The 53709-nt window shown below is 61.7% G+C and carries 46 protein-coding genes and 1 pseudogene; 19 read left to right on the top strand and 28 right to left on the bottom strand.

Features of this window, described 5'->3' with window-relative positions; genetic code table 11:
• Nucleotides 1-36: 36 nt before the first annotated feature.
• The 5 genes from HU729_RS07465 to HU729_RS07445 form a co-directional block, all read right to left on the bottom strand.
• Entirely contained in the window at nt 37-2469 is a 2433-nt protein-coding gene (locus HU729_RS07465) for a TonB-dependent siderophore receptor (RefSeq protein ID WP_186709404.1), read from the bottom strand.
• 106 nt (nt 2470-2575) lie between these two features.
• Nucleotides 2576-3532: a FecR domain-containing protein gene (locus HU729_RS07460; protein WP_186709402.1), complete on the bottom strand. Its 957-nt coding sequence runs from the start codon at nt 3530-3532 to the stop codon at nt 2576-2578.
• Nucleotides 3529-4047: an RNA polymerase sigma factor gene (locus HU729_RS07455; protein ID WP_186667501.1), complete on the bottom strand. Its 519-nt coding sequence runs from the start codon at nt 4045-4047 to the stop codon at nt 3529-3531. The genes HU729_RS07460 and HU729_RS07455 overlap by 4 nt, the downstream gene beginning before the upstream one ends.
• A 136-nt stretch (nt 4048-4183) precedes the next feature.
• Nucleotides 4184-4894, bottom strand: coding sequence for a 3'-5' exonuclease (locus HU729_RS07450; protein WP_186709401.1), 711 nt, complete (start codon nt 4892-4894; stop codon nt 4184-4186).
• A complete protein-coding gene (locus tag HU729_RS07445; protein WP_186709400.1) occupies nt 4891-6828 on the bottom strand; it encodes a putative nucleotidyltransferase substrate binding domain-containing protein in 1938 nt (645 codons plus the stop codon). Before HU729_RS07445 ends, HU729_RS07450 begins: the two co-directional genes overlap by 4 nt.
• A 216-nt stretch (nt 6829-7044) precedes the next feature.
• Between HU729_RS07445 and HU729_RS07440 the strand changes: the two genes are divergently transcribed.
• Entirely contained in the window at nt 7045-7488 is a 444-nt protein-coding gene (locus tag HU729_RS07440; RefSeq protein WP_186709396.1) for a response regulator, read from the top strand.
• 145 nt (nt 7489-7633) lie between these two features.
• On the opposite strand, the gene HU729_RS07435 is transcribed toward HU729_RS07440, so the two are convergent.
• A complete protein-coding gene (locus tag HU729_RS07435; RefSeq protein WP_186709395.1) occupies nt 7634-9811 on the bottom strand; it encodes a malate synthase G in 2178 nt (725 codons plus the stop codon).
• Between the two features lie 435 nt (nt 9812-10246).
• Between HU729_RS07435 and HU729_RS07430 the strand changes: the two genes are divergently transcribed.
• Nucleotides 10247-10765: an ACT domain-containing protein gene (locus HU729_RS07430; protein WP_186667506.1), complete on the top strand. Its 519-nt coding sequence runs from the start codon at nt 10247-10249 to the stop codon at nt 10763-10765.
• 216 nt (nt 10766-10981) lie between these two features.
• Here HU729_RS07430 and rarD read toward each other — a convergent pair whose 3' ends face one another.
• The 4 genes from rarD to HU729_RS07410 form a co-directional block, all read right to left on the bottom strand.
• Nucleotides 10982-11869, bottom strand: coding sequence for an EamA family transporter RarD (gene rarD / locus HU729_RS07425; protein ID WP_186667507.1), 888 nt, complete (start codon nt 11867-11869; stop codon nt 10982-10984).
• 63 nt (nt 11870-11932) lie between these two features.
• Nucleotides 11933-12907 carry a serine/threonine protein kinase gene (locus tag HU729_RS07420; protein WP_186709394.1) on the bottom strand — a complete coding sequence of 325 codons (975 nt, stop codon included), beginning with the start codon at nt 12905-12907 and terminating at the stop codon, nt 11933-11935.
• Between the two features lie 273 nt (nt 12908-13180).
• The gene (locus HU729_RS07415; protein WP_186709392.1) at nt 13181-13945 is read right to left on the bottom strand and encodes a TOBE domain-containing protein; all 765 of its coding nucleotides are present in this window, start codon (nt 13943-13945) and stop codon (nt 13181-13183) included.
• Between the two features lie 51 nt (nt 13946-13996).
• Nucleotides 13997-14737, bottom strand: coding sequence for a ComF family protein (locus HU729_RS07410; RefSeq protein WP_186709390.1), 741 nt, complete (start codon nt 14735-14737; stop codon nt 13997-13999).
• Between the two features lie 89 nt (nt 14738-14826).
• On the opposite strand from HU729_RS07410, the gene bioB reads away from it, so the two are divergent.
• From bioB to HU729_RS07365, 9 genes are all read left to right on the top strand, one after another.
• A complete protein-coding gene (bioB, locus tag HU729_RS07405; RefSeq protein ID WP_186667511.1) occupies nt 14827-15885 on the top strand; it encodes a biotin synthase BioB in 1059 nt (352 codons plus the stop codon).
• A 2-nt stretch (nt 15886-15887) separates the two neighbouring features.
• Nucleotides 15888-17060, top strand: coding sequence for an 8-amino-7-oxononanoate synthase (gene bioF / locus HU729_RS07400; protein ID WP_186709389.1), 1173 nt, complete (start codon nt 15888-15890; stop codon nt 17058-17060).
• On the top strand, nt 17053-17784 hold the full coding sequence (locus tag HU729_RS07395) for an alpha/beta fold hydrolase (RefSeq protein ID WP_186667513.1): 732 nt from the start codon (nt 17053-17055) through the stop codon (nt 17782-17784). The genes bioF and HU729_RS07395 overlap by 8 nt, the downstream gene beginning before the upstream one ends.
• Nucleotides 17777-18595 (top strand): malonyl-ACP O-methyltransferase BioC, encoded by an 819-nt coding sequence (gene bioC / locus HU729_RS07390; protein WP_186709388.1) that lies wholly within the window; start codon nt 17777-17779, stop codon nt 18593-18595. The genes HU729_RS07395 and bioC overlap by 8 nt, the downstream gene beginning before the upstream one ends.
• 1 nt (nt 18596) lies before the next feature.
• Nucleotides 18597-19277 carry a dethiobiotin synthase gene (bioD, locus tag HU729_RS07385; protein WP_186709387.1) on the top strand — a complete coding sequence of 227 codons (681 nt, stop codon included), beginning with the start codon at nt 18597-18599 and terminating at the stop codon, nt 19275-19277.
• 142 nt (nt 19278-19419) lie between these two features.
• Nucleotides 19420-19716: a pyrroloquinoline quinone biosynthesis protein PqqE gene (locus HU729_RS07380; protein WP_186667516.1), complete on the top strand. Its 297-nt coding sequence runs from the start codon at nt 19420-19422 to the stop codon at nt 19714-19716.
• A gap of 292 nt (nt 19717-20008) precedes the next feature.
• Entirely contained in the window at nt 20009-21814 is a 1806-nt protein-coding gene (locus HU729_RS07375) for a phenylacyl-CoA dehydrogenase (protein ID WP_186667517.1), read from the top strand.
• Between the two features lie 204 nt (nt 21815-22018).
• Nucleotides 22019-23302 (top strand): GGDEF domain-containing protein, encoded by a 1284-nt coding sequence (locus HU729_RS07370; protein ID WP_186667518.1) that lies wholly within the window; start codon nt 22019-22021, stop codon nt 23300-23302.
• Nucleotides 23303-23424: 122 nt separating this feature from the next.
• On the top strand, nt 23425-25194 hold the full coding sequence (locus HU729_RS07365; RefSeq protein WP_186667519.1) for an acyl-CoA dehydrogenase C-terminal domain-containing protein: 1770 nt from the start codon (nt 23425-23427) through the stop codon (nt 25192-25194).
• Nucleotides 25195-25458: 264 nt separating this feature from the next.
• Here the strand turns inward: HU729_RS07365 and HU729_RS07360 are convergent, their stop codons facing one another.
• Nucleotides 25459-26385, bottom strand: a complete 927-nt coding sequence (locus tag HU729_RS07360; protein WP_186709385.1) for a LysR family transcriptional regulator — start codon at nt 26383-26385, stop codon at nt 25459-25461.
• 209 nt (nt 26386-26594) lie between these two features.
• On the opposite strand from HU729_RS07360, the gene HU729_RS07355 reads away from it, so the two are divergent.
• Nucleotides 26595-27872: an aminotransferase class III-fold pyridoxal phosphate-dependent enzyme gene (locus HU729_RS07355; protein WP_186709383.1), complete on the top strand. Its 1278-nt coding sequence runs from the start codon at nt 26595-26597 to the stop codon at nt 27870-27872.
• A 151-nt stretch (nt 27873-28023) separates the two neighbouring features.
• Nucleotides 28024-28182: a YqaE/Pmp3 family membrane protein gene (locus HU729_RS07350; RefSeq protein WP_003177654.1), complete on the top strand. Its 159-nt coding sequence runs from the start codon at nt 28024-28026 to the stop codon at nt 28180-28182.
• Nucleotides 28183-28209: 27 nt separating this feature from the next.
• Here the strand turns inward: HU729_RS07350 and HU729_RS07345 are convergent, their stop codons facing one another.
• The 10 genes from HU729_RS07345 to HU729_RS07300 all read right to left on the bottom strand — a co-directional run bounded on the left by HU729_RS07345 (nt 28210) and on the right by HU729_RS07300 (nt 38930).
• Nucleotides 28210-30018: a prolyl oligopeptidase family serine peptidase gene (locus HU729_RS07345; RefSeq protein WP_186709381.1), complete on the bottom strand. Its 1809-nt coding sequence runs from the start codon at nt 30016-30018 to the stop codon at nt 28210-28212.
• Nucleotides 29999-31147, bottom strand: coding sequence for a pyrroloquinoline quinone biosynthesis protein PqqE (pqqE, locus tag HU729_RS07340; RefSeq protein ID WP_186709379.1), 1149 nt, complete (start codon nt 31145-31147; stop codon nt 29999-30001). Before pqqE ends, HU729_RS07345 begins: the two co-directional genes overlap by 20 nt.
• A complete protein-coding gene (gene pqqD, locus HU729_RS07335; protein WP_054892198.1) occupies nt 31119-31394 on the bottom strand; it encodes a pyrroloquinoline quinone biosynthesis peptide chaperone PqqD in 276 nt (91 codons plus the stop codon). Before pqqD ends, pqqE begins: the two co-directional genes overlap by 29 nt.
• On the bottom strand, nt 31391-32146 hold the full coding sequence (gene pqqC / locus HU729_RS07330) for a pyrroloquinoline-quinone synthase PqqC (protein ID WP_186667524.1): 756 nt from the start codon (nt 32144-32146) through the stop codon (nt 31391-31393). The genes pqqD and pqqC overlap by 4 nt, the downstream gene beginning before the upstream one ends.
• A gap of 9 nt (nt 32147-32155) precedes the next feature.
• Entirely contained in the window at nt 32156-33067 is a 912-nt protein-coding gene (gene pqqB, locus HU729_RS07325) for a pyrroloquinoline quinone biosynthesis protein PqqB (protein WP_186667525.1), read from the bottom strand.
• Nucleotides 33068-33139: 72 nt separating this feature from the next.
• Nucleotides 33140-33217 carry a pyrroloquinoline quinone precursor peptide PqqA gene (pqqA, locus tag HU729_RS07320; RefSeq protein ID WP_081255326.1) on the bottom strand — a complete coding sequence of 26 codons (78 nt, stop codon included), beginning with the start codon at nt 33215-33217 and terminating at the stop codon, nt 33140-33142.
• 182 nt (nt 33218-33399) lie between these two features.
• Nucleotides 33400-35718 carry a pyrroloquinoline quinone biosynthesis protein PqqF gene (gene pqqF, locus HU729_RS07315; protein WP_186709377.1) on the bottom strand — a complete coding sequence of 773 codons (2319 nt, stop codon included), beginning with the start codon at nt 35716-35718 and terminating at the stop codon, nt 33400-33402.
• A gap of 91 nt (nt 35719-35809) precedes the next feature.
• A complete protein-coding gene (locus HU729_RS07310; RefSeq protein WP_186709370.1) occupies nt 35810-36604 on the bottom strand; it encodes a carbon-nitrogen hydrolase family protein in 795 nt (264 codons plus the stop codon).
• Between the two features lie 15 nt (nt 36605-36619).
• Entirely contained in the window at nt 36620-38302 is a 1683-nt protein-coding gene (locus HU729_RS07305) for an NAD(P)/FAD-dependent oxidoreductase (protein WP_186709367.1), read from the bottom strand.
• 166 nt (nt 38303-38468) lie between these two features.
• Nucleotides 38469-38930, bottom strand: coding sequence for an Lrp/AsnC family transcriptional regulator (locus tag HU729_RS07300; protein ID WP_186667529.1), 462 nt, complete (start codon nt 38928-38930; stop codon nt 38469-38471).
• A gap of 210 nt (nt 38931-39140) precedes the next feature.
• On the opposite strand from HU729_RS07300, the gene HU729_RS07295 reads away from it, so the two are divergent.
• Nucleotides 39141-39791, top strand: coding sequence for a hypothetical protein (locus HU729_RS07295; RefSeq protein ID WP_346655290.1), 651 nt, complete (start codon nt 39141-39143; stop codon nt 39789-39791).
• Nucleotides 39792-39812: 21 nt separating this feature from the next.
• Nucleotides 39813-40361, top strand: a complete 549-nt coding sequence (locus tag HU729_RS07290; protein WP_186709361.1) for a serine acetyltransferase — start codon at nt 39813-39815, stop codon at nt 40359-40361.
• A gap of 15 nt (nt 40362-40376) precedes the next feature.
• Here the strand turns inward: HU729_RS07290 and HU729_RS07285 are convergent, their stop codons facing one another.
• Nucleotides 40377-41597: an MFS transporter gene (locus HU729_RS07285; protein WP_186709360.1), complete on the bottom strand. Its 1221-nt coding sequence runs from the start codon at nt 41595-41597 to the stop codon at nt 40377-40379.
• A gap of 87 nt (nt 41598-41684) precedes the next feature.
• Between HU729_RS07285 and HU729_RS07280 the strand changes: the two genes are divergently transcribed.
• Nucleotides 41685-42245, top strand: coding sequence for a TetR/AcrR family transcriptional regulator (locus tag HU729_RS07280; RefSeq protein WP_186709359.1), 561 nt, complete (start codon nt 41685-41687; stop codon nt 42243-42245).
• Nucleotides 42246-42329: 84 nt separating this feature from the next.
• On the opposite strand, the pseudogene HU729_RS07275 reads toward HU729_RS07280, so the two are convergent.
• From HU729_RS07275 to HU729_RS07260, 4 genes and pseudogenes are all read right to left on the bottom strand, one after another.
• Nucleotides 42330-42407: pseudogene (locus HU729_RS07275) on the bottom strand (nuclease-related domain-containing protein); the annotation flags it as partial.
• Between the two features lie 176 nt (nt 42408-42583).
• Nucleotides 42584-43705 (bottom strand): Fic family protein, encoded by a 1122-nt coding sequence (locus tag HU729_RS07270; protein ID WP_186709358.1) that lies wholly within the window; start codon nt 43703-43705, stop codon nt 42584-42586.
• Between the two features lie 728 nt (nt 43706-44433).
• On the bottom strand, nt 44434-46965 hold the full coding sequence (locus HU729_RS07265; protein WP_186709357.1) for a S8 family peptidase: 2532 nt from the start codon (nt 46963-46965) through the stop codon (nt 44434-44436).
• Nucleotides 46966-46986: 21 nt separating this feature from the next.
• A complete protein-coding gene (locus tag HU729_RS07260) occupies nt 46987-47976 on the bottom strand; it encodes an AAA family ATPase (RefSeq protein ID WP_081263167.1) in 990 nt (329 codons plus the stop codon).
• A 1516-nt stretch (nt 47977-49492) separates the two neighbouring features.
• Here HU729_RS07260 and HU729_RS07255 point away from each other — a divergent pair.
• Entirely contained in the window at nt 49493-49828 is a 336-nt protein-coding gene (locus tag HU729_RS07255) for a hypothetical protein (RefSeq protein ID WP_186709356.1), read from the top strand.
• Here the strand turns inward: HU729_RS07255 and HU729_RS07250 are convergent, their stop codons facing one another.
• Both HU729_RS07250 and HU729_RS07245 read right to left on the bottom strand, forming a co-directional pair.
• Entirely contained in the window at nt 49829-52084 is a 2256-nt protein-coding gene (locus HU729_RS07250; RefSeq protein WP_186709354.1) for a DotA/TraY family protein, read from the bottom strand.
• Between the two features lie 292 nt (nt 52085-52376).
• Complete coding sequence (locus tag HU729_RS07245; protein ID WP_079743374.1) at nt 52377-52604, bottom strand: hypothetical protein; 228 nt, start codon at nt 52602-52604, stop codon at nt 52377-52379.
• A 573-nt stretch (nt 52605-53177) separates the two neighbouring features.
• Between HU729_RS07245 and HU729_RS07240 the strand changes: the two genes are divergently transcribed.
• Nucleotides 53178-53423 (top strand): hypothetical protein, encoded by a 246-nt coding sequence (locus tag HU729_RS07240; protein ID WP_186709345.1) that lies wholly within the window; start codon nt 53178-53180, stop codon nt 53421-53423.
• A gap of 5 nt (nt 53424-53428) precedes the next feature.
• A partial coding sequence (locus HU729_RS25795; RefSeq protein WP_238348326.1) for a hypothetical protein occupies nt 53429-53709 on the top strand: 281 nt, incomplete at its 3' end.

Below are 53709 nucleotides of genomic sequence, written 5' to 3'. Positions count from 1 at the left end.
ATCCTGTGGGAGCGGGCTTGCCCCGCGATGCGCCACTCAGAACTTGTAGTTGGCGCTGACGACTACGCTACGCTGGTCGCCGTAGTAGCAGTAGAACGAATCGCAGGTCGAAATGTAGTCCTTGTCCAGCAGGTTGGTGGCATTGACTGCCACCGAAGCGCCTTTGAGGCTGTTGTCCAGGCGGCCCAGGTCGTAATGCACCGAGGCATCGAACACGGTGTAGGCCTTGGCCTTGCCGAGGTAGGTGTTGCCCTGGTCGCCGTAGGTGTTACCGGTGTAGCGCGCACCGCCGCCGATACCGAAGCCGTCGAGCACGCCGCTGTGCCAGGTGTAGTCGGCCCACAGCGAGGCTTGCTGGTTGGGCATCAACTGCAGGCGGTTGCCTTTGAACTGGCCGTCCTGCACTTCCGATTTCGCCAGGGTGTAGGCCGCGATCACCTTCAGGTTCTCGGTGACATCGGAGATGGCCTCGAGCTCGAGGCCACGTACCTTCACCTCGCCGGTCTGGCTGGTGACGGTCACGTTGCCGATGTTGTTGGTGACCGCGACGTTTTTCTGTGTCAGGTCATACACCGCGGCTGTCAGCAAGGTGTTGGAGCCCGGTGGCTGGTACTTGACCCCCAGCTCCCACTGCTTGCCCTCGGTCGGCTTGAGGCTGTTGGTCGGGTCGATGTCGGCCTTGCTGCTGGGCTGGAACGACTCGGCATAGGACAGATATGGCACGAAGCCCGAATCGAAGACATAGCTGATCGCGGCGTTACCGCTGAACTTCTTGTCGCGCTGGGTGTTGGTTGCATCGCCCTTGTTGAAGAACTTGGTGCCGGTATGCACCCAGTCTTCACGTCCGCCCAGGGTCAGGCGCCAGTTGTCGAGGGCCATCTGGTCCTGTACGTAGAGGCCGGTCTGACGGGTTTTCTGGTCGTAGTCGTAGAACGCCGTGGAGCGATCCGGACGGGTGATGGGCAGGCCATACACCGGATTGTTCACGTTGATCGCCGGCGCACTACCAAAGATAGCCAGGTAGTTGTTGTTCATGCGCTGGTGATCCAGACCGATCAGCAGGGTATGGCTGATGGCTCCAGTGTTGAAGTTGCCCTGGAAGTTGTTATCGACGGCGAACTGGCTGATATCCTCGTCGACATTGGTGGTACCGCGCCCTGTGTTGCCCTGATCGTCCACCACCATCCCGAAGGTCGGGTTGTAGCTGTTGACGGTCACGGTCTGGAACGACAGGTCCGACTTGGTGTAGCGCAGGTTCTGGCGGAACTGCCAGACATCGTTGAAGCGGTGCTCGAAGGCGTAGCCGACGGCGTAGTAGGTGCGGTCGTAGAAGTCGTAGTCCGGATCGCCCAGGTTCTTGTGGTGCGAGATCTTGCCGAACGGCATGTCGATCTTGGTGCCCTGAATCGGGTAGAACTGACTGGTAACGCCAGTATCGTCGCGGGTGAACTGGCTGAGGAAGGTCAGCGAGGTGTCCTCGTCGATGTTCCAGGTCAGGCTTGGGGCGATGTTGTAGCGTTTGTCTTCGATGTGGTCGATCTGCGTGCCGCTGTCGCGGATCACACCGCTGACGCCATAGAGGAATCGGCCTTCATCGTCGATCTTGCCAGTGCTGGCGAAGTTGATCTGGCGATGGTTGTCGCTGCCGTATTGGACTTCGATCTCATGCGCGGCTTCGGCTTGTGGGCGGCGGCTGACGATGTCCAGCAGGCCGCCGGGCGGGGTCTGGCCGTAGACCGATGACGCCGGGCCGCGCAGCAGGGCCAGGCGGTCGAGGTTCCAGGTTTCCGGCTTTGGGTTGGCGTAGACGCCGCGTGGCAGTGGCAGGCCGTCGAGGAACTGGGTCGGCTCGAAGCCACGTACACGCATCCAGTCGTAGCGGGTATCGCTGCCGAAGCTGGCGGAAACGATGCCCGGCATGTACTTCACCGCGTCATCGAGGCTGTGCACGCCGCGGTCGCTCATCTGCTGGCGGGTGGCAACCGAGATCGAGCGCGGGGCCTCGACCAGTGCGGTGTCGGTCTTGGTGCCAGCAGCGGTGCGCTTGGCCAGGTAGCCATCTACCGGGCCCCAGGCGCTTTCGCTGTCGCTGGACGCGTTCACGCTGGTTTCCGGTAGCGCCAGGCTGCCTTCCGGGACGACGACCAGGCTGTAGCTGCCTGCGCTGCCCTGCTGCAGTTGCAGGCCGGTGCCACGCAGGGCGGCCTGCAGGGCGCCGATGCCATTGAAGGTGCCACGGACCGGTGCCGAGGTCCGCCCGCTGGCCAGGCTCGGGTCCAGGGCCAGGGCGATGCCGGCCTCGCTGGCGATCCGGTTCAGGGTGCCGGCCAGCGGTGCACTGGGCAGGTCGTATGCCCGCACGCTGGACTGCTCGGCAGCCAGCAGCATGGGGCTGACCAGAGGGGTGGCAAGGCCTATGGCCAGGGCCATCAGGCTGGGACGCAGGTAAGACTCGACAGCACGGGACATGCAGTGGCTCCTAGACGGATAAGTGCTAACTGCTTCCTTGCCGAGCGAGATTTGGAAAGTGACAGGGGCTATTTGAAAAAAGTTTGCCTGCACGGCTTCGCTGGATTCAGCGAGGCCTTACCGTCACCCACCAGGGCGTCCGCTGTTCGATCTTCACCGGCAGTGCCGGCACCAGCGAGGCCAGTGCCAGATCGATATCGGTCAGCGGGAAGCTGCCGGTCACGCGCAGGTTGGCCACCTCATCTGACACCCCCAGGTGCCCGCTGCGATAACGACCGAGCTCGGCGACCAGGTCTGCCAGGCGCACGTTGTCTACCACCAGCATGCCGCGGGTCCAGGCGTCGGCTCCGGCGCTGACTGGACCTACCAGGCCGAGGCCGTTGCTGTGCATCAAGACTTGCTGGCCCTCGTTCAGCACCTCTTCGTTACCCGTGTTGCGCGGTTGCGCAGCAACCTGGGCCTGCAGCACCTCAAGGCGTGTGCCGGCGGTTTCGCGTCTGACCAGAAAGCGCGTACCCAGTGGGCGCAGTCGGCCATCGTCGGTGCGTACCCACAAGGGGCGCGGATCGTCGTGGCCGGTTTCCACGGAGATTTCCCCCTGGTGCAGCACGATCACCCGCTGTTCGCCCGCGTAGTCGATGTCCACTGCGGTATGGGTGTCCAGGCTCAGCAGCGTGCCGTCCTCCAGGCGCAGGGTGCGCAGCTCGCCGGTTCCGGTACGTTGATCGGCCAGCCAGTAGCTGGGCGCCAGCGATGGGGCGCCGACCCAGGCCAGCAGGCCACCGAGCAGGAACATCCCGGCCAGCCCGCCGCCGAGTTTGCCAACCCGCTGACGCAGGCCGGCGCGTGATTGCAGCAGGGCGTGGCGGGCGGGGCCTGCAGCCGCGCCCACGCGTTGATCGAGCATGCCGAGCTGGAACCAGGCGCGGGCATGCTCCTCGCTGGCGGCGTGCCAGCGCGTGAATTCGTGGCGCTCATCGGCCGTGCCGTCGCCGCCCTCCAGGCACAGTTTCCAGGCGATGGCGGCTTCCAGGACCTTGGCCGAGACCGGCGTATTGCTCACGTCGGCTCCCCGTACAACGCCACGTAGCACTGACGCATGCCTTGGGCGATGTACTGGCGCACCCGCGACACCGACACCCCCAGGCGCTCGGCGATCTCGGCATGGCCCATGCCGTCCAGGCGGTTGTACAGGAACGCCGTGCGTGCCTTGCTCGACAGTTTGCACAGCAGGCGGTCGATGGCCTTGAGGTCTTCGAGGATCAGGTGCTGGGTCTCTGGCGAAGGCTGCTCGGCTTCAGGCAGCAGCGACAGCTCGGCAAGGTAGGCCTGCTCCAGGGCGGCACGCCGGAAATGGTCGAACAGCAGGCCCTTGGCCACGGCGACGAGAAACGCCCGGGGTTCGCGAGGCGTGATCAGTTGCTCGCGGCCGAGCAGGCGCACGAAGGTGTCCTGGCTGAGGTCTTCGGCGCGCTGGCGGCAGGCTGTGCTGCGCTGCAGCCAGGCAAGCAGCCAGCTGCGGTGGTCGCGGTACAGGCTGCCGACCAGCTCGGCATGTGGGCTGTGCGCAGACGACAAAGGCGTTCCCCGGGGAAGAATGCGTTATATAACGATAATGATTCGCGATTGTGGCAGAGGAGGGAGGGGGGATGCAATTGACGCTGGTCAGAATGCCAGCAGGAGCGGATTTACCCGTGAAACGATCACCATCTGCCTACAGGCCATGGCTGTGCACAGCCCGCCGCCGCCACTGCCTCAGCCGCTGTTCCAGTTGCAACGGGCTGTCCAGTTGCTGGCGTCGTGCCTGGCTGAACAGGATCAAGGCCAGTTCGGCGGTGACCTGGGCGTCGGCGCTGGCATGATGGCGCGCCTGTACCTCGAGGCCGAAGCGCGCCACCCAATCGTCCAGGCTTGCTTCACGCAGCACCGTGTCGGGGTTGAGCATAGGCGCCAGTTCCGCCACGTCGATGAACACCTGCTGCAGACGATGGCCCAGGGTGTCCTTCAGGGCGCGGGCCAGCATGCCCTGGTCGAATGGGGCGTGGAAGGCCAGCACCGGGCTGTCGCCAATGAACTCCAGCAACTCGACGAAGGCTTCGGCCGGGTCGGTACCCGCCGCCAGGGCGCTGGGCCCCAGGCCATGGATCAGCACACTGGCGTTGGTTTTCTGCTCGGGACGCCGCAGGGTGCGTTCGAACTGGCGGCCCAGTTCGATGCCGCCGTCCTCGATGGCCACGGCCCCGATCGACAACACTTGGTCGCGATTCAGGTTGAGGCCGCTGGTCTCCAGGTCCAGTACCACCCAGCGCTGCTCGCGCAGCGTCTGCATGCTGGACGGCATCGGGCGCGGCAGCAGCGCCAGGCGCTGGCGCAGGTCGGCGTCGAGAGTGGGCGGGTTGGGGCGCAGCCAGGCGAACAGCTTCATAACTGGTACCGCTGCGCCAGGCTGCTCTGCAGGCGCTGGGCCTGGCGCAGCGATTCACGCAGGATGCGCCGGTCCAGATGGTTGAGGCTGTCCGGGTCGACGCGGTTGGAGTAGGCCAGGTTGTCGCGACTCTGGCGCTGGTGCTGCTGCATGCGGGTCTGCTGGATGAAGTGATAGGCCTCTTCGAAGGCGGCGCCGTCGAGGGCATCGATGACGCCCTTGGCCACCAGTTGGCGCAAGCGTTCCAGCGTGTTGTTGGCAGCGATGCCGTTGGCCAGGGCGAGCAGGCGGGCGCCATCGACGAAGGGGGTCAGGCCCTGGACCTTGAGGTCGAGGGTGGCAGCCTTGTCGTTGCCCTGGCGGGTCAGCACGAACTCGCGCAGGCGCCCGACCGGCGGGCGCTGGCGCAGGGCGTTGTCAGCCATCATGCGCTGGAAGATGCGGTTGTCGGCAACCTGGGCGAGGATGCCCTGGCGAAGCGCTTCGCAGCCTTGCTCGTCGCCCCAGACCACGCGCAGGTCGAAATAGATGCTTGAGCCCAGCAGGTTTTCCGGGCTGGCTTCGCGGATGAAACCGGCAAAGCGCCGTGCCCATTCGGCACGCGACAGGCACAGCTCGGGGTTGCCGGCCATGACATTGCCTTTGCACAGGGTGAAGCCGCACTGGGCGAGGTTGTGGTTGATGTATTGCGCCAGTGGCAGCAGGCGCGCGCGGATGGCATCGGCTTCGGCGCTGTCGCGGGCCTCGAAGAGAATGCCATTGTCCTGGTCGGTGTGCAGGGTCTGCTCGCGGCGTCCTTCGCTGCCGAAGCACAGCCAACTGAACGCCACGCCGGGGTCGCCGCGTTCGGCCAGCGCCAGTTCGATGACCCGGCACACGGTGTGGTCGTTGAGCAGGGTGATGATCTGGGTGATCTGCGTCGAGGAAGCGCCATGGGCGAGCATGCGCTCGACCAGTTGGCCGATCTCGCCGCGCAATGCCACCAGTACCTCCAGGCGCGGCGCGTGGCGGATGGTGCGCGCCAGGTGCACCAGGTCGACCCGCTGCAGGGAGAACAGGTCGCGCTCGGACACCACCCCACACAGGCGACCGTTGTCGACCAGGCAGACATGCGCGATATGCCGCTCGGTCATCGCCATGGCGGCATCGAAGGCGCTGGCCTGGGGGCTGAGGTAGAACGGTGCGGCGGTCATGTGCCGGTCGATCGGTGCGCTGAGTTCGGCGCTGGCGTCGGCGACCACCTGGCGCAGGTCGCGCAGGGTGAAGATGCCGATGGGGAAGCGCTGCTCATCGACGATGGCAATGCTCCCCACCTGTTGTTCGTGCATCGACCTTACCGCGTCGCGCAGCGGCGTGTCGGGCGTGCACACCACCGGGTGACGCATGGCCAGCTCGCCCAGCGGCGTATTGAGCGAATACTGCGTGCCCAGGGTCTCCACGGCGCGCTGGCGCACCTGCTGGTTGACCTGGTCGAGCAGGCTGCTGACGCCACGCAGGGCGAAGTCGCGAAACACACCGGACAACGAGAACACGCGGATGAACGCCGCCTTGTTCAATTGCAGGCAAAAGGTGTCTTCGCCGGCCAGGTGTTCGGTGCGCGTGGCCCGTTCGCCGAGCAGTGCGGCCAGGGGGAAGCATTCGCCGCTGGCGATCTCGAAAGTGGTTTCCACGCCGGGGCCGGTGACATGCTGGCGCTCGCCCATCACCCGGCCCTGCTTGACGATGTAGAAGTGTTCCACGGGTCCGTCGGCAGGCTTGATGATGCTTTCGCCGCTGGCATAGAAACGCAGTTGGCACTGTTCCACCAGGTAGGCGAGGTGGCCCTGTTCCATCTGGTTGAACGGCGGGAAGCGCTGCAGAAACTGCAGCGTCCCCTGGATATTCTGCAGCACCGCTGTCCTGCCGGCCTGGGTGTAGGCGTCCTTTTTGCTCATGAAGCTGACCGTATCGCTACGCCGAACTATATATATCTATCTATAGGTATCGGCTTTGTTGTTTTCGGCCTCCATGGTCGGCTGGCTGCCCGTGGATGCCCATTGGACGTAAGTCTATCGGTGAGAGTCGCTGTCAAGGATCCGACGAAAGGTGGGTAGGCTACGCCGGTTTTCGCGGTCCTAAACCTAGCACGAGATTTTTTTGACGAGATGGCCATGGCTGAGCATGACGAAATACTGAGTGACGCCGAGCGCGAGGCGTTGGCCGTGGTGAGCGCGCCAGTGGCGCCCAGGCCGGTGGTGCTGGTGGTGGACGACAACCCGGTGAACAGCGAGGCCCTGAGCCTGTACCTGAAAAGCCGTGGCATCGACTGCATGGTGGCCGATGGTGCGCAGGAGGCGATGTTCAAGTTGCACTACGAACCGCGCATCGCGCTGATGATCACCGATCTGCGCATGGAGCCCGAGGATGGCCTGGAGCTGATTCGGCAGATTCGCGACTCGGACCGGGCGGCGTTGTCGATCATCGTGGTCTCGGGCGACACCGATGTAAAAGAGGCGGTGGACGTGATGCACCTGGGGGTGGTGGATTTTCTGCTTAAACCGGTGGATCTGGGAAAATTGCTGGAGTTGGTGAAAAAAGAATTGAAGATCGAGTAATGCAGGACTAGGGCTGCTTCGCAGCCCAATCGCGGCACAAGGCCGCTCCTACAGGTACGGCGCAAGCTTCGAACCTTGCACTGTGCCTGTGGGAGCGGCCTTGTGCCGCGATTGGGCCGCAAAGCGACCCCGTCGTAGATGTAACTTACAGCCCGTTACGCGCCTTGAACTCGCGACGGCGGCGATGCAGGACCGGCTCGGTGTAACCGTTCGGCTGCTTCGCACCTTCGACGACCAGCTCGACCGCGGCCTGGAACGCGATGTTGTCATCGAAGTTCGGTGCCATCGGGCGGTACTGGGCGTCGCCCGCGTTCTGCTTGTCGACCACCGCCGCCATGCGCTTGAGGCTTTCCAGCACCTGCGCCTGGGTGACGATGCCATGGCGCAGCCAGTTGGCCAGCAACTGGGCGGAAATGCGCAGGGTGGCGCGGTCTTCCATCAGCCCGACGTTGTTGATGTCCGGCACCTTCGAGCAGCCCACGCCGTGGTCGATCCAGCGGACGACATAGCCGAGGATGCCCTGGGCGTTGTTGTCCAGCTCGTTGCGGATTTCGTCGGCCGACCAGTTGGTGTTGGCCGCCAGCGGAATGGTCAGGATGTCGTCCACCGAGGCCGGGGTACGCGAGGCCAGCTCGCGCTGACGTGCCTGGACGTCGACCTTGTGGTAGTGCAGCGCGTGCAGGGTCGCGGCGGTTGGCGAAGGGACCCAGGCAGTGTTGGCGCCGGACAGCGGGTGGGCGATCTTCTGCTCGAGCATCGCCGCCATCAGGTCAGGCATGGCCCACATGCCCTTGCCGATCTGGGCACGGCCTTGCAGGCCGGTGGCCAGGCCGATGTCGACGTTGTTGTTCTCGTACGCGCCGATCCACTTCTCGCTCTTCATGGCGCCTTTGCGCACCATGGCGCCGGCTTCCATCGAGGTGTGGATCTCATCGCCAGTGCGGTCGAGGAAGCCGGTGTTGATGAACACCACGCGCTCGGCTGCCGACTTGATGCAGGCCTTGAGGTTGACCGTGGTACGGCGTTCCTCGTCCATGATGCCGACCTTGACGGTGTTGCGCGGCATGCCCAGCAGGTCTTCGACGCGGCTGAAGATCTCGGCGGCGAACGCCACTTCTTCAGGGCCGTGCATCTTCGGCTTGACGATGTACACGCTGCCGGTACGGGTGTTCTTGCGGCTGGTGTTGCCGTTGAGGTTGTGCAGGGCGATCAGGTTGGTGAACAGGCCGTCCTGGATACCTTCGGGAACCTCGTTGCCCTGGGCATCGAGGATCGCCGGGTTGGTCATCAGGTGACCGACGTTACGCACGAACAGCAGCGAACGGCCGTGCAGGGTGACGCTGCCGCCGTTGGGCGCTGCGTACTCGCGGTCGGGGTTCATGGTCCGGGTGAAGGTCTTGCCGCCCTTGCTCACGCTTTCGGCCAGGTCGCCTTTCATCAGGCCCAGCCAGTTGCGGTAGACGACGACCTTGTCGTTGGCATCGACGGCGGCGACAGAGTCTTCGCAGTCCATGATGGTGGTCAGTGCCGACTCCATCAGGATGTCTTTCACGCCGGCGGCGTCAGTGCTGCCGACCGGGGTGCTGGCGTCGACCTGGATCTCGAAGTGCAGGCCGTTGTGCTTGAGCAGCACGGCCGTCGGTGCTGCGGCGTCGCCCTGGAAGCCGATCAGCTGGGCGTCGTCGCGCAGGCCGCTGTTGCTGCCGCCCTTGAGGGCGACGACCAGCTTGCCGGCGTCGATGCGATAGCCGGTGGAGTCGACGTGGGAGCCGGCAGCCAGGGGCGCGGCTTCATCGAGGAAGGCGCGGGCGGAGGCGATGACCTTGTCGCCGCGTACCTTGTTGTAGCCCTGGCCTTTTTCGGCGCCGCCTTCTTCGCTGATGGCGTCGGTGCCATACAGTGCGTCATACAGCGAGCCCCAGCGGGCGTTGGCGGCGTTCAGGGCGAAACGTGCGTTCATCACCGGCACCACCAGCTGCGGGCCGGCCATGTGGGCGATTTCTTCATCGACGTTTTGCGTGGTGGCCTGGAAATCGTCGGCTTGTGGCAGCAGATAGCCGATTTCCTGGAGGAATGCTTTGTAGGTCGCGGCGTCGTGGGCCTGACCCTGGCGTGCCTGGTGCCAGGCATCGATCTTGGCTTGCAGCTCGTCACGCTTGGCGAGCAGGGCTTTGTTCTTTGGAGCGAGGTCGTTGATGATCTTCTCTGCACCGGCCCAGAACTGCTCGGCGACGATGCCGGTCCCTGCAATGGCTTCGTCGTTGACGAAGTCGTACAGGACCTTGGCGACCTGAAGGCCACCGACTTGAACGTATCCAGTCATTGCTTGCCTCACTCTGCTCAGCTATTTCGCTCTTCTGTATTAAGCCTGTAGCGCTTCTCTAAACACGCGGCCAGTACATGCCCTCGTCATGCAGCCCGAGCGCGGCTGGGTGCGGCCTGCCAGACAGGCTGGCGGGCGATTCGCGTATTTTCACAGGCGCCTTGGCAGACATCCAAACGACGTTTTGTAGTCCGCGCTGGCGCATACTACATGATGCAGTAGGCGGGTGAACATCAGACTAAAAGCGTCGTTGTGCGACCTATTGGTCGCATCGGGTCACACTGGAAGGCAGTATGTTCGCAAAAAACCTGTGGATTGTTCCAGATAAATCTCTAAACGGTACACGATTTGTTGCGTGGTCCGCCCTGCGGCAGGTTGCCGCGCCTTGCCTATACTGATTCGATGCCCTTGTACGCGCAGGTAGAGGAGTGGCCCGTGGATCATCTTGTACTCACCGTGATCGCCCCTGACAAGGCCGGACAGGTCGAACGCATCGCCCAGTGCATCGCCGATCACAACGGCAACTGGCTGGAAAGCCGCATGTCGCGCATGGCCGGGCAGTTCGCCGGGATCCTGCGGGTTGCGGTGCCGGCGGAAAACTACGACGAGTTGGTCGAGTCGCTGCAGAAGCTGGGCGATCATGGCATTCGCGTGCTGATTGCCGAGAGCGGCATCGAGCCGTCCTGCACCTGGAAGCCGATCGCGATGGAGCTGGTGGGCAATGATCGCCCGGGGATCGTTCGCGATATTACCCGGCTGCTGGCGGATCAGGGGGTCAACCTGGAGCGCTTTACCACCGAGGTGCGTCCGGCACCGATGAGCAGCGAGCCGCTGTTCCACGCCGATGCCTTGCTGGCCTTGCCGCTGACCTTGTCGCTGGATGACCTGCAGCAGAAGCTGGAAAGCCTCGCCGATGACCTGATGGTGGAGTTGAAGCTCAGGCCGGAGGAATAGCAGGTTATCCCCGGTTTAACGGGGAAGCCCCTGTGGATAACCTGAGGGTACTCCCCGCCAGCCCCGACCAATCGCGGGCTGCACCGGATTGAGCAAAAAATGTCCATATTTCAGGGGGTTGTGCACAAAGCACGGGGATCAGGGTGTGGATAACCTCTGGAGACCTTGCTGCAGGCCACGCTTTCCGTGGCCTGCAGAGGCTTGATCGTTTTTTGATCAGGCGCGTTTGCGCAGGCTCAGCCAGGCATCGACGCTGTAGATCGCCAGGCCCGCCCAGATGAACATGAACGCGATCAGCGTGCTCGAGGACAGGTGCTCGCCGAACAGCAGCACCGCCTGCAGCAGCACCAGGGTCGGCGCCAGGTATTGCAGGAAGCCCAGGGTGGTGTAGGGCAGGTGGCGCGCGGCGGCGTTGAAGCACACCAGCGGCACCAGCGTGACCGGGCCCGCAGCCATCAACCACAGCGCTTCGCTGCTGCTGAAGAACGCGAGGTTGGCGCTGTTGGCCTGCGGGTGCAGCAGCAGCCAGCCCAGTGCCAATGGCACCAGCATCCAGGTCTCCACCACCAGCCCCGGCAGTGCCGCCACCGGCGCCTGCTTGCGAATCAGGCCGTAGAAACCGAACGACAGCGCCAGCCCCAGCGACACCCAGGGCAGGCCACCGACCTGCCACACCTGTTGCGCCACCCCCGCCGCCGCCAGCCCGACCGCCAGCCATTGCAGGCGGCGCAGGCGTTCGCCCAACAGGAGCATGCCCAGCAGCACGTTGACCAGCGGGTTGATGTAGTAACCCAGGCTGGCCTCGAGCATGCGACCGTTGTTCACGGCCCACACGTAGGTCAGCCAGTTGCCTGCGATCAGCGCGCCGCTCAGGGCCAGGATCGCCAGGCGCCGCGGGTTGTCGCGCAGCTCCCGCCACCAGCCCGGGTGTTTCCACACCAGCAGCAGGAGCGAACCGAACAGCGCCGACCACAGTACCCGGTGGACGATGATTTCTACCGCCGGGACGCTCTGGATAGCTTTGAAGTAGAGGGGGAACAGGCCCCAGATGATGTAGGCGCTGAGGCCCAGGATGTATCCGCGCTGCGGGTTTGCGGCGTGCATGCAGATTCCTTGCTTTGGCAGCTGATATCGCGGCGCCTATTGTAGACAGGTGACGCCTTGCAACTAGAACAATTTCAGTGGCGCTTCATCCAGTGCGGCCATCTGCTCGCGCAGGGCCAGGATCTGGTCGCCCCAGTAGCGCGGCTGGCCGAACCAGGGGAAGCTGCGCGGGAACGCCGGGTCGTCCCAGCGTCGTGCCAGCCAGGCGCTGTGATGCAACTGGCGCAAGGCGCGCAGCGGCTCGATCAGCGCCAGTTGGCGCGGGTCGAAATCGTGGAACTCGTCGTACCCGTCGACCAGTTCGGCCAACTGGGCCAACCGTTCTTCGCGGCTGCCGGCCAGCATCATCCACAGGTCTTGCACCGCTGGCCCCATGCGGCAGTCATCGAGGTCTACGACGTGATAGATGTCGTCGCGGTGCATCAGGTTGCCGGCGTGACAGTCGCCATGCAGGCGGATCGCCTCGAAGGGCGTGCGTTGGTAGATATCCTCGACCCGCTTGAGCAGGTCGCGGGCCACCGACTCGAACGCCGGCAGCAGCTCGCGCGGGACGAAATCGCCGTCGAGCAGAGTCTTGAGCGAGGCATGGCCGAAGTTGTCTACAGCCAGCGTCTCGCGATGCTCGAATGGGCGCGTGGCGCCGACGGCATGCAGACGTCCGAGCAATTGCCCGAGGCGATACAACTGGTCGAGGTTGCCGGGTTCGGGCGCATGGCCGCCGCGGCGGGGGAACAGGGTGAAGCGAAAGCCCTGGTGCTCGAACAGGCTGCGACCGTCATGCTGAAGCGGGGCGACAACCGGGACCTCGTGCTCGGCCAGTTCGAAGCTGAAGCGGTGTTCCTCGAGGATGGCCGCATCGCTCCAGCGCCCGGGGCGGTAGAACTTGGCGATCAGCGGTTGTTCACCTTCGATGCCCACCTGATAGACGCGGTTCTCATAGCTGTTGAGCGCCAGCACCCGGGCATCGCTGAGAAAGCCCAGGCTTTCGACGGCGTCCAGGACCAGGTCGGGGGTGAGGGTATCGAAGGGGTGGGACATGGGAGCTCCGGCAGGGGAATGCATGCGTGGCATGGTAACGCATTCCATGGTTGCTTCAGGTGCCAAGGCTCCCAGCATTCCTGGACTGCCCCCAAGGGTTGGATGTGTGTCCAACTTCTTGGGGGCAGTCCATCCTGTGGGAGCGGGCTCGTCCCGCGATCGGGCGCGAAGCGGCCGTAAACCAGCCACTACAATGCTTCAGGCCCATCACGTCGCATGCCAGGTAGCCGCTTCGGGTGACCGCGGTGCGAGCCCGCTCCAACGCATTGCGCGTTACACCGGCACCCCCAGCAGCACGAACGACGGATGAAACTGCGCCCGCACCCTGCTGCCGACCACGATTGCCTGCTGCTGCAGCCATTGCGGTTCGGCAAAGGCGCACAGCGTCTGCCCGTTCTCCAGCGCCAGCCGCATTTCACTGCCGCCGCCTTCATCGGCCAGCACTTCGTCGACCTGGGCGTGCAGGCAATTGCTCTCGGCGTCTGGCTGATCAGCGTCAGCCAGCACGTTCACCCAGCCGGCCTTGAGCAGGGCCACCACCGTGCTTCCCAGTGTCAGCTCCAGCCGTTCGGTACTGTCCCGGGTGATCAGCGCATCGATTTCCAGGCCGCCGCCCAGTGCCAGGCTGACCCGGTCGTAACGCCCCTCGCGGCGCAGCCCGCTGATCTGCCCGCGCAATTGATTGCGAGCGCTGGTGCGCAGCATCAGGCGGCCGAGCAGGTCGAGGTCGCTGTGTTCTTCGGTGGATTCGAGGATTTCGCTCTGCAACGCCTGGAGACGCTGATACAGGCGCAAGACCCGCTCGCCCTCCGTCGACAGCTTGGCGCCGCCACCGCCACGCCCGCCGGCACTGCGCTCGACCAACGGCTGGGCGGCGAGGTTGTTGAGCTCGTCGATGGCATCCCAGGCGCTCTTGTAACTGATCCCGGCCGCCTTGGCGGCGCGGGTGATCGAGCCTTGTTCAGCGATGTGCTGCAACAAGGCGATGCGCTGCGGGCGACGGAAGATGTGCTGGGCAAGCAGGGCGGGCAGGGACATGGGGCAGGTTACCGGCGGTGTGATGCGGCGAAAGTGCCTTCGAGACCGAGTCTAGTCAACCCCGCCGGGCCTGGGCGTGCGTGCCAGGCAATACACATCGACCCGGCGCGCCCCGGCCTTGCGCAGCAGGCTCGCCAGCGCTCGGGCAGTGGCACCGGTGGTCAGCACGTCGTCGACCAGGGCCACATGGCATCCGTCGAGCGCGGCGTGCGGTGCGATGGCAAAGGCCTGGCGCAGGTTACGCCAGCGCGCCTTGGCGTCGAGGGTCTGCTGCGCCGGAGTGTCGCGTGGGCGCAGTAGCACGCGCTCGTCGCAGGGGATGTGCAACTGGCTCGACAGCCAGCGGGCGAGCATGGCGGCCTGGTTGAAGCCGCGTTGGCGCAGTCGACGTGCAGCCAGTGGCACGGGCAACAGCTGGTCGGGTTTTGTCAGGCCCTCGTCATAGCGATGCTGCAGGGCCTGCGCCAGCAGATCCGCCAGCAACCGCCCCAGCGGCCACTGGCTGCGGTGCTTGAAGCGGCTGATTGCAGTATCCAACGGATACCCGTAGTGCCACGGCGCGATCACCTGCTCGAAAGGCGGTGGCCTGCGGCTGCACTGGCCACAGGTCATCGCCCGCATCGCCAGTGGCAGCGCGCAGCGCGTGCAATGCTCGTCGAGCCAGGGCAGCTCATGCTCGCAGGCCGGGCACAGGGGATATGCCTGTTGCGCAGGTTCGTCGCAGAGCAAGCAGAATTGTTCAATATTTATCCACTTGTAAACCAGTGATTTTATGTTTGGTTGACAGTGCATGGGCCTTCCCTGACTATGCGAGCTATCCGTGAAGCGCTGGCGGGCTTTCCTGTCCCGGCGCCTGTCAGAGCCTAGATAAGGAAACGCCGATGAGCGCCAGCACAAATGCAACAACACGTCACGACTGGTCCCTGGCCGAGGTCAGGGCGCTGTTCCAGCAGCCGTTCAACGACCTGTTGTTCCAGGCGCAGACCGTGCACCGCGCGCACTTCGACCCAAACCGCGTGCAAGTCTCGACCCTGCTGTCGATCAAGACCGGCGCCTGCCCGGAAGATTGCAAATATTGTCCGCAGTCCGGCCACTACAACACCGGGCTGGAAAAACAGAAGCTGATGGAAGTGCAGAAAGTGCTGGAAGAGGCTGCCCGGGCCAAGGCCATCGGCTCGACCCGCTTCTGCATGGGCGCCGCCTGGAAGCACCCCTCCGCCAAGGATATGCCCTACGTGCTGGAGATGGTCAAAGGGGTCAAGGCCCTGGGCCTGGAAACCTGCATGACCCTCGGCAAGCTCGATCAGGACCAGACCCTGGCACTCGCCCAGGCGGGTCTGGACTACTACAACCACAACCTCGACACCTCGCCGGACTTCTACACCAGCATCATCACCACCCGCACCTACAGCGAGCGCCTGCAGACCCTCGCCTATGTGCGCGATGCCGGGATGAAGATCTGCTCCGGCGGCATTCTCGGCATGGGCGAGTCGCTGGACGACCGCGCAGGCCTGCTGATCCAGCTCGCCAACCTGCCCGAGCACCCGGAGTCGGTGCCGATCAACATGCTGGTGAAGGTGGCCGGTACGCCGCTGGCCAACGCCGAAGATGTCGACCCGTTCGACTTCATCCGCATGCTGGCGGTAGCCCGCATCCTTATGCCCAAGTCGCATGTACGCCTGTCCGCGGGCCGTGAGCAGATGAACGAGCAGATGCAGGCCCTGGCCTTCATGGCCGGTGCCAACTCGATCTTCTACGGCGAGAAACTGCTGACCACCGCCAACCCGCAGGCCGACAAGGACATGCAACTGTTCGCCCGCCTCGGGATCAAGCCTGAAGAGCGCGAAGAGCATGCCGACGAAGTGCACCAGGCGGCCATCGAGCAGGCGCTGGTCGAGCAGCGCAGCAGCGAGATGTTCTACAACGCCGCATCGGTCTGAGCATGGCCTTCGATCTGGCGGCACGCCTGGCCGAACGGCGCGCCGCGGACCTGTATCGGCAGCGTCCCCTGCTGCAGAGCCCGCAAGGCCCGGAAGTGGTGGTCGATGGGCAACGCCTGTTGGCGTTCTGCAGCAACGACTACCTCGGGCTGGCCAGCCACCCCGAGGTGATCGCTGCCTGGCGTGACGGTGCCGAGCGCTGGGGCGTCGGTGGCGGTGCCTCGCACCTGGTGGTCGGCCACAGTACGCCGCACCACGAGGTCGAAGAGGCCATCGCCGAGTTGACCGGGCGTCCGCGTGCGTTGTTGTTCACCACCGGCTACATGGCCAATCTGGGTGCTATCACGGCGTTGGTGGGGCAGGGCGATACGGTGCTGCAGGACCGCCTCAACCATGCCTCCCTGCTCGACGGCGGACTGCTCAGCGGCGCCCGTTTCAGTCGCTACCTGCACAACGATCCGGCCAGCCTGGCGAGCCGCCTGGATAAAGCGACCGGTGACACGTTGGTGGTCACCGACGGCGTGTTCAGCATGGACGGCGATCTTGCCGACCTGCCCGCCCTGGCTGCAGTGGCGCGTCCGCACGGCGCCTGGCTGATGGTTGACGACGCCCATGGTTTCGGCACGTTGGGCGCCAATGGTGGCGGTATCGTCGAGCACTTCGGGTTGGGCATCGACCAGGTGCCGGTGCTGATCGGCACGCTCGGCAAGGCCTGCGGTACTGCCGGCGCGTTCGTCGCGGGCAGCGATGACCTGATCGAGGCGCTGGTGCAGTTCGCCCGTCCCTACATCTACACCACCAGTCAGCCGCCGGCACTGGCCTGCGCAACGCTGAAAAGCCTGCAACTGCTGCGTGACGAACGCTGGCGGCGCGAGCACCTTGGCGCGTTGATCCGCCAGTTCCGCCAGGGGGCGCAGCAGATCGGCCTGGCATTGATGGACAGCCCGACCGCGATCCAGCCGATCCTGGTTGGCGATGCGGCGCGGGCACTGACGCTGTCGAAGATGCTGCGCGCGCGGGGCTTGCTGGTCACCGCGATCCGCCCGCCAACCGTACCGGCCGGCGGTGCACGCCTGCGGGTAACCTTGAGCGCCGCGCACAGCGAAGCGCAGGTCCAGCTATTGTTGAATGCATTGGCCGAGTGTCATGCACAGCTGGAGTCCGCCGATGCGTAACCGACTGATCCTCCTGCCCGGCTGGGGGCTGGGCACTGCTTCACTGGAACCCCTGGCTGCCAGCCTGCGGGCACAGGATCCACGCCTGCAGATCGAACTGGCGCCGTTACCGGAACTGGCCGACGATGACGTCCAGGCCTGGGTCGATCACCTCGACCGCAAGCTGCCGACGGATGTCTGGCTGGGTGGCTGGTCGCTGGGCGGCATGCTGGCCAGCGCCCTGGCGCACAAGCGTGGCGACCACTGCTGCGGCTTGCTGACGTTGGCCAGCAACCCCAGTTTCGTGGCCCGGCCCGACTGGCCCCACGGCATGGCCGAGGACACCTTCGGCACCTTCCTCGATGGTTGTCGCAGCCACCCCCAGGTCACCCTCAAGCGATTCCGTACGCTGTGCAGCGAGGGCGCGCAGCAACCCCGCACCTTGCTGCGCCAGCTTGGCGTGGGCGTGCCGGACACCGACCCCTTGTACCTGGCCACCGGCCTGCAAGTGCTGGCCAGGCTGGACACCCGCCAGGCGCTCGAACAGTACGGCGGCCCACAACTGCACCTGTTCGCCGGCAGCGATGCCCTGGTGCCGGCGGATGCGGCCAAGGCGCTCAGCGAGCTGCTGCCGGATGTCGAAGTCGGCCTGGTCGAAGACAGTTCCCACGCGTTCCTGCAGGAGTACCCACAGGAGCTGGCGGCGGGTATCAAGAGTTTCTTGCATGAGAGTGGTGATGACTGATCTTTCCCGCCCGATCCTGCCCGGTGCCCTGCCGGACAAGCGCCAGGTGGCGGCCTCGTTCTCCCGCGCGGCGGCCAGCTATGACAGCGTTGCCGCCCTGCAGCGCGCGGTGGGTGAGGCTTTGCTCACGCGCTTGCCGACGTCGATGACGCCGACCCGCTGGCTCGACCTGGGCAGCGGTACTGGCCATTTCAGCCGGGCCCTGGCCGCCCGCTTCGAGGCTGCCCACGGTGTGGCGGTGGATATCGCCGAAGGCATGTTGGGCCATGCTCGCGAGCAGGGCGGGGCGCATCATCACGTGGCGGGCGATGCCGAGCGTCTGCCGCTGCGCGATGATGCTTTCGACTTGGTGTTCTCCAGCCTGGCGGTGCAGTGGTGCGACCAGTTCGCCAGCGTGCTTGCCGAAGCCCGGCGCGTGTTGCGACCGGGTGGGGTGCTGGCGTTCAGCAGCCTGTGTGTCGGCACGCTGGAGGAGTTGCGTGCCAGTTGGCAGGCGGTGGATGGGATGGTGCATGTCAATCGGTTCCGGCGCTTCGAGGATTACCAGCGCCTGTGCGCCGACAGCGGCCTGACCCTGCTCGGGCTGGAGCGCCTGCCCCACGTACTGCACTACCCGGATGTGCGCAGCCTGACCCACGAACTCAAGGCGCTGGGTGCGCACAACCTGAATCCCGGGCGCCCGTCGGGCCTGACCGGGCGTGCACGCATGCAGGGGCTGCTGCAGGCCTATGAGCAGTTCCGTGATGACCAAGGCCTGCCTGCCACCTATCAGGTGGTCTATGGGGTATTGCGCAGAGGCGAAGAGGAGTGACATGAGCCAGGCCTATTTCATCGCCGGTACCGATACCGATGTCGGCAAGACCACCATCGCCGCCGGGCTGCTGCGTGCAGCACGTAACCTTGGGCGCAGCACACTGGCTGCCAAGCCTGTGGCGTCCGGATGCACGGTCAGCCCCAAGGGGCTGCGCAACAGTGATGCGCTGGCGCTGATCGACGAAAGCTCGATCAAGCTGCCTTATGAGCAGGTCAATCCCTTCGCCTTCGAACCGGCCATCGCCCCGCATGTGGCTGCACGCGAAGCCGGTGTGGCACTGAGCGTGCCGACGCTGCGTGACGCCATGCAGCAAGTACTGGGGCACGGCGCCGACTTCACCCTGATCGAGGGGGCGGGTGGCTGGCGGGTGCCCTTGTCCGATCATGCCAACCTGTCCGACCTGGCGATTGCCTTGAAGCTGCCGGTGATCCTGGTGGTGGGGGTGCGCCTGGGTTGCATCAACCATGCGCTGCTCAGTGCCGAGGCCATCGCCCGCGATGGTCTGCAACTGGCGGGGTGGGTGGCCAATATCGTCGACCCCCGGACTTCGCGGCTAGAAGAGAACCTGGCGAGCCTCGCCGAGCGTCTGCCGGCGCCATGCCTGGGGCGGGTGCCGTGGCTGAAACCTGCCGCAGCCGAGGCGGTGGCCGAGCATCTGGATCTGGACCTGCTTGACTGATCGCTCGGTGAACATCCGGTTACGAAAAATGCCCTGATTCTATTAGCTGGCACTGGGCTATTAAGGATTTAAACGGGTAATTTCCTTTCCGGGCTGTTTTAATTGAGGCCTCTTCCTTCACCCAGTCTTGTGGAGTCCTGATATGGAAATCACCGGCAGCTCTGCTTTCTACGCAGGCCTCGGCGCCATCCAGAACGGGCAGAACCGTGTCGACCAGGCCGCCGGCCAGATCGCCAGCAATGGCGTCGAGCGCGCAGGCACCAGCCAGTCCACCAGCTATCAGGCCGAGCGCCTGCGTGGTGTAGACCGCAGCCAGCAGCAAGACCTGGCCACCAGCACTGTGCAGCTCGCCCTGGGCAAGCATGAAGTCGAACTGGGCGTGAAAGTCGCCAAAGCGTCCGACGAAATGCTCGGTCGGTTCATCGACACCTACGCCTGACTGCATAACCGTCGGCCAAGCACCTGTGGGAGCGGGTTTACCCGCGAACAATCCAGACACCATTGCGTGGCCTGGTTGATTCGCGGGTAAACCCGCTCCCACAGGCGCTTTGGGCCGATGAATCAAGCGCTGGCATAAATGCCATCGTTCGCGACCGAATTGGCACCATCGTCCCTTCTTGACATTGCCCTGAGCTAAACGTAAGTTTCAAACAACTGTTTGACCGAAAGCCGGCAAGAGCTGGTCGGTACCCGCGGTCTCCCCAACGAACTCAGCCCAGAGGTTCATCGCCATGCCTGAATACAAAGCCCCCTTGCGTGATATTCGCTTCGTCCGTGACGAGCTGCTCGGCTATGAAGCGCACTATCAGAGCCTGCCGGGTTGCCAGGATGCTACGCCGGACATGGTCGATGCGATCCTCGAGGAAGGTGCCAAGTTCTGTGAGCAGGTGCTGGCCCCGCTGAACCGTGTCGGCGACCTGGAAGGCTGCACCTGGAGCGAGTCGGGCGTGAAGACTCCGACCGGCTTCAAGGAAGCCTACAAGCAGTTCGTCGAAGGTGGCTGGCCGAGCCTGGCCCATGACGTCGAGCACGGCGGCCAGGGCCTGCCAGAGTCGCTGGGCCTGACCCTGAGCGAGATGGTCGGCGAGTCGAACTGGTCCTGGGGCATGTACCCAGGCCTGTCGCACGGCGCGATGAACACCATCTCCGAGCACGGCACCCCCGAGCAACAGGAAACCTACCTGACCAAGCTGGTGTCCGGCGAATGGACCGGCACCATGTGCCTGACCGAGCCGCACTGCGGCACCGACCTGGGCATGCTGCGCACCAAGGCCGAGCCGCAGGCCGATGGCAGCTACAAGGTATCCGGCACCAAGATCTTCATCTCGGCCGGCGAGCACGACATGGCCGACAACATCGTCCACATCGTGCTGGCGCGCCTGCCCGATGCTCCGGCCGGCACCAAGGGCATTTCGCTGTTCATCGTGCCCAAGTTCCTGCCGAACGCCGAAGGCGGTGTAGGCGAGCGCAACGGCGTGAGCTGCGGCTCGCTCGAGCACAAGATGGGCATCCACGGTAACGCCACCTGCGTGATGAACTTCGACGCGGCCACCGGTTACCTGATCGGCCCGGCCAACAAAGGCCTGAACTGCATGTTCACCTTCATGAACACCGCGCGCCTGGGCACTGCACTGCAAGGCCTGGCTCACGCCGAAGTGGCCTTCCAGGGTGGCCTGAAGTATGCCCGCGACCGTCTGCAGATGCGTTCCCTGACCGGCCCGAAAGCACCGGAAAAGGCCGCTGACCCGATCATCGTCCACCCGGACGTGCGCCGCATGCTGCTGACCATGAAAGCCTTCGCCGAAGGCAACCGCGCAATGGTCTACTTCACCGCCAAACAGGTGGACATCGTCAAGTACAGCCAGGACGAGGAAGAGCGCAAGAAGGCCGATGCACTGCTGGCCTTCCTGACCCCGATCGCCAAGGCGTTCATGACCGAAGTCGGTTTCGAGGCCGCCAACCATGGCGTGCAGATCTACGGTGGCCACGGTTTCATCGCCGAATGGGGCATGGAGCAGAACGTGCGCGACAGCCGTATCTCGATGCTGTACGAAGGCACCACCGGCATCCAGGCCCTCGACCTGCTCGGCCGCAAGGTGCTGATGACCCAGGGCGAGGCGCTCAAGGGCTTCACCAAGATCGTCCACAAGTTCTGCCAGGGCCAGGAAGGTAACGAAGCCACCAAGGAGTTCGTCGAGCCGCTGGCTGCGCTGAACAAGGAGTGGGGCGAGCTGACCATGAAGATCGGCATGGCCGCCATGAAAGACCGCGAGGAAGTCGGTGCCGCGTCCGTGGACTACCTGATGTACTCCGGTTACGCGTGCCTGGCGTACTTCTGGGCCGACATCGCCCGCCTGGCGGCCGAGAAGCTGGCGGCCGGTACTGCTGAAGAGGCGTTCTACACTGCCAAGCTGCAGACCGCACGCTTCTACTTCCAGCGCATCCTGCCGCGCACCCGCACGCATGTGGCGGCCATCCTGTCGGGTGCCAACAACCTGATGGCGATGAAAGAAGAAGACTTCGGTCTGTCGATCTGACGCCTGAGGCTGTACGGAAAAACGCCTGCCATTATCGGCAGGCGTTTTTTTTTGCCTGCCCTCGTTGCATCCGGTAACGAGAAAACCTCAAGACTCGCCACCCGCCTGCCGTTAAACCCTTCTGTTGTATTCATCTATTCATGTGCGCTGCCGATGAAGTAAGGGCACAATGCCATTATTGATCTGCCGGGTCGGAGATTACCCTTGTTTCGTCTATCCGCTGTTCGCGCCAGCCACTTCCTGCCTTCGATCCTGCTGTTGCTGTCGGGGCTTGCGGCGGCCTACGTCAGGGACCTGAGCGTGTTCTTCACGTCCCTGTTCAACGTGCTGCCTACCCTGGTGCTGCTGCTCGGCGGTGCCTACTGTGCGGTGTATCGCCGCCAGCGCGAACTGTTCCTGATGGTTACGGTGTACATCGCCTACTTCCTGCTCGATACCCAGACCGATTACTACCGCGATCACGGCCAGGTCCGCGAAGACGCTGCAGTCGTGTTTCACCTGGTGTGCCTGTTACTGCCTGCGCTGTTCGGCCTGTTCGGCGCCTGGCAGGAGCGCACCCACCTGGCCCAGGACATGCTTGCTCGCTTCGCCGTGCTGTTCGCGGTTGGCAGCGTGACCCTGGCGCTGGAGCAGAGTTACCCACAGGCGCTGCTGACGTGGCTGGCAGAGATCCGCTGGCCGTCGCTGCATGGGCAGTGGATGAGCCTGATCCAGTTGGCCTACCCGTTGTTCCTGGGCGTGTTCATCCTGCTGGTGGTGCAGTACCTGCGCGAGCCCCGGCCATTGCACGCCGCGCAGATCACCGGCCTGGTGGGGATCTTCTGGATGCTGCCGCAGACGTTCATACTGCCCTTCACCCTGAACATCATGTGCAGCCAGGTGATGCTGATGATCGCCGCAGCGGTCTCCCACGAGGCCTACCAGATGGCGTTTCGCGATGAGCTGACCGGGCTTCCTGGCCGCCGCGCGCTGAACGAACGCATGCAGCGCCTGGGCCGCAACTATGTGATCGCCATGACCGACGTGGATCACTTCAAGAAATTCAACGACACCCATGGCCACGACGTTGGCGACCAGGTGCTGCGCCTGGTCGCCAGTCGACTGTCCAAGGTGACCGGGGGTGGGCGTGCCTATCGCTATGGCGGTGAGGAGTTCGCCCTGGTGTTCGCCGGCCAGACTGCCGAAGAATGCCTGCCGCACCTGGAGGCGGTGCGCGAGATGATCGCCAACTATGCCATCCAGTTGCGCGACCAGAACAACCGCCCGCAGGATGATTCCACCGGGCGCCAGCGACGGGCAGGGTCGGCAGGCAACACGGTGTCGGTGACCATCAGTATCGGCGTCGCCGAGCGCCTGCCGGAGCACCGCAACCCGGAAGAGGTGCTCAAGTCCGCCGACCAGGCGCTCTACAGCGCCAAGGCTGCAGGGCGCAACTGTGTGATGCTGTCGGGGCAGACCGCGCGGCGCGGGGCGGTTCGCACGGCGTGACCATATCGGACTATATGGTCGAGTGATGACCCTATGTCTCGTAAAAGTTGTTCGGTTACACTGGCCTCAACCCAGTGCGCGGCCCCTGGTGGCCGCCCCGACTCTGCTAACGAGAGGTTGTCATGGCCGACTATAAAGCGCCCCTGCGCGATATGCGCTTCGTACTCAATGAAGTCTTCAAGGTTTCCGAACTCTGGGCTCAACTGCCGGGCCTGGCGGACGTCGTCGATGCCGAGACCGCCCTGGCCGTGCTGGAAGAGGCCGGCAAGGTCACCAGCAAGAGCATCGCGCCGCTGAGCCGCGCCGCTGATGAAGAAGGCTGTCACTGGGACAACGGCGCGGTCCGCACCCCGGCCGGGTTCATCGAGGCTTACCAGACCTACGCCGAAGGCGGCTGGGTCGGTGTCGGCGGGGATCCGCTGTTTGGTGGCATGGGCATGCCCAAGGCCATCTCGGCCCAGGTCGAGGAAATGGTCAACGCCTCGAGCCTGTCGTTCGGGCTGTATCCGATGCTCACCGCAGGTGCCTGCCTGTCGATCAACGCCCACGCCAGCGAAGCGTTGAAGGAAAAGTACCTGCCGAACATGTACGCCGGCGTCTGGGCCGGCTCCATGTGCCTGACCGAGCCCCATGCCGGCACCGACCTGGGCATCATCCGCACCAAGGCCGAGCCGCAGGCTGACGGCAGCTACAAGGTCAGCGGCACCAAGATCTTCATCACCGGTGGTGAGCACGACCTGACCGAAAACATCATCCACCTGGTGCTGGCCAAGCTGCCGGATGCGCCGGCCGGTCCGAAAGGCATCTCGCTGTTCCTGGTGCCCAAGTTCCTGGTCAACGACGACGGCAGCCTGGGTGCGCGCAACCCGGCCACCTGTGGTTCGATCGAACACAAGATGGGCATCCAGGCTTCGGCCACCTGCGTGATGAACTTCGACGAGGCGGTCGGCTATATCGTCGGTGAGCCGAACAAAGGCCTGGCGGCGATGTTCACCATGATGAACTACGAGCGCCTGGGTGTCGGTATCCAGGGCCTGGCGTCGGCCGAGCGCTCCTACCAGAACGCCGTCGAATACGCCCGCGACCGCTTGCAGAGCCGTGCGCCGACGGGCCCGCAAGCCAAGGACAAGGTCGCCGACCCGATCATCGTCCACCCCGACGTGCGTCGCATGCTGCTTACCATGAAAGCGCTGACCGAAGGCGGTCGGGCGTTTTCCACCTATGTCGCGATGCAACTGGACAGCGCCAAGTTCAGCGAAGACGCCGCCACCCGCAAACGCAGCGAGGAACTGGTGGCCTTGCTGACGCCGGTGGCCAAGGCCTTCCTCACCGACCTCGGCCTGGAATGCACCGTACATGGCCAGCAGGTGTTCGGTGGACACGGCTACATCCGCGAATGGGGCCAGGAGCAGTTGGTGCGCGATGTGCGCATCACGCAGATCTACGAAGGCACCAACGGCATCCAGGCCCTGGACCTGATGGGGCGCAAGGTGGTGGCCAGCGGTGGCGCTTACTACCGTCTGTTCGCGGACGAGATCCGCGAGTTCATCCGCACCACCGACGTCGAGTTCAGCCAGCCGCTGGGTACTGCGCTGGATCAGCTCGACGGCTTGACCGAATGGGTGCTGGAGCGGGCCAAAGGCAACCCCAACGAAATTGGTGCCGCCTCGGTCGAGTACCTGCATGCGTTCGGCTACGTGGCCTATGGCTACATGTGGGCACTGATGGCCCGTGCTGCGCAGGTAGGTGAGGGCGACGAGGCCTTCTATGGCGCGAAGCTTGGGACGGCGCGCTTCTACTTCGCCCGCCTGCTGCCAAGGCTGGATTCGTTGGTGGCTTCGGTGAAGGCGGGCAGCGAGTCGTTGTACTTGCTGGATGCCGCGCAATTCTGATCGATGGCCGGGGTTTACGCGTGCGAACAGGACGTTCTGAAAACCTCGGCTTTGTAAGCTTTTTCCTACATCACGTGGTGACTTTTCTCCTCTTTCCTAAGATTGGATCCACGGTTAATCTTTCTTACATGGACGGAGCGCAGGAAGCGCAAAGGACAGAACAGGGACACGTAGGATTTCCCGCCAGGATGGTGGGACGATAAGGATGTCAGGGAAACAGTCTGGAGAACCCCGCCTCGGCGGGGTTTTCTTTTTCTGGCGTTTTTACCCGTTGCGGCCGTCCAGCGCCGGGACGCCCACCTGGCGAGCATCGCTCTCCTCCTCCAGCAGGGTGCGCAGCAATTCCACCGACGCCTGCTGGCGTTGGGCATCGCGAAATACCAGGCCCACCTTGAGCGGAACCCGTGGCTCGCTCAGGGGTTTCCACAGCAGTGCCTGATCGTCTTCGGCCGCTTCCTTGGCACGCCCCGGAAGGATGGTCGCCAGGGCGGTATTGGCCAGGCTGTCGAGAATCCCCCCCATGTTGTTCATCTCTGCCTGCACCTGTGGCCTGCGCCCGAGATTGGCCAGTTGCGCCTTCCAGATCTGCCGGATCTGGAATTCCTCCCCCAGCATCAGCAGCGGTAATTCGGCGGCTTGTCTGATCGAGACCTTCTTGAAGTCTTTCAGTGGATGCGTATTGGGGATGACAAGCTGCAGTTCATCTTCGTACAACAACAGCCCATGCAGCCCTGGCTGACGTGGCGGCAGGTAGCTGATACCGATATCCAGGCTGCCGTTGAGCAGCCGCCGCTCGATTTCCAGCCCCGACAACTCGTAGATCTGCACGACCAGGTGTGGCTGGGCCTTGCGCAGTTTCTCCAGCAGCCGCGGCACCAGGCTCGGGCGTACGGTCTGCAGCACGCCGATGGCCAGGGTGCGCAAGGACTGGCCCTTGAACCCCTGCATGGCTTCCTGGGCGCGCTGCAGCCCGTCGAGCAGGGGCAGCGCATGGTTGTAGAGGGTGTGCGCGGCGAGGGTTGGCAGCAAGCGCTTGTTGCTGCGTTCGAACAGGTTCAGGTCAAGGCTGTGCTCAAGCTGGCGGATCTGTTGCGACAGTGCCGGTTGCGACAGTGACAGGCGCTCGGCAGCCCGGCCCACATGGCCTTCTTCATAGACCGCGACGAAATAACGCAGTTGACGAAAATCCATAAGAAATACTTATCGAAAAAGCTGAAAAAACGAAATGGCCGCGAAGCGCCGGTACGCCTAGTCTATCGCCGTATTCCGGAGGGCTGAAGCGATCAGCCCGGTTCATTGTTACCCCGGATGAGAAACACTTTTGATAGGCAAGGCAAAATATCCGACCTCAGGCGAAGACCGGGGCGCCTTGCCGTCCCCGTGATTGCCCTGGAGTCATCATGAACCTGTTCAAGCTGCGTCGTTCGGCTGCGGTCGTTGTCGAGCCCGTGCAGAGCACGACGCAGGAGGCGGCGCCCTCGCAACTGTCCCGCGAGTGGCTGATGCCTGGCCGCAAGCGCGCACCTCAGGTGTTTGTGCGTGGCCAGGGTTCGTGGTTGTGGGACGACCAAGGGCATGCGTACCTGGACTTCACCCAGGGCTGCGCGGTCAACAGCCTCGGGCACAGCCCTGAAGTGCTGGCCAGGGCCCTCGGCAGCCAGGCCCAGGCCCTGATCAATCCGGGCGCGGGCTTTCACAGCTCGGCGCTGCTGGCGTTGGCCGGGCGCTTGTGCCAAAGCACCGGCAGCGACCAGGCGTACCTGCTCAACAGTGGCGCCGAGGCTTGCGAGGGCGCAATCAAGCTTGCGCGCAAATGGGGCCAGCTGCATCGCGGCGGCGCCTATCACATCATCACGGCCAGCCAGGCCTGCCATGGCCGCAGCCTTGGCGCGCTGTCGGCGTCCGACCCGCTGCCGTGCAACCGCTGCGAACCGGGATTGCCCGGTTTCAGCAAGGTGCCGTTCAACGACCTGGCCGCCCTGCATGCCGAGGTCGACTCGCGCACCGTGGCGATCATGCTCGAGCCGATCCAGGGCGAGGCCGGCGTGATTCCGGCAACACGTGAATACCTGCAGGGTGTCGAAAAGCTTTGCCGCGAGCTGGGCATCCTGTTGATTCTCGACGAAGTGCAGACCGGTATCGGCCGTTGTGGCGCGCTGCTGGCCGAACAGACCTACGGCGTGCGGGCCGACATCCTCACCTTGGGCAAGGGCCTGGGCGGCGGGGTGCCGCTGGCGGCCCTGCTGGCCCGCGGTACGGCCTGCTGCGCCGCGCCGGGCGAGCTCGAGGGCAGCCACCACGGCAACGCCCTGATGAGCGCGGCGGGCCTGGCTGTGCTGGATACCGTGCTGGCGCCAGGTTTTCTCGAGAAGGTGCAGGACAGCGGCCGACACCTGCGCGAGGGTCTCAGCCGTCTGGCGGGGCGCTACGGGCAGGGCGAGGTGCGGGGCCAGGGGCTGTTATGGGCGTTGCAGCTGCGTGAAGCGCTGGCTCAGGAACTGGTCGAGGCAGCACTGCAAGAAGGCCTGCTGCTCAATGCCGCGCAAGCGGATGTGGTGCGCTTCTCGCCAGCGCTGACCGTGAGCCGGGGCAATATCGACGAGATGCTGCTGCGGCTGTCCCGCGCCTTCGCCCGTGTGCATTCCCGCCAACAGGTTCGCCGCGAAGCGACGGCCTGACCACCGAATTTCAAAGAACCGTCTCGCGTTCCTGCGCATCGCCCTTGGCCAGCTGTATTTGGCCCGGGGCGTTTTTTTGAGCGTGATATCAGTGTGGAACCTCTGACGAAGCGCACTAGTCTGTGTTGAGAACCCTCCAGGAGAGCATCACATGGACTTCATTCGTATCATCATCGCTATTCTTCTGCCGCCTTTGGGCGTGTTCCTGCAGGTTGGCTTCGGCGGCGCGTTCTGGTTGAACATCCTGCTGACCCTGCTGGGCTACATTCCAGGGATCGTGCATGCGGTGTACATCATCGCCAAACGCTAGGCCATGGCGGGGCCGTGCGCGGCCCCCTCAGCGCTCCAGCACCTGGCAATAGAATCGCCATTCCTCCTCCAGCGCATGGGCAAGGTTCTGTGCCTTGCGAAAACCATGACGCTCTTCGGCATAGAAATGCCCCACGGCCTTGATGCCATTGGCTTTCAGTGCTTCCAGCATGCTGCGGGTCTGTTCCGGCACTACCACGGCATCCAGTTCGCCCTGGAAGAAGATCACCGGCGCCTTGATCCGCTCAGCATGCAGTAGCGGCGTGCGCTGCCGGTAGCGCTCGGCATCTTGCTGCGGGTCGCCGATCAGCCACTCCAGGTAATCGCCTTCGAACTTGTGAGTCGCCTTGCCCAACGCGATGGGGTCGCTGACGCCATAAAGGCTGGCGCCCGCGCGGAATACGTCGTGGAAGGCCAAGGCGCATAGCGTGGTGTAGCCGCCGGCACTGCCGCCGCGAATGAACGCCTTGTCCGGGTCGATCAAACCTTGCCCGGCGAGAAATGCAACGGCGGCGCAGGCGTCCTGCACGTCGATCTCGCCCCAGCGCAGGTGCAATGCCTGGCGATAGGCGCGGCCATAGCCGCTGCTGCCCCGGTAGTTGAGGTCGGCGACGGCGAAACCGCGCTGGGTCCAGTACTGGATGCGTGCGTCGAGCACCGGATAGCAGGCCGAGGTCGGGCCTCCGTGGATGAACACCACCAGTGGGGGGTTGTGCTGGCTGTCCATGGCTGGGTAGAAGAAACCATGGGCCAGGGCCTCGCCACTGGGGTAGCTGATGGGTAGCGGGCAACTGATGCGCGTGTCCGGCAGCACCTGGCTGCCTCCCGCCAGGACCCGGCTGCGCTGGCCGTCGCGTTCGATGGCGAGGATTGCAGGCGGGCGTGTGGGGGAAGCTGCGATGGCGTAGAGGTATTGCGCGTCCATCGCCAGGCTGCGAAACCGTGTGTAGTCCTTGGCGAAGGCCTGCATACGGTTGTCTTCGCCGTGTATCGCCAAGGTCCCGAAGCCGTTTTCGAAGCGGGTGGCGAGGTAGCGCTGCGGCCCCAAGGGTAGCCAGGTGCAGGCGCCCAGTTGCCAGGGCGCGGCAGCGTGGTCGGCGGCCTCGGCGGGCAGTGCCTGCCAACGACCGCCGACCTCGCCCCAGGGTTGCCAGAAACCGTTGCGATCGGACAGGCAGTACAGCCTGCCGTCAGCGTCGAAGCGTGGTTGCTGCAGCGACTCGTCCTGGCCGGCCACACATTGTGCCGCCCCCCAGAGCCCATCGCCTTGTAGTTCGCGGAGCATCAGGCGGGTGACCGTCCAGGGCTGTGCCGGGCGATCCCATTCGATCCATGCCAGGCGTTGGCCATCGGCGCTCAAGGTGGGCGAGGCGTAGAAGTCGGCGCCCTCGGCCAGCACCTGGCGCGTTCCGGCGGCCAGCGCCACCAGCCGATGCTCGACGCGCTCGGCATGATGCTCTTCGACCGCCAGTACCTGGCCCTCATGCCACTGCAGGTCGCCATAGCGACAGTCAGGTGCTGCGGTCAGCCCCTGTGGCTGCGAGCCGTCCAGCGCCTGGCGATAGACCTGCTGGTCTTTCTCGTTGACGAAGAGCACGGCATCCGGGCTCAGGCAAAAGCTGCCGCCGCCGTATTCATAGACTCGGCTGCGCGCGCTGAAACCATCCGGTGTCAGGCAATGGGCCTGCTGCTGGCGCCAGTGCCAGATACGGCAGGCGCCATCGGCGGGGCGGAATTCGTTCCAGAACAGCCCCTGGTCGCCGACCTTGAGTTCGGCGAAGTCGGTGCCGGCGGCCACTGCCTGGGTGGCGCTGAACTCAGCCACGGGCGATGACACGGGAGTTGCGCTCGTTGCGGAAGGTCATCTGTTCGATGTTCATCTGGGCGGTCTGCGCCTCCTCGCGGGCCTTGAGAATGATGCCGTGATCCGGCGACTTGGCGCACACCGGGTCGGCCTTGCTGGCATCGCCGGTGAGCATGAAGGCCTGGCAGCGGCAGCCGCCGAAATCCTTTTCCTTCTCGTCGCACGAACGACAGGGTTCGGGCATCCAGTCATAACCGCGAAAGCGATTGAAGCCGAACGAGTCGTACCAGATATGCCGCAGGTCATGGTCGCGCACGTTGGGAAACTGCACCGGCAACTGGCGCGCGCCATGACAGGGCAGGGCGGTGCCGTCGGGGGTGATGGTCAGGAACAGGCTGCCCCAGCCGTTCATGCAGGCCTTGGGGCGTTCTTCGTAGTAGTCGGGCGTGACGAAGATCAGCTTGCACGGGTTGCCGTCGGCTTTCAGACGATCGCGGTACTGGTTGGTGATGCGCTCGGCACGCTCGAGCTGCTCGCGGGTCGGCAGCAAGCCCAGGCGATTGAGGTGCGCCCAGCCATAGAACTGACAGGTGGCAAGTTCGACGAAGTCGGCTTCGAGAGCGATGCACAGCTCGATGATGCGGTCGATGCGGTCGATGTTGTGCCGGTGGGTGACGAAGTTCAGCACCATCGGATAACCGTGGGCCTTCACCGCGCGCGCCATTTCCAGCTTCTGTGCGAAGGCTTTCTTCGAACCGGCCAGCAGGTTGTTCACCTGTTCGTCGCTGGCCTGGAAGCTGATCTGGATATGGTCCAGGCCGGCCTGCTTGAAGGCCGCGATCTTCTGCTCGGTGAGGCCGATCCCGGAGGTGATCAGGTTGGTGTAGTAACCCAGGCGCCGGGCCTCGCCGATCAGGTCGGTGAGGTCCTGGCGCACCAGTGGCTCGCCGCCGGAAAAACCGATCTGCGCCGCGCCCATTTCACGGGCCTGGGCCATCACCTGGAACCACTGCTCGGTACTCAGCTCCTTGCCCTGGGCGGCGAAGTCCAGCGGGTTGGAGCAGTACGGGCACTGCAGCGGGCAGCGGTAGGTCAGCTCGGCCAGCAGCCACAACGGCAGACCGACCGGCACCTCAGGCGAGGGTGATCCAGTGTTCGGCACGGGCCACCTCCATGAACTGCTCGATATCCTCGGCCACTTCCGGGATACCGGGGAATTGCTGTTCGAGCTCGGCGATGATCGCCGCGACATCGCGTTGGCCGTCGACCAGTCCACCGATCAGGCCGGCACTGTCGTTGAGCTTGATCATGCCTTCGGGGTACAGCAGCACGTGACCCTTCTGCGCGGGTTCGTACTGGAAGCGGTAGCCGGTGCGCCAGTTCGGCACCAGTGTGCGGTCGAGACTCATAGTGCGATCCCCTTGTGCCAGACCCGTTCGCTTGTGACGCTGTGATAGGGCGGGCGGTTCAGTTCATAGGCCATGCTCATGGCATCGAGCATGCTCCAGAGGATATCCAGCTTGAACTGCAGGATTTCCAGCATACGCTCCTGCCCTTCGCGCGTGGTGTAGTGCTGCAGGGTGATCGCCAGGCCGTGCTCTACATCGCGTCGGGCCTGGCCCAGGCGGGTTCGGAAGTACTCGTAGCCGGCCGGGTCGATCCAGGGGTAGTGCTGCGGCCAGCTGTCCAGGCGCGACTGGTGGATCTGCGGGGCGAACAGCTCGGTCAGCGAGCTGCTGGCCGCTTCTTGCCAGGAGGCGCGGCGGGCGAAGTTGACATAGGCGTCGACGGCGAAGCGCACGCCGGGCAGCACCAGTTCCTGCGAGCGCAGTTGGTCCGGGTCCAGGCCCACCGCCTGGCCGAGGCGCAGCCAGGCCTCGATGCCGCCGTCCTCGCCCGGGGCGCCGTCGTGGTCGAGCAGGCGCTGGATCCACTCGCGGCGTACTTCGCGGTCCGGGCAATTGGCCAGGATCGCGGCATCCTTCATGGGGATGTTCACTTGGTAGTAGAAGCGGTTGGCCACCCAGCCCTGGATCTGCTCGCGGGTGGCGCGGCCCTGGTACATCGCCACATGGTAGGGGTGATGGATGTGGTAGTAGGCGCCCTTGGCGCGCAGGGCCTGCTCGAACTCGGCAGGGGACATCGGCAGTGCGTCGCTCATCAGGCCTCCTTACAACTCGATGCTCATGCCATCGTAGGCGACTTCCACGCCACGGCGCTGGACTTCGGCGCGCTCCGGGGAGTCTTCGTCGAGGATTGGGTTGGTGTTGTTGATGTGGATAAGCACCTTGCGCTGGCGTGGGAAGGCGTCGAGCACCTCCAGCATGCCACCGGGGCCGTTCTGGGCCAGGTGACCCATCTCGCGGCCGGTGCGGGTGCCGACGCCGCGGCGCTGCATTTCATCGTCTTCCCACAGGGTGCCGTCGACCAGCAGGCAGTCGGCGCCATGCATCATCTGCAGCAGCTTGTCGTCGACCTGACCCAGCCCCGGTGCGTAGAACAGCTTGCCGCCAGTACGCAGGTCCTCGACCAGCAGGCCAAGGTTGTCGCCCGGGTGCGGGTCGAAACGGTGCGGCGAGTAGGGCGGCGCTGCGCTGCGCAGGGGGAAGGGGGTGAATCGCAGGTTCGGGCAGGCGGGGATGACGAAGCTGCCTTGCAGCTCGATGCGGTTCCACTGCAGGCCACCGTTCCAGTGACTGAGCATGGTGAACAGCGGGAAGCCGGTGCTCAGGTCCTGGTGGACCATGTCGGTGCACCAGACCTGGTGCGGGCAGCCTTCGCGCAGGCTGAGCAGGCCGGTGGTGTGGTCTATCTGGCTGTCGAGCAGGACGATCGCGTCGATGCCGGTGTCGCGCAGGGCGCGTGCCGGCTGCATCGGCGCAAAGGCCTGGAGCTGGGCGCGGATATCGGGCGAGGCATTGCACAGGATCCAGTGCTCACCGTCGTCGGACAGGGCAATGGACGACTGGGTGCGTGCCGTCGCGCGCAGGCTGCCATCGCGAAAGCCCTTGCAGTTGACGCAGTTGCAGTTCCACTGCGGGAAACCGCCACCGGCGGCGGAACCGAGAATCTGGATGAACATGGCTACTCTCTTGCCGCGGGTCCATGAAACGAAAACGCCCCGGCGGGCCGAGGCGTTGCACTGCAGCGCTGCTTAGCGGCTGGCGAAGTACATGGTGACTTCGAAGCCGATGCGCAGGTCGGTGTAAGCGGGTTTGGTCCAGGTGGTCATGGTCGAACTCCTTCCGGATGGTGTGGGTGGATGTCAGCTATCTACTTTGGTGCCGCCTGAGTCAGGAGGTTCCATTGGCTGAGATTGCGCTATCTTACAAGAAAAATTTGTACCGAAAGGTTAATTCTTCGAAAAGCGCCCTTGCAGTACAGGTAACAATCCTCGCCTCGGACAGGGGGTATTTACTCGAAGCGCGCATCCGGCGCAGCGCAGGTGGCCAGGCACAGCCAGCCGTGGTCGGCGTCCAGAAGGCGTTTCAGCAAATGGTCCAGTATTGGCTGGTCTGTCCTGAGAATAGACCTGCGCAGACGGACAAGGTCTGTCGGCTCTGTAGCCAGATATGTCTGCCAGGCCCATTCGGCGACTTCGCGATTGGCCATCGCCGGCTCCTCGAACTGCGCGGCCAGGGCCTGCCGGGCGGCGGGGTCGAACGTGACGCCGTCGGCCAGCAGGCTCAGCAGGTGCTCGAGAATCTGGCCGGGCGTGGCCTGTGGCGATTGCACGCCGAACAGCAGGCCGCCCTGGCCTTCTATCAGACGAAAGGCGCTGAACACGGCATAGCCCAGTTGCAGTTCGACCCGCAGGCGTTGGTAGACCGGGCCTTGCAGCGCTTGCGCCAGCACCCGGCCTGCGCCCTCATCGTGGGCAGGAAGCGGGCAGAACAGCAGCAATGCATGCTCACTGCCGCCCGTGGGGTGCTGCACCCAGCGCCGGTTCGGTAACAACAGAGAGGCCGGCGGGGGCGTTCCCTGCACCCCCGGTGCACCTGCCAGCACCGCGCCGAGTGCTGCTTGCGCCGCGCCATCGAAGCCGATGGCGAGCCCGTGTCGAGGGGCGCTGGCCCAGATCTGCTCAAGCACCGCCAGATCCAGCAAGCAGGCTGGTTGTGGCTGTACGGCTGCCGGGCGCAGGTGATCGGGCAGCACCTTGAGCAGTGCCCTGATCGGGATGTGCGGCGGTTCGACGGGCGCAGGTGTGCGCAGCAAGTGTGGTGGAGGATGGCGCAGGTGTTCCAGGGCCAGCTCGAGGGTGCGGATCACCGCGCCAGGCATGCCCGCACAGCGCAGTTGCCAGTGCTCGCCAACGAGGGTGAAGTCCAGCTGCAGCGAGGCGCGGCGGGCGCGTTCGAGCAGTGGTTGCAACGCCTGTGACAGCACCGCATGAAAGCGCTCGCGCAGCGGCGAGGCGATCTGCCAGCGTAGATAGAGCGTTGCGAAGCCTCGCTCGATCGGCAGGATCTCGCTGACGGTCAGGTCCTCCGGCAGCGCCGCGCCGCCAACAGGGAGGTCGGCCATCAGCAGAGGCTCCTCGCGCGGTTGCTGCCAGTGGCCCTGATCGCCGTTCGGCAGATCATCGAGTAATGCCTGGAAGGCTTCCAGCGCCCGGGCATCCAGTGCTTCGAACGGGCGCCCGGCACTGTCCCGGCGGGCGAGCTCGAGTGCGCTGGCTGCTTGCTTGCGGCTGTGTTGCAGGCGCTCGAATTCGCTGTTGAGCGCTGCCGTGTCCGAGCGGCGCAACGCGCCGAGCCAGCCGTGCAGCAGTGCGCGGACCTCGGCTGGCGGGGCGTCAGGTTGCAGTTGCAGGCGAATGTGCCAGAGCAATTGACCGGCAAAGGCGTACAGCGAGTCGCTGTGAACCTCCTGTAGCCAGCCGCGTTGACGCAGGGCATTGAGCCAGCCACCCGGGCGGCTGTCGCTCAGGCAGGCCTGCAGCAGGTCGAGGGCCTGCTCGGCGCCTGGAGGAAGGTGCTCATGGGCGAACAGCAGGTCAAGGCAGCCGGTGGAGGCTTCAGGCTCGATCAAGGGGGTATCGAGCAGAGGGACGGGAGGCGTTTGCGCCTGCATTGCGCCCATGCTGAACAGGCCACCGAATTGTCGGCCCAGGGCTTCGAGCTGCATCAGCGATTGCGGGCCGCAAAGGCTCAGATGGATCTGCCCACCGCGATAGAAGCGGGCATGGAAGTCGCCCAGCGCGCGCTGGAAAGCAGGGTCCTGCAGCGCCAGACTGTACCGGTTGCCTGCGTGGAACCCGCTCAGGGGATGGTGTGGCGATACGCATTGCAGCAGCCTGAACTGGCGCTGCGCCTCGGTATTGCGTGACCAGGCGATAAACTCGGCATGGATCACTTCACGCTCGCGGTGCTGGCGTGCAAGGCTCAGGTCCGGCTCGGCGAGCATCTGGCACAGGCGCTCCAGCGCAGACCCCAGGGCCGCCGGAGGCACTTCGAAGAAGAAGTCGGTGGTGCGTTCGCGGGTACTGGCATTGACCTGGCCGCCGAACGCCTGGACATGGCGCATCAGGCCATCTTCCAGTGGGAAGCGCGCGGTGCCGAGGAACAACAGGTGCTCGAGGAAATGCGCAATGCCCGGCCACCTTGGCGGGGCGTCATGGCTGCCGGCATGTACCCTCAAGGCTGCGGCGGCGCGCTTGAGGCGCGGGGCGTGGCGCAGGGTCAGGCGCAGGCCGTTGGGCAGGGTGAGTGTGTTGATAGCGTCGGTCATGGAGGGATGCTAGCGCATTTGCGCTGGCCCGGCCGGTGCCATCTGCCACGGTGCCCATTTCGCCAGTGAAGCCGCTCCTTGCCCGTCGGCGTCAATCCTGTGCGCGGTGAAGATCCCGCCGCAGGTCGGCAAGATACGGAAACGCCTCGCGCCCCTTCATCACCCGCTCACGCTCAAGGTCGGCCAGCAACTGGCATTCCTCGCGTCCGGCCATGGCCAGCAGGCTGCCGTCCGGGCCGATGATGCTGCTCTGCCCGCAATACTGGATTTCACCTTCAGACCCGCAGTAGTTGGCGTATACCAGATAGCACTGGTTCTCCTGCGCCCGCGAGCGCACGGTCACCTGGCAGACGAAGTCGTAGGGCGTCATGTTCGCGGTCGGCACCAGGATCAGCTCGGCGCCTTCGAGTGCCAGGCGCCGGGCGTTCTCGGGGAACTCGATGTCGTAGCAGATCAGCAGCCCCAGCTTCCAGCCATCGAGCTCGACCACCGGAAAATGGTTGGCACCGGGGCTGAACATCGAGCGATCCAGCTCGCCGTACAGGTGGGTCTTGCGGTAGTTGCACAGGCTGCGGCCGTGGGCGTCGATCAGTTGCACGCTGTTGTGAATCGAGCCGTCCTCGGCCCGCTCCGGGTAGCCATAGACGATGGCGATGCGCTGCGCCTGGGCAATCTCCACCACCGCCATGGCCGACGGTCCGTCTTCGGGTTCGGCCAGGCGCTGCACCGCGTCGGCGCCGATGTTGTAGCCGCTGAGGTACATCTCCGGGCACACCAGCAGTTGGGCGCCACGCGCTGCGGCCAGTTGCGCCTGCTGCTGCAGGCGTTCGAGATTGCCGGGCACGTCCAGTGGCCTGGGCGTGCCCTGGAACAGGGCGATGCGCATGGGCGCCTCCTCGTGTCAGTCAGGCAGGGCGATCGGGCCGATCTCGTGGAACACGTCGCCCGGCCCGGGGTTGTCCGCGTGGGTCTTGCCGCCGAAGTGGTTCATGATACCCCACACCGCATTCAGCGACGTCTGCACCGCGCCTTCGACCCAGGCCGGGGTCCAGGACACGTCGTCGCCAGCAATGAAGATGCCGCGCTGCTCGGGGGGCAGGTCCTGTTGCATGAAGTGCGCGTACATGCGCTGGTTGTAGCGGTAGTGACCTGGCAGCGCGCCTTTGAAGGCGCCGAGGAAATAGGGGTCGGCTTCCCAGGAGATGGTGATCGGGTCGCCGATGATGTGCCCGGCGATGTCGGTTTTCGGGTAGATCTTCTTCAGCGCATCCAGGGCCAGCTGCACGCGTTTTTCGGTCGGGTGCGGCAGCATCTTCAGCGCATCGCTCATCCATGCGTACGACAGGCAGATCACTCCCGGCTTGTCGTCACCGTTGTCGAACAGGTAGGTGCCGCGGGTCAGGCGATCGGTGAGGGTCATGCTCAGCAGGTCGCGGCCGGTCTGCGGGTCCTTGTCCTTCCAGAACGGGCGGTCGACCATGACGAAGGTCTTCGAGGACTGCATGTAGCGGGTGCGGTCCAGGGCCATCCACATCTTCTGCGAGAACAGCGACTCTTCGCAGTCGATCTGGGTGGTCAGCAGCCAGCTCTGGCAGGTGGTGAGCACGGCGGCGTAGTGGCGGGTGTCGCCATAGTTGTCGGTAACCGCCAGACGTCCATCGCTGGCGCGGGCAATGCGCTTGACCCCCGCCCGCGGCGCGCCGCCATGTAGCGAGCGAAGGCTGGTGCCGGCCGGCCAGTGCGCAGTGCTGTCCGGCACATGCCGCCAGATGCCCTGCGGCACTTGCTCCACGCCTCCGACCACCAGGTGCTGGTGATCGTCGCAGTTGGTCATGACCACACGGAAGATTTCCAGCATCGAGTTGGGGAAGTCCGAATCCCAGCCGCCGGTGCCGAAACCGACCTGGCCGAACACTTCCCGGTGTTGGAAGCTCAGCTTGGCGAAGGCTTTGGAGGTGGCGACGAAATCGTAGAAGGTGCGGTCGTCCCACAGCGGCACCAGGGTGTCCCACAGAGCTTTCAGGCGTGGCACGTCGCGCTCGCGGATGGCTTGCTGGATCTCGCCGAAGCGTGCGCCGTCTTCCAGCGCGTCGGCCCAGGCTTCGGCCACCTCATGGAACAGCGCCGGCAGGTCGGCGGCGTTCTCGGCGTAGTAGGTCTGGCCTTCGAGGTCGATCACCGTGCTGCCCGAGGCCGGGGTCAGCGGGTTGGGAAAGGGTTTCGTTTCCAGGCCGAGCTTGTCGACATAGTGGTAGAAGGCGGTGGACGACACCGGGAAGCGCATGCCGCCCAGTTCGGCGACGATACCGTCGGTGCCGTTGAAGGCCTGCGAGCGCAGGCGCCCGCCGAGCTTCGAGGCTTCGTAGACGACCGGCTTGAGGCCCAGCTTCATCAGTTCGTAGGCCGCCACCAGCCCGGCGATGCCGGCACCGACGATCGCCACTTCTTCGCCATGCCGTTCAGGGGGGATGCTGCCAAGGCCTGCGGGATGCTCCAGCCAGTCGTCGAAGGCGAAGGGAAAATCAGGACCGAAGATGGTGACCGGCGGTTTGCCGTCGACGGGGTGGCGGTTTTTCTTGTTCATCTGATGACCTTGCCAGAGCGGCTGCGCTGAGGGCGGAGCCTGAGTATAGGAAATGCCTGGTGGTCATTGTATGAAGAGGGGCGCTCGTAATTAAGAGCAATAGTGGCGTCGATCTGCAGGGGATTATGTCGATATGACGATAAGAGTTTGCATTGTGGCGATACCTCTATCCAGGCTGCCCGCGATCCACCTTGCTGCTCAGGATGATCGAGGTGGTGGTCTTTTCCACGCCTTCCAGGCTGCCGATCTGGTCGAGCAGCTGGTCCAGCTGTTCCGGTGAGTCGCTGAGCAGCCAGGCGACGTAGTCGAACTCGCCACTCACCGCACACAGTTGCTGTACCTGCCCCATTGCCGACAGGCGGCGCACCACCTCGCGTCCCGAGCGTGGCTGCACCGTGATGCCGACATAGGCCTGCAGACCACCCCCGGCCAGGCGCTGGCCCAGGCGCACGCCGTAGCCGGTGATCACCTTGTGCTTCTCCAGGCGCGTCAGCCGCGAGGTGACGGTGGTGCGGGCGATGCCCAGATGGCGTGCGAGAGTAGCGACGCTTTCGCGGGCGTTGATCTGCAGCAGGGCGATGAGCTGGCGATCGATTTCGTCGAGGGCGATGGCACGGGAGTCCGGCATGACAAATCTCTGCAATGGGTGCGCTAGCCTAGCCAGACCTGGGCTCGGGCGGCAAGGTGAGCCGTTCGCACGATGATGGCAAAATGATTTAATCGATTTCACTTCTGTCTCAGAGCGGGCGCGTATTATGATGCGCCACTTGGTATTTGATAATCATTCGCGCTAAAGAATTGACGCCAGAAATCCTCTCTGCCTAGCGGTAGGTGCCACGTGTCCAGCCTGTTCAAGTTCGACGTCGATGCGGCGTTCTGTGTTTCCTTGCGCGATCGGCAAGACAGCCGCGAGCGTTTCATGCGGGAAGTGGGCAGCAGGATTGGCAATCCGCTGGTCTTCCACCTGAGGGACAAGGACGTCAACCCGATCCGGGCCCACTACGAGTCCCATCGCGCGTTGGCGCTGATGGCCCTGGAGCAGGGCTGGCAACGCATCCTGATTTTCGAGGACGATGCCAAGGCCTACGACTGGGGCGCCGCGTCGATCAACTGGATCAACCGCTTCATCGCCACCCGCCCGTTCGAGAGCCTGCACCTGGGCTACACCATGGGCCGCACCTGGCTGACCTGGTTTCCGTTCATCGCCCGTGGCCGAGTCAGTGCGCCGCATGCCTACATTCTTTCCCAGGAAGGCTGTCGAGTGCTGGTGGCCGCACCCTACGACGGCAGGACACTGGACAGCCTGTTCAAACGACGGATCAAGCAGCACTGCGCCTACCCGATGCTGTTCCGCCGCATCAGCACCGCCGCCTCGCAGGATGCGCGTGTCGCCCGGCATGAGGATGCGCAGTGGCAGCAGAACTGGGCGCGTCACCTGCGTTCGCCGCTGAAGTATTTCTGGAAAACCTTGTTACGCTGGAGCTTTTGATAGCGCAGGGGGAAACCGGCATTGACCTTCGAACATCTGCTCGAGTGCTGGCGACTGGAAGTTTCCAATAAGAAGAAGCCGGGACGGTGGATCAGTTTGCTGAGTAATGTCCTGCGTCGGTCGCGCAGGGATAACAAGCTGCGCTTCCTGTTTTGCTACCGTCTGGCGCAGTACATGGATGGCAAGGGAGGGCTGGCGCGCCGCTATGCCCGGGGCATGCAGCAGCGACTCAACCTGAAGTATGCCGTGGACATCGACATCGGCGCGCAGATTGCGCCGGGGTTGCGCATCGCCCATCTGCCAGGCGTTGTCATTACCCGGCATGTACGGATCGGGCGCAGTTTCTTCATTCGCCAGAACTGCACCATCGGCATCAAGACCTTGGGGCTGGAGCACTACGCGCTGGAGATCGGCGATAACGTCAGCCTGGGCGCCAACAGCTGCATCATCGCCGACCGCCTGCGCATCGGCGACAACGTGGTGATTGGTGCGATGTCACTGGTCACCCGCGACATTCCCGCCGACACGACGTTCTACAACCCACGGCAGGCGACGCTGCTGCAGCGCTGAGCGTTGCCGTGACGCTCAGCCGACCGACGCTGCAGGCGACCGATCGCTGCGACTGCCCGACAAAAGCACCATGGCCGCCGCCAGCAGCAGCACACAGGCATAGGCATTGGTGGTCACGACCAGCCCGACATGCTGGGTGGCGATGCCGGCGGCCACTGCCGGCAGGCTGAAGGCCAGGTAACTCAGCACATAGAACCCGGCCATCAGCCCGCCGCGTTCGTGAGCATGGGCCAGCGGTACGACCGAGCGCAGGGCGCCGAGAAACCCGCCACCAAAGCCCAGGCCGGCGACCGCGGTGCCGAGGAAGAACAGCCAGGCCAGGCCGCCGTCCACGCCGATCAGGGTCAGCAGCAAGCCGCTGACCAGTGCCAGGCTGCCGCGGCGCAGGATCACCTGGGCCTCGTTGTTGCGCAGGGCGAAGATGCCCAGCGCGCCGCAGCTGGTCAGCAGGAAAACCAGGGTGCCGCCGACCAGCGGTGCCTGCAGCCCTGTGACCTGGCGCGCCAGGGTCGGCCCCAGCGACAGGTAGAAGCCGCCCAGTGCCCAGAGGCTCGCATTCAGCGGAGCGATCCGCCAGAAGGCGCGCCGGGCCTGCGGTGGAATTCGCACCCGTGGTCGCAGCGAGGCCCAGGCGCCGGGCTGACGGCTGATGCTTTCCGGCAGGCGCGGCAGCAATACCGCGAACAGCGCAAAGACGCCCAACAGGACCAGGAAGACCCGGTGCAGCGGCTCGCCGGAAAACTGCATCAACGCACTACTGCCCAAGGCGCCAAGGGCCAGGCCCAGCATCGGCGTCACGCTATTGAGCAGCGGCCCGCGCTCACGGTCGAAGTCCAGCAACGCCGCGCCGAGCACACTGGTGGCAAGCCCTGTTGCGCAGCCCTGCAGCAGGCGCGCGACGATCAGCGCCTCGACCGATTCTGCCCGCAGGAATACCGCCATGGCCAATACCTCCAGCGCCAAGGCCGCCGCGATCACCGGGCGCCGGCCGATGTGATCGGACAGCGAGCCGCAGACCAGCAGCGTCAGCAGCAAACCGCCCGCGTAGATGCTGAACACCACGCTCAGCAAGGCCGGCGAGAAGCCCCAGGTTTCGCGGTAGAGGGCATAGAGTGGTGTCGGCGCGCTGGCCGCAGCCGAGAAGGCGATCAGAATCGCCCCCAGCAACCACAGGGACGCGGCGCGAGACAGACCGTTGCGGCGTTCGCGCGTGCTTTTGGGTAAGGTATCGCTCATGGTTGCTCTCGCAAAGGCTAAGAGTTAGCTTTTGCAGACGATGAACCTGTTTCGAGATAAAAGCAAATTCTTTGCGTTAAGGTGCATATGGCGATCAATCAGGGCGTGCGTCCAGGCGGGCGTAGTGCGAGGGTTCAGGCCTCGGTCCACAATGCGGTCAACCAGTTGCTGGAGGAGCGCGAGCGTGGCGAACTGACCGTGCCGCTGATCGCTGCCCGCGCGGGTGTGACGCCTTCGACCATCTACCGGCGCTGGGGCGACCTCAACGAACTGCTGGGAGACGTTGCGCTGCAGCGCATCCGTCCGGACAGCGGCCCGGTCGACACCGGCAGCCTGCCCGGAGACCTGCTCGCCTGGGGCATCCAGTACATGGAAGAGACATCATCGGTGCCCGGCCGCGCCGCGGTGCTCGACCTGCTGGCAGCTGGTGGCGGCTGCTCCGGGCGCTGCCTGGAAATTGCCACGGCGCAGTTTGGTGCGATTCTCGAACGCGCAGTGGCACGCGGTGAGCCGGTTCCGAGCAATGATCGCGTGGTCGATAGACTGATGGCACCGCTGGTGTACCGGATTCTGTTTTCCGGTGAGCCGCTGGAAGCGGCGTATGTGGAGGCGTTGGTGGAGGTGACGCTGGAGGGGATTGGCGGCTGAGGGTTGTTTGCCTGACGTGGCCGTCCCACCAAACGCAAAAAAGCCGCGCTGATGCGCGGCTTTGTCGTATCTGGTGGGCCCACACTGCGCCTGTTTCTCGCTGCCGAAGATCCAGCCGGTCATGTTCTTCGTTTCCAGCACGAAAATGCCGTAAGGCGAGAGGGCTGTGATCCATTTTCTTCCTTGAGCCGAGCTGCTTGACGAGCGCCCGTGGCAGGGCGAGCAGATGTGCCGAAAACCTGATGTCTGGCACAGATCTGGATAGTGGTTAATTGCTTTCAATGGCTCAAGGGGATCGCGACCATAGTCCTATGGTGCGATGGGATCGGCTCAGGTTCTCAGCGTGCTATCTGGTAACGGGTGCTACGTCCACCACCGGGTAGCCGTTCGATGCAACCTTTCTCTCGCAGGTCGCTCAGATGACGGGTCGCGGTGGCTTTGGAGACTTTGGCCACGGCTTGGTATTGTCCCGCGCTGATACCGTTCTCGAAACCCTTTTCGCCACCATCGAGCAGGCGGTTCAGAACTTTGATCTGCTCTGCCGATAGCGTTTGGCTGCGGTGTGCCTGCCAAAAGCGCGCCTTGACCAGTACACGGTCGATGCGAGCGAGGGCCTGTTCCAGGCTGTTGAGTAAGGTTGCGAGAAACCACTGCAGCCAACTGGTGATATCTAGCCCACCTTTCTGACTGACTTCGAGGATGCGGTAGTAACCGGCGCGGTCGTCGAGGATGCTCGCGGACATCGCGTAAAATCGAATGGCTTGCTGTTCGCCTTGGGCCAGCGCCAGATCGGTGATGGCGCGGGTGAGGCGACCATTGCCGTCGTCGAAAGGGTGTAGGGTCACGAACCAGAAATGGGCGATGCCAGCACGCAGAAAGGGGTCAAGGCTGGCATCGCTTCGGCTGCTCTCGAACCAGCCGAGAAAGTCCGTCAATTGCGCTTCCAGCCCTGCGCGGGGAGGGGCCTCGAAATGTACCGTAGGGCGGTCTATGCGACCGGAAACGACCTGCATCGGCTCTTCCCCGCGCAGTGTGCCGATGTGTAGCGGTCGAGCCAGTAGTTCGTCATCGGTGGCGAATAGCCAACGGTGCCAGGTGAAGAGTCGCTGTTCCTCTAGCGGTTGTTGATGCAGGCTGGTTGCATCGAGCAGCAGTTCCGCCAGGCCTTCGGAACGTGAGGTGGTGCGACCCTCTTCGCTCAGCCCCAAGCGCCGCGCCAGTGATGAACGCACCGAACCGACATTAAGTTGCTCACCTTCGATGGCTGAGGAGGTGACGATGTTCTGCAGCATGGCATCCAGGCTGCTCTGCACTTCGGTGTCACTGCCCACCGCACCGAGCATTCCCAACAAACGACCCTGAGCCTGGCTGCAGGCTCGCAACAGCGGGGCGAGCGCTTCGCCTTGCCAACTGAAGTGAGGCCAGTCGGGCTGCTGCCAGATCCAGAGCGGGTCATTCATAAGGGTTGTTCATCTGTGAGCCGATTAACGAGCCTATCCGGCTCATGCAGTGAGCCGATAATGCCGCTTATTCGGCTCACTGTCTAATTCTCAAGCCGGGCTTGCTAGGTTGATGAGCGCGTCTGATCAGGGGTGTTGCGCGCACGCTTGTTCAGCGTTTCAGAAACATCGTTGAAAGAGGTCATTTGTAGCTCTTGGGCTACAAAATGGCACAGTCCAAGCTGTCTTGTAGCTCAAGGGCTACAAGCTTCCAGGCATAGCTCTGCATCTGCGTCGGTTTCCGGTTGTAGGTTCGGTTACCGATGGCTGTTCTAAGCTGATCGCAATGAGTAGTGGACGAAAAGTGTACGTTCATCAAGCAGCTATGGAAGGCGAGAGCGCGCTCAAGAGCGCGCAAAGCCGCGCAGTGCGCGGCTTTGAGTATGGTGGGCCCACACGGACTCGAACCGTGGACCAAAGGATTATGAGTTCGCCAATGACACCGCTACGCTAGGTTTCATTGGGTTACACGAGGAAACGGTACAGTACGTGAAATTACAAGGCAATCAGTACGTTAGCGAACGGTAGGTTACAGTTGAGGACATTCGTGATGTACCTCTAGTGTACCTCCAGAGGAGGTACACGTGCAGGCTTAAGTGCGGTGTTATCGTGGTTCGGCTCAGGTTCGGTGCTCCAACCCTCGACCGGCTGCGGCAGCAGAGCTGCCTTGGTCTCGGGTTTTCTATTTTTTACACCTCAATTTGCAGTTCGACAATATTTTGTACAGGCGTGTATATGTCAACCTCTACTTCAGGAGTTTCGATCGTGACGATCAAGCTAAACCTAGCGGTTTTTTTCCAGTAATTATCCGAGGTTTTATGCTTCCACCATCCCCCTACAGGGTATACGGCGATGTAATTCATACTCGCCAGCTGCGCAGCATCCCCAGTCCACGTGTCAGTGTGTACTGAACCTCGCTTCCTAAGCGCAGGGCCGAAGAACCAACCGGAATTATCTCCCTCTGGGCCATCATACTCTTCGTCATCTTGACTGGCCAAACCGTTGATGAAGTTCTTAAAGTTTTGAAGGCTTTGATCCGGTCTTATAACTTCAAAGCGAAGGCCATGCGACTGGTAGGTATATCTGCTGCGGTACCCCTTGCGGCCAGGGTTCGGCTCTATATAGTAAGATAGAGTAACCTTTAATTTTACATTTTGGTGTCCCAGAGACTGCAGCACTTCTTCTGGCCAAGGAAGCTCATAAAGAACCATTTCATTCAATTTTGCATCTGTGGCGCTGTTTTCTTTGCCGCGCTCTTTGATGAATGGCTTTATAGTCTCTTGTGATATGAGTGTTAGTAGGTTGTCTGCGCTGTGGCGAGCTTTTTGAGTATCAATTATTCCGTAGCCTACAGTGCGAAGCATTATCTCTTTAGCGTTGCCCCTCGTGTGCGACTTCAGCAGCAAACCATATCGCTCATACATTCTGTCAGTCCATGAGGCAGAATGTACAAGAAGGCCACGTATTGTCTCGGGCCAGTAATTAGGATACTCCGCAAGTAGAAGGCCTGCCTCTTTAGATACTACTGCGCAGGCCGAGCTCGTATCTCTCGTTGTTTCTAATACTAATCCAGCAGTACGGCCGGAAGTTGTAAGTATGGAGACACAATCAGCGTCACTAACTTCAGTCTGGTCGGGCGACAGGAGCCGGTTTCCTCCCTCCGCCACGACTTCTGGTTTGTAAGGGGCTTGTCTCCGCCACTCCCAACTAACTGACGATCTCGATGACGGCGCTACGTCTCCGGGGTGCGCAAATGGAGACCATCCACCGAAGGTTGGGTCATCCACTTCAGTTAAGAACGTAGACGCACCGACGGTAATTGAGTTCCAAGCTTGGGCTGGATCTTCAATTTCTGCGTTATTGACTTGGTCCCAGTAGTCTAGATCAGGGCGTAGCGCGGAGTTGTTTCCAGCAGAGATGATGAACAGCCGTTGTTTGTCATCTAAATAGCCGGAGCAGTAATAATCAATTTCCGCAGACCAAGAGGAGGGTTGACCAGTAGGGCCTGATGGTACAGCAGTAACTGCGAGGGAGTATGCTCTATTCCAATTGGGATTCTGGATCTCAATTTTGTTTGCGGTGTCAACAGTGACTGCGCCATAAAGCTGGGGATCATTTCTGCCTGTTGGAGGGAATATTCTTGCGGACTCTATGTGGTAAGTGCACTCTACTGGAGTGTTAGAGAAAAGAAGTTCCTGCAGATGCTGCCCATATAATATTACGCCGGCTTGCTTTGAACCATGATCGTTGTATGGGGACGCCGGTGCGTAATTGTCGAAATGTGGCCATGTCGCATTCCAGCACTCGGAGTTCCTCGCGCTGCACACTACAGAAAGTAGTGGGTTGTTATAGTTTACTCCGGTGTCAAGAACGCAAATAGAGGCAGTAGAATTGCGGTTGAGCGTAACTCTTCCCTGAAGATCCGTAGCGAGATCTTGCTGGTCGGTGGGGGAAAGAGTTATAGATAGGTTAGGTGAAGCTTGAGCCCGACGAAGCTCTGAGAGGTTGCCGATAAGCTCTGGAACCCTGGCAAGCTGTTCCGCAGTGCACTTAATCAGGAAGACTGCTGACTTAAAGAAAGTTAAGTAGCTACTAGAGATCTCTGCGCCGAGCCTCTCGCCGATATCTCTCGCAAGAGCCAGGGGGCTGCCCTGATTATCTTTCCAGTTTAGCCAGACTTCCCACCATATAACTTCGGTCGAGTTTGCTGGGAAAAGGTGTGGTTTGTCGGTCCAAAAAGAGCTTAAATCAGCAAGGCGAATTTCTTGAATACTGTCTATGAGTCGACGATTTTTTGGGTTTGACGTGTTGTCTTTTTCGTTGATCACGTCTTTCGCAGGGTTTAGATATGCTTCAATTTTCCCTGCTAGGTCATTTCTTTTGTTGTCGGGGACAAATATAACAGCAACTTCGCTATCTCCTTCCATATGCCAGCTTTGCAAGCGATAGCTTTTTTTAGTGTCTAAGCTGTCTAGCTGGAGCTGGCAATTTGGAACGCCTTTGATTTTTAAATATATACCTGTGTCCTCTGTGAGAGGGACTTCGGCTTCCTTGCGAAGAATTCCTTGGTCGATAGCTTCTCTATACGCATTTTGGATGAAGGCCCCATGTGCAGTCCTGTCCTGGACTGGTACTAGAGGATTTCTTCCGCGCCCTTTGGGTTTAAATGGCCCCTTTGCATTGAACCCAGAAACAACAATATGAGGCAGTCCTTCGCGCATATAAAACTTTACTCCCCGGTATTAATTGTGAATTTGCCTATATGAAATGGCGTCGCTCAATAGTTTTGTAGTTAGAATGGAATCGTTGTGAAGTACAGCCTCTTTAGCAGCGTCCTCACATGCCCTAGCTATTTCGGCAGAGCTAAGGTTGTCAGCCTTGCTCAAAACGGCTTCCCACTTTATATTGGTTAGTTTAAATTGGCTTAGCCGATTTTTTATTATTTTTCTAATATTTTCTTTGTCAGGTTTTTCGAATGGTATTATATCGTCAAAGCGCCGGTATAACGCCTTGTCCAGAAGCTCCGGATGGTTTGTTGCTGCAATTATTATGCTTTCAGAAGTGTCTTGTTCAACAAATAATAGGAATGAGTTTAGAACTCGGCGTATTTCTCCAACATCATTTGGGGAGCCGCGCTGTGTGCCGATTGCGTCAAATTCGTCGAAAAAATAAATCGCGCGAGTTTGTCTTATTTGATCAAATATTAGTCTAAGCTTTGATGCTGTTTCACCCATAAATCGAGTTATTAGTGAGTCAAGTACAATAGTGTACAAGGGGAGCTTTAGCTCCGCCGCCAATATTGATGCTGTAAGAGTTTTTCCGGTGCCCGGAGGCCCGGTAAATAGAATTTTTCTTCTGGGGGATAAGCCAAATTGAGAGAGCTTATCTTTTTGTCTTTGTTCAATAACAATTCTATCAATGCGGCTTTGCGTCTCGCTTGATAAAATTAACTCGGCCATCCGTGCTGCAGGATGAGAAAGTTCTAAAAGCCCGTTCAGTTCTTGCGGAGACCTATTGATCGGGCTTGCCGATATTGATCGGACCGTTCCCTTTTGCGGTTCCGCATTCTGCCGTTGAGCCTTCTCTACGAGGTTTTTTATGTCTCCTGCGAGTTTTGTATGGCCAATACGGGCCTCTTTTGCTGCTACTTGTAGCGCAATTGAGTAGAAGCGATTTTCATCGCGTTCTATATGGCTCCTTAAGAGAGCTTTGATTTGTTCGGCCGTTGCCATGATTTATTCCAGAGTGGCGATGGATCAGGTGCGTGGATCCAATCCAGCTGAGCCCATCGCATTTGCTCGATTTCTTGAATAGTATGCCTCCTTACGGAGGGTAGCAAAACGCTTTCAGGATCGGTGGTGGCAGTGGGAGCCTAGGACTGCTGTCGACTTGAGGCTTTGACCCTTGCGAGGCCTGCCGGTGGGCTAGGACCTTCGCTTTGCTTGGGAATGGGCCGCTGGTCCTGGAAGGGGGCTGCGGGTACTCTGAACCTTCCTAGCTGAACGGATCGACTCAGGCGCCGTCCCTCCGCTGGCCCCAATTTGAAACTGTCCATAGATGCTGGCGGTCTTGTCCACGCAATGACCTAAGGCTGCCGATACCTCCTCTTTACTGATGCCAGATCGCTTATAGTCGCTGGCAGCGGCATTTCGGAGGTGATAGGGACAGATCCGGAATGCGAGCCATGGCCAGAGCTTATGACCAGCCGACGACAATGCTGCACGCCAGTTGGTGCTCTTCTCAATGCGAACAATCGTCTCGGTTGTACCCGCAGCATCCCCATGGTGCCCACAGGCTTCAAATAGTGTCCTAATCAACGAATGCGATTCTTCTTGGTCCACACGATAACTGATTTCTCGCCAAGGTTGCCCTTTCTCCTCAGTCACTTTGATACCGCTATCTATTCTGATCGTCAGCAATCCGTCTCGCGTACAAATAATTTTTACTCCTTTCTCAAGCTCGCCAGGTCGGCATCCAGATACGGCCTCAACCAAATAAGCCAATTTATACTTGCTATTATTGAACTGCCCATATAGTTGCTCTCTCCAGTTGCTCGGTAGCTTTCTCAAGTCAGATCTCTTTGACTTCCGTCTTTCAGTTGAATCCAAAGGAACCATGCCTCGATGTTTTTCAATGAGAGTCAGCATTAATATTATTCCGTCAATCGTAGAGGCATGAGCCGATAAGGAGCTCACATCCTTTATACGTTGAGCTGCATCTTGACTGCGTAACGCTTCTCGAAGCTGAGTTCTACAGCAATGCATTACCGCAGCCACTCGCCTTCGGTAGGTCGACTTACTTCTAGTCCTGCAGATTGCTGACCATAGCTTTTCGGGGTCAGCCCCTTCGTCGCCAACTAACCTGTTGTACTCGCGTACATAGTGTTCTTCAGTCGACTTAGATAGCTTCCTGGGCGGCAGGTCTTTTAGTCGTTGGCGACCTTCTTTTACGAGCTCAAAAATCTCTTCCTGGGTCATCATTGCGCCTTTTTCTGTGACCTAACTTCGTTGAGCTGTTTACCTGACAGGGCACCTTTCGCTACGCGAATCGCCGTTCCGGCGACCGGTGCCCACATTCACGCAGCTGCGTGAATGTGATTTCTTTTTAGGTCACTTACGACCTATTCTTTTTAGGTCACGCATGACTCATCAATTTTTAGGTCACATGTGACTTTTTCTTTGTCTGATCCTTGTACAGCTTAAACAAGTTTGCTTGAATACTCTCATCGCCTATGTATGGAGACTTTCAATGTCATCCTCCGGATATCAAGTTGGCTTGTCTGCTGGTTACGCTCACTCTCGCGCAACCCAAGCGTCATACGAAACTGTGATTGATGAGTGGCGCTTGCACTCAGAGAACCTGAAACATCAGGTAAACGCTTTGAATGAGCGTATCGAAATCATGCAAGGCCACTTTGAGGCGAATAACTATGTTTTGCTTCTGTTGCTGGAGGAGTTAAGAAAGACATCTCCTAACTCTCCACTGCTGGCAAAGGAAAACAGAGATTCGCTTCGTCAGAAGGCCTTTGATAGATATCTTGAAGACCGCGAATATGAGGGGCAAAGTTCACGCCTCCAGAGGTAATTAACCTCCAGGAGGCGGCCCACCCAGCAGTGTGCTGTTGTCTGGCATGCTTCGGCTAGGAGTAGAGTTATCTGGCCCCTTGGAGTGTTTTGCCCCGCCACCCAGACCACCCGCGGCCCCGTGCTTCGTTTCCCTGACGCCGGCGACAAACACATCCTGGCCGCTGTCACCCGTGCGCTCTGCGTCGGCGATACCACCAGTAGATCCGTTACCGATCCATCGCAGGATGTTGTCCGGAACCCAGTGAATCAGGCTGAAAACGATATGGACAACCGTCGTCATCATCACCACATAGATGGCCACGTAAGCGATAAAGCTGACGATGCCCGTCATGCTGTCGGCCTGGATCCCCGAGACAACTGACATGAAGGCTGCATTGATGTAGCCAACGATTGGCTGGGTTAGCAGCATCCCGCCGATGAGGCCGAACAGCATCAGTGCCGGGCGCATCACCAGTGACAGGATCATCATGTACCCCTGGCCAGCTCGGCCAACAGCATCGTCTCCGTCCGGGTGGATGTGGGCCACAGCGAACAGCGGGGCCGCAATAACCGACTCCAGGACAAGAACGAACCAGTTCACGATCGAGGTTACCCAGGTGATGAAAGGGATCATTGGGACGTAGGTGCTGAGCGTCACGCCGAAAGCGAACAGCAAAATCAACAGCGTGGTGATCAGGGTTGAGAGAAACTGGAATACCGCTCCTGCGTCGAAACCGACCTTCACTGTGGCCTGTGCTGCCCAGGAGTTCGCGACGCCGGTGGCGCTGGTCATGGCCGCGAGCATCACCTCGCCGGTAGTCACGATGACATCGCCGAAGCTTTTCATCTGGCTCATGTGGTTGAGGTTGGAGCCGGCGATGCTCTGCGTCATCTGGTTGATCGCACCCATGAACGGGGCGGAAATCATCTTTTTGACGTATTCCCATGCCCCTTCGCCATCGCGGGGCTCACGCACGTTGGTCTCGGCATAGTAGGTGTTGCGCACCGAGTCGACGCGGTGCTTGGCATATTCGTCGGCGGTGAGCATCACGTCGGCATAGGTCTGGAGTGTCTCCTTGGTCTCCTTGTCGACGATGGCAATGGGGTCGGCTGCCGGTAGGCCGTTCAACGTCGATTGCATCACATCGTTCATTTTGACGATGTGGTTGTACCAGGTGCCGGCGAACAACCAGCCACCGTCCTTGGCGGCTTTGAGGAAATCAGCTGCCGCCCGATCACTGGTCTGCATTACGGCTGTCTTGGCGGCGGCGCGAAGCGAGTTCTCATAGGTGTTCGCTGCGGCGTCTATCACGCCAGGGGCCGGTTTCTGTCCAGCTACGATTTGCTGCGCAGTCGGCCGGATGTCCTGGATCATCTGCTGAATGGCTTTGGCGTGGGCGGCGAGAATTGGTTCTTTGATGACCTTGGTGTTGCTGTTGCCTTCCGAGGCCTCCCAGGATTGCTTCCAGGTCAGGGCACCGCAGACATCGGGGTTCATGTAGGAGTTATCGTTCGCCTTCCACTTGTAGTCGGTGACGGTATAGCTCGCTTTGTTGTACTTCTGAACCATATTGATGCCGCCATAGACCGGTATGGCATCGGTAATGTCAACGTCAATCTCACCGGTGTTGACGACCTTGCGGGTGGATGCGACAGCTTGGATGCGTGTCGACCGACCAGAGGCCTCGAACTGCTTGTTCATCGCCGCGGTGCAAACTTCGAACTTCAGGATGTTGGCGGCCAGCGGCCGGGAGTCTGGAATGAGCGGTCGGGAAAGCATGCCGTCCTTGCCGATTTGGTCGACCGCCTGGCTCCAGATTGCGTCTCCCACACCCACGCCCTGTATCGCAAGCCAGAGCACCATGATCTGGATCAGTGAGTAACCATGCCCGAGCGGCAGCAGCAATGCGCCGCCCGCAGCGGTGCGGAGGGGAATCCAGATGTCGCTCATCTTCCGGCCTAGGACCTCACCATCCTGGGCGGAGTCCACGGTGCCTTTGATCGTGGTGTAGGCGATGAAGAGCATTCCCAGGAACATCACTGCTCCGCCGAACACCGACATCATGCTTCCAAGCACGTCTTCGGTTTCGCCACCCTCCACGTTTCCACCGGAGTGAATGGTGCCGACGATCGAGCCGAAGACTTCCTCCAGGAAGTCCACAGATGTATCACCTGGCGGTGGGGTGAACTGGTTCAGTCCGCCTGAGGAGTTAGCGTGAGCTGTGCCTCCGAAGAGAGCGGCCAGAAGTAGGCAAAGCAGCAGCGATTTTTTCATCTGGCCGTACCCCGCTGTGCCGGCGGTAAAACTAGATGCGTGGCACTAGCGTCAAACACATACAGCAACGCATACGGGATGCCGGCGAGCGCATAAAACTGACCCCCGCCGGACAAATACTGTTGCACGGCATAAAGGGCCAGGACGGCTGTTGAGGGGAACAACCACCAGCCTGGGAGTCCACCCCAAGCACGATGTTGCCCGAAGGGAACTGCTAGGTTGGTGAGGAGTAAAAGAAGGTAAAAAATTCTGTGCGTTAGACGGCTAAAGCCCGGTGAGCCAAGCCAGCTTATTAGGCCGGGCATGCGAGGATCTCCGCAACTTCTGGGGTTCTGTAGTAAACACGGCGACCAACTTTTACAGAGGTACCATTGAGGCTTCGATAAAAATTATCGTTTTTGTAACGGGTGAGATGAACGCGAAGAGCTTCTGGAGACTTGCCTAAAAGCTCTGCGAGTTGGGCAGGAGACATCAAAAGTCCAAATTTTTCGACTAGGGCTTCTTCGAATCGACTTTTCATCGGAACGCTCCACAACTTGGGGGTAAGTGTTGTGGCCTATTTAAATTCGGCGGCTCATATGTGGTCAACTAACGTGGCGTTATGTCTTGTACCGCTAATTTGTTATTTTGGCGTATTGTTGCGTATTTTTTGTTGTTATTTGTTATTGTTTAGCGCTTTTGATTACTCGGGGTTAGCGGCCCTATACGCTTATATGAAAAAAAGATCTAAGAATGGTCCTCCCCATAAGTTTTCACCTTCGCCCCATAAGCTTTCACTTTTAACCCCATATGTTTTCACCTTTGCTCCCCATAAATGTTCACCTATTAAAGTTGTCGCCCCATATCTCTTCACCTTTCGCCTCATATCCTTTCACCTTAGGCCCCATAAGCTTTCACCTTAGATTGGTAAAGTCCTTTAAATTCAATGAGTTATGAAAAAATATAGTTTCCTCTGTTTGTATGTCTTAAAGAAAAAACAAACAGACAGACCGGAGGGCTGGACTAAAATTAGCGGGTGGAGATAAAGTGACGACGCTGGATGGGGTTGCAGCCCTATCCAGCGTCTGACCAAAAAGATCGACAGGAGATCCTAATGGCTTCCAATATCCTACCACGTCAGCTTTTTCCTCAAAACCTCACGCATGATTTACTAACAGAAGTCGCACCAGAGCTTGATACCCTCAATGGTGAGATGCTGTTAGAAAAATTCACTGGTATGTTGCAGCCAGCGCTGGATGCTGTTGTAGATGCATACAAACTGGCGGCTGCTAACAAAGTGACAGAGCAGGCATTCCAATTGTTTTTAGAAAACCTCGTTGTGGCTGCTGACGAGGAGTAAGGCTGATGCATCCGCTGAAGAGGTTAGTCCAGGGGGAGCTTCATCACGCCAATCCTGAAGTATTGGTTGAGACTGCTTTGAATCTTTGGTACCACCCTGATCCTATGCCTCTGGTTCTAAAGGTCGTTAATGGCCTCCAAGATATAGAATTGCGTCGAGCCCTGTATACCCTGGATCGTTTGAGGCGTTATGGTACCGCGCTGACCGAGCAAAGACGTATAGAGTTGACAGAGCTCGTACGCTCACCACGTTGGGACTCATTGAAAATCTTTTTTGTGCTTTCGCC

This window comes from Pseudomonas sp. RW10S2 (assembly GCF_014268985.1).
GTDB classification, from domain to species: domain Bacteria; phylum Pseudomonadota; class Gammaproteobacteria; order Pseudomonadales; family Pseudomonadaceae; genus Aquipseudomonas; species Aquipseudomonas wayambapalatensis.
This window is presented reverse-complemented; position numbering and strand designations above follow the sequence as displayed.

Excerpts from the sequence above, each read along its gene's own strand:
- HU729_RS07465 (WP_186709404.1), bottom strand. The coding sequence starts at position 2,469 with ATGTCCCGTGCTGTCGAGTCTTACCTGCGTCCCAGCCTGATGGCCCTG.
- HU729_RS07450 (WP_186709401.1), bottom strand. The coding sequence starts at position 4,894 with ATGAAGCTGTTCGCCTGGCTGCGCCCCAACCCGCCCACTCTCGACGCC.
- HU729_RS07445 (WP_186709400.1), bottom strand. The coding sequence starts at position 6,828 with ATGAGCAAAAAGGACGCCTACACCCAGGCCGGCAGGACAGCGGTGCTG.
- HU729_RS07440 (WP_186709396.1), top strand. The coding sequence starts at position 7,045 with ATGGCTGAGCATGACGAAATACTGAGTGACGCCGAGCGCGAGGCGTTG.
- HU729_RS07435 (WP_186709395.1), bottom strand. The coding sequence starts at position 9,811 with ATGACTGGATACGTTCAAGTCGGTGGCCTTCAGGTCGCCAAGGTCCTG.
- rarD (WP_186667507.1), bottom strand. The coding sequence starts at position 11,869 with ATGCACGCCGCAAACCCGCAGCGCGGATACATCCTGGGCCTCAGCGCC.
- HU729_RS07420 (WP_186709394.1), bottom strand. The coding sequence starts at position 12,907 with ATGTCCCACCCCTTCGATACCCTCACCCCCGACCTGGTCCTGGACGCC.
- HU729_RS07415 (WP_186709392.1), bottom strand. The coding sequence starts at position 13,945 with ATGTCCCTGCCCGCCCTGCTTGCCCAGCACATCTTCCGTCGCCCGCAG.
- HU729_RS07410 (WP_186709390.1), bottom strand. The coding sequence starts at position 14,737 with ATGCACTGTCAACCAAACATAAAATCACTGGTTTACAAGTGGATAAAT.
- bioB (WP_186667511.1), top strand. The coding sequence starts at position 14,827 with ATGAGCGCCAGCACAAATGCAACAACACGTCACGACTGGTCCCTGGCC.
- bioF (WP_186709389.1), top strand. The coding sequence starts at position 15,888 with ATGGCCTTCGATCTGGCGGCACGCCTGGCCGAACGGCGCGCCGCGGAC.
- HU729_RS07395 (WP_186667513.1), top strand. The coding sequence starts at position 17,053 with ATGCGTAACCGACTGATCCTCCTGCCCGGCTGGGGGCTGGGCACTGCT.
- bioC (WP_186709388.1), top strand. The coding sequence starts at position 17,777 with ATGACTGATCTTTCCCGCCCGATCCTGCCCGGTGCCCTGCCGGACAAG.
- bioD (WP_186709387.1), top strand. The coding sequence starts at position 18,597 with ATGAGCCAGGCCTATTTCATCGCCGGTACCGATACCGATGTCGGCAAG.
- HU729_RS07380 (WP_186667516.1), top strand. The coding sequence starts at position 19,420 with ATGGAAATCACCGGCAGCTCTGCTTTCTACGCAGGCCTCGGCGCCATC.
- HU729_RS07375 (WP_186667517.1), top strand. The coding sequence starts at position 20,009 with ATGCCTGAATACAAAGCCCCCTTGCGTGATATTCGCTTCGTCCGTGAC.
- HU729_RS07365 (WP_186667519.1), top strand. The coding sequence starts at position 23,425 with ATGGCCGACTATAAAGCGCCCCTGCGCGATATGCGCTTCGTACTCAAT.
- HU729_RS07360 (WP_186709385.1), bottom strand. The coding sequence starts at position 26,385 with ATGGATTTTCGTCAACTGCGTTATTTCGTCGCGGTCTATGAAGAAGGC.
- HU729_RS07355 (WP_186709383.1), top strand. The coding sequence starts at position 26,595 with ATGAACCTGTTCAAGCTGCGTCGTTCGGCTGCGGTCGTTGTCGAGCCC.
- HU729_RS07350 (WP_003177654.1), top strand. The coding sequence starts at position 28,024 with ATGGACTTCATTCGTATCATCATCGCTATTCTTCTGCCGCCTTTGGGC.
- pqqD (WP_054892198.1), bottom strand. The coding sequence starts at position 31,394 with ATGAGTCTCGACCGCACACTGGTGCCGAACTGGCGCACCGGCTACCGC.
- pqqC (WP_186667524.1), bottom strand. The coding sequence starts at position 32,146 with ATGAGCGACGCACTGCCGATGTCCCCTGCCGAGTTCGAGCAGGCCCTG.
- pqqB (WP_186667525.1), bottom strand. The coding sequence starts at position 33,067 with ATGTTCATCCAGATTCTCGGTTCCGCCGCCGGTGGCGGTTTCCCGCAG.
- pqqA (WP_081255326.1), bottom strand. The coding sequence starts at position 33,217 with ATGACCACCTGGACCAAACCCGCTTACACCGACCTGCGCATCGGCTTC.
- pqqF (WP_186709377.1), bottom strand. The coding sequence starts at position 35,718 with ATGACCGACGCTATCAACACACTCACCCTGCCCAACGGCCTGCGCCTG.
- HU729_RS07310 (WP_186709370.1), bottom strand. The coding sequence starts at position 36,604 with ATGCGCATCGCCCTGTTCCAGGGCACGCCCAGGCCACTGGACGTGCCC.
- HU729_RS07305 (WP_186709367.1), bottom strand. The coding sequence starts at position 38,302 with ATGAACAAGAAAAACCGCCACCCCGTCGACGGCAAACCGCCGGTCACC.
- HU729_RS07300 (WP_186667529.1), bottom strand. The coding sequence starts at position 38,930 with ATGCCGGACTCCCGTGCCATCGCCCTCGACGAAATCGATCGCCAGCTC.
- HU729_RS07285 (WP_186709360.1), bottom strand. The coding sequence starts at position 41,597 with ATGAGCGATACCTTACCCAAAAGCACGCGCGAACGCCGCAACGGTCTG.
- HU729_RS07280 (WP_186709359.1), top strand. The coding sequence starts at position 41,685 with ATGGCGATCAATCAGGGCGTGCGTCCAGGCGGGCGTAGTGCGAGGGTT.
- HU729_RS07270 (WP_186709358.1), bottom strand. The coding sequence starts at position 43,705 with ATGAATGACCCGCTCTGGATCTGGCAGCAGCCCGACTGGCCTCACTTC.
- HU729_RS07265 (WP_186709357.1), bottom strand. The coding sequence starts at position 46,965 with ATGCGCGAAGGACTGCCTCATATTGTTGTTTCTGGGTTCAATGCAAAG.
- HU729_RS07260 (WP_081263167.1), bottom strand. The coding sequence starts at position 47,976 with ATGGCAACGGCCGAACAAATCAAAGCTCTCTTAAGGAGCCATATAGAA.
- HU729_RS07255 (WP_186709356.1), top strand. The coding sequence starts at position 49,493 with ATGTCATCCTCCGGATATCAAGTTGGCTTGTCTGCTGGTTACGCTCAC.
- HU729_RS07250 (WP_186709354.1), bottom strand. The coding sequence starts at position 52,084 with ATGAAAAAATCGCTGCTGCTTTGCCTACTTCTGGCCGCTCTCTTCGGA.
- HU729_RS07245 (WP_079743374.1), bottom strand. The coding sequence starts at position 52,604 with ATGAAAAGTCGATTCGAAGAAGCCCTAGTCGAAAAATTTGGACTTTTG.
- HU729_RS07240 (WP_186709345.1), top strand. The coding sequence starts at position 53,178 with ATGGCTTCCAATATCCTACCACGTCAGCTTTTTCCTCAAAACCTCACG.